The organism is Candidatus Zinderia endosymbiont of Aphrophora alni (assembly GCF_964019745.1).
In the GTDB taxonomy this organism is placed as follows: domain Bacteria; phylum Pseudomonadota; class Gammaproteobacteria; order Burkholderiales; family Burkholderiaceae.
Genome location: NZ_OZ026462.1, coordinates 173,015 through 230,685, shown reverse-complemented (window position 1 = coordinate 230,685; position 57,671 = coordinate 173,015). Strand labels below are relative to the sequence as shown.

The window sequence follows — 57,671 nt, the reverse complement described above, 5'->3', positions numbered from 1 at the left end:
ACCTTTAATATATCTATCAGATAAAAAAATTTTTTTTTTTAAATCAAAAAATTGCTCAACTTTTTTAAAAGAAATCATTTTTGATTTATCTCTTAAATATAAATATATTTTTTTAGAAAGTATATGATTTTCAATACTATCTGTAATATAATAATTATCAAAAGATATATAAAATTTTTTTAAAAGTTTTTTTCTTTCAATATTAATATTATAAATAAATTCTTCTATTTTTTTTTTTTTTTTTTTTGCTTCTAACATAACAGGAACACCATGAGTATCATCAGCACCTATAAAATATACTTCAATATTTTTTTGCATTCTTTGAAATCTAACCCAAATATCTGCTTGAATAAATTCCATAATATGCCCAATATGAAGTTTACCATTTGCATAAGGTAAAGCCGTAGTAACAAATATCTTTCGAGTTTTTAAATTATTAATATTCATTTTTAAAACCTTTTTATAAAACTATTATTTATTTTTTTTTATAAAAATATTTAATAAAAAAATATATAATATATATTATAAAATATAATTAATTAAATTTTTTAAATATTAAATATAAATTTATTAATAATTTATATTAAAAATATGAATAAAAAAAATATTATAAATAATAATATTATTAGAACTAGATTTGCTCCAAGTCCTACTGGTTTTTTACATTTAGGAGGGGCAAGAACAGCATTATTTTCTTGGGCATATGCTAAAAAATTCAATGGTTTATTTTTTTTAAGAATTGAAAATACTGATATTAAAAGATCAACTAGTAAAGCTGAAAAAAATATTATTGATAGTATAAAATGGTTAGGATTAAAATATGATAAAAATATAATATATCAAACAAATAGATTTAAAAGATATAATGAAATAATTAAAAAAATGTTAAAAAAAGGTACAGCATATTTTTGTTATTCTACTAAAGAAGAATTAAAAAAAAATAAAGAAAAACAAAAAAAAATAGGAATTAAACCTAAATATAATGAAAAATGGAGACCACAAAAAGGTAAAATTTTACCTAAAATACCAAAAAATATTAATCCTGTAATAAGATTTAAAAATCCTAAAAAAAATTTTGTTTTTTGGAAAGATTTAGTAAAAGGAAAAAAAAAAATTTCTAATAATGAATTAGATGATTTAATTATAGTAAGATCTAATGGTATTCCAACATATAATTTTTGTGCTATTTTAGATGATTTAGATATGAAAATAACACATGTTATTAGAGGTGATGATCATATTAATAATACACCTAGACAAATAAATATTGCAAAAGCTTTAAATAAAACCCCACCTAAATATGCACACATTCCAATGATCTTAGATAAAAATGGCGAAAAATTATCTAAACGTAATAAAGCAATTAATATAAATGAATATTATAAAATGGGGTTTTTACCAGAAGCAATAATAAATTATATTGCTAGATTAGGCTGGAGTCATAAAAATGAAGAAATTTTTTCTATAAATAAATTTTATAAATGGTTTAACTTTAAACAAATTTCTAAATCTCCATCAAAATTTGATAAAAAAAAATTAATATGGATAAATAAATATTATATTAATTCAATGAATAATAATAAATTATTTATTCTAATAAATAAATATTTAAAAAAAAATATTTATATAAAAAATACAATTAAAATAAAAAAAATTATAAAACTTTTTAAAAGTCGTTCAAAAACAATTAAAAATTTAATAAATTATATTAAAATATTTTTTAAAGAAATAAAAATAAATAAAAAAAAAATATCAATTTATAATACTGATATTATTAAATTAGCTTTAAAAAAATTTATAAAATTTTGTTTAAAAATTAATTGGAATAAAAAAAATATTGATAAAATTATAACTTTTATTATAAATAAATATAAATTAAATTTAAATTTATTTGCTACAACCTTAAGAATATTAATATTAAATAAAACAAAAACTCCCTCAATTTCTTCAATATTAGAAATATTTGATAAAAAAATTATAATTAATAAAATTATAATTTTTTTAAAAAATTATTAAAATATTTTTTTTTATATAAAAAAAAAATATATAATATATTATAATTTTTATAAAAAATTGTCCCTATCGTCTAGAGGTCTAGGACATCACCCTTTCACGGTGAGTACGGGGGTTCAAATCCCCTTAGGGACATTAAAAATATTTATAAATATTTAATTTAAATTAATAAATTTGTAATCATTTTTAAAAAATATGAATAAAAAAATTTTAAATTTTCAAACTGAAGTTAAGCAATTATTGAAACTTATGATAAATTCTTTATATTCTAATAAAGAAATCTTTTTAAGAGAATTAATTTCTAATGCTTCAGACGCAATAGATAAATTAAGATTTAAATCTTTTAAAAATAATAAATTACTTGAATCAGATTCAAATTTTAAAATTGAAATTTTTTATAATAAAATACAAAAAACAATAACTATTTCAGATAATGGTATTGGAATGACAGAAAAAGAAATTACATTAAATTTAGGTACTATTGCTAAATCTGGAACTAAAGAATTTTTTTCAAAATTATCAAATAATCAAAAAAAAAATGCAAATTTAATTGGACAATTTGGAGTAGGATTTTATTCTGGATTTATAGTTGCAGATTTAATAACAGTAAATTCTAGAAAAGCTGGAAAACCAAAAGAAAAAGGAATTAGTTGGCAATCTAAAGGTACAGGAGAATTTTCAATAGAAAATATAAATAAACTTAATAGAGGTACAGAAGTAATTTTACATTTAAAAAAAAATGAAGAAGAATTTTTATCTTCTTGGAAATTAAAATTAATTATTAAAAAATATTCTGATCATATATCAATTCCAATATTAATGTATAAAGAAATTTGGGATAAATCAAAAAAAAAATTTTTTATTACTAATAAAAAAGAAATTATAAATAATACTCAAGCACTTTGGACAAGAAATAAATCTGAAATTAAAATTGAAGAATATAATGAATTTTATAAAAATATTACTAATGATAATAAAAATCCTTTAACTTATATACATAATAAAATTGAAGGAAATAATGAATATATTCAATTATTATATATACCTTCAAAAGCTCAATTAGATATTTGGGATAGAAAAAAGAAAGGTGGATTAAAATTATATTCTCAAAGAGTATTTATTTTAGATAATGTTAAACAATTATTACCACCATATTTAAGATTTATAAAAGGAATAATAGATTCTGCAAATTTACCACTTAATATTTCAAGAGAAATTTTACAAGATTCAAAAAATATTAGAATAATTAAAGAAAATTCAACAAAAAAAGTTTTAAATATGTTAGAAAACTTAATAAAATCTGATAAAAAATTAAAAACTAAAAAATATAAAATATTTTGGAAAAATTTTGGAAATATTTTAAAAGAAGGATTAGGAGAAGATATTGTAAATAGAAAACAAATAATTAATTTATTAAGATTTAATTCAACATATTTTAATAAAAAAGAAAAATTAACTTCATTAAAAAAATATAAAAAAAGAATGTTAAATAATCAAGATAATATTTATTATATAACTGCTGAAAATTATAAAACTGCTATTAATAGCCCTCATTTAGAAATATTTAAAAAAAAAAATATTGAAGTATTAATATTAATTGATAGAATAGATGAATGGATATTATCATTTTTAACAGAATATAAAAATAAAAAATTAATATCTATTGCAAAAGGAAATTTAAATTTAGGAAATTTAGAAACTGATGAAGAAAAAAAACAAAAAAAAGAAAAAGAAAAAAAATTTTTAAAATTTATAAAAAAAATAAAATTAATTTTAAAAGATAAAGTACAAGATGTAAGAACAACATCTCGTTTAATAAATTCTCCAGCATGTTTAATTTCAGATGAAAATGATATATCTAATAATTTAATTAGAATATTAAAATCTTCTGGACAAAATCCTAAAAAAAATAAACAAATTTTAGAAATAAATCCTAAACATTTACTAATTAAATATATTAAAAAAGAAAAAGAATTTTTTAATGAATGGATTAATATTTTATATAATCAAGCAATTCTATCAGAAGGTGGTAATTTAACAAATCCTTCTAATTTTATTAATAATTTAAACAAAATTTTTGCTATTATAATAAAAAAAAATAAAAATTTTTAATATTAAAAATATATTTTTTATTTTATATAAAGGATTTTTATGAATATATATGAATATCAAGGAAAAAAAATTTTACAAAATTTTAAAATAAATATTCCTAAAGGAATTCATTGCAAAACATATAATGAAGCTATAAAAGCTGCTAAATATATTGGTGGATCAAAATGGGTTATTAAAGCTCAAATTTATTCTGGAGGAAGAGGTAAAAATAATGGTATAAAAATTGCTAAATCTTTATATGAAGTTGAAAAATATACTAAAAAAATGTTAAATAAAAGAATTATTACTAATCAAACAAAAAAAAAAGGAGAAATAATAAATTCAATATTAATTGAAGAAAAAATTTCATTTAAAAAAGAATTTTATATTAGTATTTTAACAGATAGAATAACTCAAAAAATAATTATTATTATCTCAAAATACGGAGGTATAGAAATAGAAAAAACTTCTCTTGAAAATCCTCAATCAATATATAAAATATATATTAATCCTAGAGAAAAAATAAAAAATAAAATAATTAATAATATTATTAATATATTAAAAATCAATAAAAATAATACTAATAAAATTAAAAAACAAATACAAAGAATATATAAAGCATATTGGAAAACAGATTCTGTTTTATTAGAAATAAATCCTTTTATTATAACAAAAAAAAATGATTTAATAGTTTTAGATATAAAATTTAATTTTGATAAAAATGCACTTTTTAGACATCCAGAAATATTAAAATTACAAAAAATTAACAAAGAAAATAAAAATGAAATAAATGCTTCAAAATTAGGGATGTCATATATCTCACTTAAAGGAGATATTGGTTGTTTAGTAAATGGTGCTGGATTAGCAATGGCTACTATGGATATTATAAAATATTTTGGAGGAGAACCAGCAAATTTTTTAGATATTGGTGGTAATATTAACAAAAAAAATATTGCAAAATCATTTAAAATAATGTTAAAAAATAAAAAAATTAAAATTATATTTATTAATATATTTGGAGGAATAATAAAATGCGATATAATTGCTAAAGGTTTAATTTTAGCTTCAAAAATTATAAATATAAAAATTCCTATTATTATAAGATTAAAAGGAACAAATGAAAAAAAAGCTAAAAATATTTTAAATAAATCTAAATTAAAAATTAAAATTATAGATAATTTTGAAAAAGCTACAAAAGAAGCAATATTATTAACTAAAATTAATTAAAAATTTTTATATGTCAATACTTATTAATAATAAAACAAAAGTTATTACTCAAGGTATAACAGGAAAAATTGCAAGTTTTCATACAAAAATTTGTAAAAATTATGCTTTTGGAAAAAAAGCATTTGTTGCAGGAGTAAATCCTAAAAAAGCAGGAGAAAATTTTGATGGAATACCAATATATAAAAATGTACAAGAAGCAAAAAAAAATACAAAAGCAACAGTTTCTGTAATATATGTACCAGTACCAAATGTTATACAAGCTATATTAGAAGCAATAAATGCTAATTTAAAATTAGTAATTTGTATTACAGAAGGAATACCAATAAAAGATATGTTAATTATAAAAGATTATATGAAAATTATAAAAAGTAAAACTTTATTATTAGGTCCTAATTGTCCTGGGATTATTACACCAGAAGAAATAAAAATAGGAATTATGCCTACACATATACATAAAAAAGGAAATATAGGAATTGTTTCTAGATCAGGAACTTTAACATATGAAGCTGTTAATCAATTAACAGAATTAGGCTTAGGACAATCAACAGCTATAGGTATAGGTGGTGATCCAATTAATGGATTAAAATTCATTGATATAATTAAAAAGTTTAATAATGATAAAAAAACAGACGCAATAGTAATGATTGGTGAAATTGGTGGAGAAGATGAAATAGAAGCAGCACTTTGGATTAAAAAAAATTCCAAAAAACCTGTTATTTCATTCATAGCTGGAATAACAGCACCAAAAGGAAAAATTATGGGGCATGCTGGAGCATTAATTACAAGTGGCAAAGATACTGCAAAAGCAAAATTAGAAGTTTTAGAAGAATGTGGAATTAAAATTACTAATAATCCTTCTAAAATAGGAAAATTAACAAAATCTTTATTAAAAATATAATTTTTTATTATATTTATTAATAAATAAAAATTATTTTTAAAAATTAAATTCTTTTAAATAAAATTTTATCTATTAAACCATATTTTTTTGCTTCATCAGCTGACATAAAATTATCTCTATCACTATCATTTTTAATTTTTTCTACTGTTTTTCCTGTATTTTTTGATAAAATTAAATTTAAAAGATTTTTAAAAAATAATATTTCTTTTGCTTGAATTTCTATATCTGAAGCTTGACCACGAATACCACCTGAAGGTTGATGAATCATTATTCTAGAATTAGGTAAAGAAAAACGATAACCTTTTTCACCAGAAGAAAGTAAAAAAGCCCCCATAGAAGCTGCTAAACCAATACATAATGTAGAAACTCTAGGTTTTATAAATTTCATAGTATCAAAAATTGCCATTCCAGATGTTATTGAACCCCCAGGAGAATTAATATATAAAAAAATATCTTTATTAGAATTTTCACTTTCTAAAAAAAGCAATTGAGCAACTATTAAATTTGCTAATATATCATTAATAAAACCTGATAAAAAAATAATTCTATCATTTAATAATCTTGAATATAAATCATAATTTTTTTCAGTTCTCATATTTTTTATAAATATAAAATTTATTTTTATTAATAAATTAATTGTTTTAAAAATTTTAATATATTATTAATATATTATATATAATAATATATTTTTTTATAAATAATAATAATAAATTTATAAAATATAATATATATATTTTACATATATTATTATATATATTTTAAATAATATTAAAAATTTAATAAAATTATTAAATAATATAAAATATGATTATTACTAAAAATAAAAAAGCATTTTTTAATTATTATATAAAAGAAACTTATGAAGCAGGAATTGTATTAAAAGGTTGGGAAGTAAAATCAATACGTTTAGGTATGACTCAAATAAAAGAATCTTATATAAAAATATATAAAAATGAATTTTTTATTATTAATTTATATATTAATAATTTTAAAAATTTTTCAAAATTTAATAAAATAAATACCAATAGAACAAAAAAAATATTATTAAAAAAAATAGAAATTAAAAAATTAATAGGGAAAATTAATAAAAATAGATATACAATGATACTTTTAGATTTACATTATAATAAATCATTAATAAAAGCAAAAATAGGGTTAGTAAAAGGTAAAAAACAATATAATAAAAAAGAAATACAAAAAAAAAAAGATTTAATAAAATATAACGAATATAAAATAAAAAATAAATATTAAATTTTAAAATACCTGAGACCGGAATTGAACCGGTACGCCTCTTTTTAAAGATAAGCCACGGATTTTAAGTCCGTTGTGTCTACCAATTCCACCACTCAGGCAATTTTTAAAAAAATATATTATTTATCATATATACTATATGTAAAATATTTTTTACGTAAATAAATATAAGTTATATTATTATTATAACCTAATTTTTCTTTATTAAAAAAATTAAAATCTTTAATAGAAATTCCTAAAATTATTTTTATAATTTCTTCTTCAATTAAATTTAACATTTTATTAAATAATTTAAAAGATTCTTTTTTATATTCACGTTTAGGATTTTTTTGAATATATCCTCTTAAATAAATACCTTGTTTTAAATATTCTAAAATAAATAAATATTCTCTCCAAAAAAAATCTATACTTTTTAAAATTAAAAATTTAGAAAAATTATTAAATTTTTTTTTTGTTAAATTAATAATTTTTTTATTTAAATAAAAATTTATTTTTTTTAATAAAATATTTAATAAATTTTTTTTTGTTATATTTAAATTTTTTTTATAAATATTTTGCAAAGAAATATTAATTTTTAATTCAATATTTAAAATATTATCTATATATAATAAATTCCATTTATTTTTTAAAGAATCACTAGAAACATATTTTTTAAATAATTTAATAAAAAATTGTTTTATAAATAAAAAAATAATTTTTGAAACATTTTTAATATTTAAAATAACATCACGTTCTTTATAAAGAATTTTTCTTTGATTATTTATTATATCATCATATTCTAATATTTTTTTTCTTATATTAAAATTTAAATATTCAATTTTTTTTTGTGCTAATTCAATAGATTTAGTAATAATTCTTGATTGAATTAATTCATCTTTAAAAAAATCAAATTTATTAATAATATTATCAATATAATTTCCACAAAAAATTTTTATCAAAGGATCTTCTAAAGATAAATAAAAACAACATGATCCAGGATCACCTTGACGTGCTGTTCTACCTTTAAATTGATTATCAATTCTTCGTGATTCATGTCTTTCTATACTAATAACTTTAAGACCCCCCAAACTAATTACAACTTTATTTAAAAATTTAATATTTTTTTTAATTTTTTCTATTTTTTTTTTTTTTTTTTTTTTAGAATAATTTAAATTTTTTTTAATTATTTTTATTTCATTTTTAAAATTTCCTCCTAAAATAATATCTGTTCCACGTCCAGCCATATTTGTAGCAATAGTTATTGCTTTAAATTTTCCAGCTTGTGAAATAATATATGCTTCATTTTTATGAAATTTTGCATTTAAAACATTATGAGGTATATTTTTTTTTTTTAAAATAAAAGAAATTAATTCGGAATTTTTAATAGAAATTGTGCATACTAATACTGGTTGTCCTATATTATAACATTTATTAATATCTTTGATAATAGCTTTATATTTTATTTTTTTAGTTATATAAATTTTATCTTCAAAATCTTTTCTTATAGATTTTTTATTTGGAGGGATTACAATAGTTTCTAAATTATAAATTTCTTTAAATTCATAAGCTTCCGTAGCAGCAGTTCCTGTCATACCTGAAATTTTTTTATACATTCTAAAATAATTTTGAAATGTAATAGAAGCAATTATTTGATTTTCACTTTGAATTTTTAAACCTTCTTTTGCTTCTATTGCTTGATGTAAACCATCCCCCCATCTTCTTTCAGATGTTAATCTACCTGTAAATTCATCAACAATAACTATTAAACCATTTTTTATAATATAATGTTTATTTACATGATATAAAATATGCGCACGTAAAGAAGCATATATATAATATAAAATTATAATATTTGAATTATTATATAAAGAAAATCTTTCAGAAATTAAACCAATTTTAATTAAAATATTTTCAATTTTTATATAACCTAAATCAGTTAACCATACTTGAAATTTTTTTTTATTTTTAATATAATAACCTTCAAATTTTTTTTTTTTTAAAAAAAAATATTTTTTTTTTAAAAAATCATTACATATTTTTAATTCTTTTAATACATTATTAATTTTAAAACATAAATTTATATTATTTTCTATAGAATGTGATAAAATTAAAGGTACTCGTGCTTCATCAATTAAAATAGAATCTACTTCATCAATAATAACAAAATTTAATTTTTTTTGAACTTTATACTTTTTACAATAAACTATATTATCTCTTAAATAATCAAAACCAAATTCATTATTTGTTCCATAAATTATATCAGAATTATAAGATTTATTTTTTAATTTATATTTAAAATTTGATAAATTTAAACTAACATTTATACCTAACCAATTATAAAGATTTTTCATTAATTTAAAATCACGAATAGCTAAATATTCATTAACTGTAACAATATGAACACCTTTACCAGATAAAGCATTTAAATAAGCTGTTAAAGTAGACATTAATGTTTTACCTTCTCCTGTACCCATTTCTGCAATTTTACCATAATGTAAAACTATACCCCCCATTAATTGTACATCAAAATGACGCATCTTTAAAATACGTTTACTAGCTTCTCTACATACAGCAAAAACCTCTGGTAAAATTTCTTCTAATGTACAACCATTTAAAATTTTTTCTTTAAATAATAACGTTTTATTTTTTAATTGAATATCAGATAATTTTTTAATTTTATTTTCAAAATTATTAATATTTTTAATAATATCTTGATATTTTTCTTTTTTAAAATTATTTAAAAAAAATTTTTTTAAAAACATATTAAATAATAAATATAAATATTTTTATTTATTTTAATATTTTTTTTAAAAAATATATTTTTATATACAATTTAAAAAATACGTTCAATATATCTCATAATCGCAGAACGAGAATGTGAATTTGAAAAAATTTCAAATCTATTAGGTTTAATTTTACGAAATAATTTAATAGAAAATTTTTTTTTTTTTATATTAAAATTTAATTTAGATTTCATAAATTTTTTTACAATTTTATCTTCTAAAGAATGAAAACTAATAATAACTAATCTTCCATTTTTAGAAATTTTATTAAAAGCAATTTTTAAACCTATTTTTAATTCTTCTAATTCATTATTAATAAAAATTCTAATAGCTTGAAAAGTTTTAGTAGATAAATGTCCTTTACATTTTTTATACTTTATACTTTCTTGAATTATTTTTGATAACTGAAAAGTTGTTAAAATAGGTTTAATTTTTCTATATAAAATAATATTTTTTGCTATATTAAAAGCATACTTTTCTTCTCCATATTTTTTAATAACATTAAAAATATTTTTTTCTTCTGCTTTAACAAGCCATTCTTTTGCTGATAAACCTTGAGTATTATTTATACGCATATCTAAAAAACCATTAAGTTTAAAACTAAAACCACGATTAATATCATTTATTTGCATTAATGAAATACCTAAATCCATTAAAATTCCATCAACATATTTTATATTATTTTTTAATAAAATTTTTTCTAAATTAACAAAACTCGTATTAAATATACTAAATCTTGAATCTTTAATTTTTTTAGAATTAATTATAGATAATGGATCTTTTTCCAAAGCTATTAATTTTCCTTTATTACTTAAAGATTTTAAAATTTTTAAACTATGACCACCACCACCAAATGTACAATCTACATAAATACCATTTGATCTTTTATGATTTATATTTAAAGCTTTAATAACTTCTTTTAATAAAACAGGATAATGAAAAAAATTAAAATTATATTTCATATATTATATATATTATATACATTTTTATATTTTTATATTTTTATATTTTTATATTTTTATATTTTTATATTTTTATATTTTTATATTTTTATATTTTTATATTTTTATAATATAAATAATATTTAACATTATTTTATAATATTTTTTTATTTTACTCTAAATTTAATAATTAAATTTATTTATAAAAATAAATTTAATTATTATATTTAAATATTTTTAATAAATTTATAGGCTGGATTCTGTAATAATAATTTATTTATTATTATGACAATCATTTATCTAGATTTTAAATTACTTTAAAATTCAAGCTTCTTACCAAAGTACTAAGCGAGCAACATCAATGTACATATTTTAGAATTGCTCCCAAATGGAGGTTACCGCGTTTCACCATAACTAAATATGCTCGTCTCTGTGGCCCTATTCATCATTATTATAATAATAATGTACGGTAATTATCCGTCATTTTGCTCTTAGGAGTCCAGACCTTCCTCTTATTATAATATTAATAAATATTTATAATCAGCGATTGTCAAATTTATTTTGAAATTTTAAAAATTAAATAAAAAAATTTTATAAAAATATTAATATATTATATAAAATATATATAAAAATATATTATTTTTTTTAAATAAAAATATAATTTTATATAGAAAAAGAAGAACCACAACCACAAGTAGTAATAGCATTAGGATTATTAACAATAAATTTTGAACCATTTATATCATCATAATAATCAATTTTTGAACCTATTAAATATTGATAACTTATAAAATCAACTAATAATTGAATATCATTTAAAATGATAATTATATCATCAAAATTTACTAATTTTTCTAAAATAAAACCATATTTAAAACCAGAACACCCCCCCCCTTTTATAAAAATTCGTAATTTTAATTCTTTTTTTTTTTTTATAATAGATTTAATTCTTAAAATAGCTTTATTAGTAAGTGAAATATTTGAAGGTGTTATTTTAAGTTTTTTATTTTTAATTATAAAAATCATTTTTTAAAAAAATACTATAAAAAAATAAAAATTTAATATAATTTTAACGTTTAGAAAATTGTTTAGCTTTTCTAGCTTTATGTAAACCTACTTTTTTACGTTCAACTCTTCTAGAGTCTCTAGTTAAAAAACCTAATTTTGATAATTTTATTTTATAATTTTTATTATAATCAACTAAAGCTCTAGAAATACCATGTCTAATAGCACCTGCTTGCCCAGATTCACCACCACCCAAAACATTTACTTTAATATCAAAAAATTTTAAACAATCTATTACTTTTAAAGGTTGTAAAAGTATCATTAAACCAGTTTTTCTAGAAAAATATTTTGTTGCTATTTTATTATTAATAATAATTTTACCAGAACCCTTTTTAATAAAAACTCTAGCTACAGAAGATTTTCTACGACCAGTACCATAATTATAATTTCCTATCATATAATTTTCTTTAAAAATTTAATATTTTTGGTTGTTGCGCAATATGTGGATGAACATTACATGAATAAACTTTTAATTTTTTAATTATTTTATAACCTAAAGGCCCTTTAGGTAACATTCCTTTAATAGCTTTTTTTAAAATTAAACAAGGAAATTTTTTTTGCATTTCAAAAAAATTAATTTTTGAAATACCTCCAGGAAAACCACTATGTTTATAATAAATTTTATTTATTTTTTTTTTTCCAGAAATTTTTAAATATTTAGCATTAATTACAATAACATAATCTCCAATATTAATATTAGGAAAAAAATTTTTTTTAAATTTTCCTCGTAAAATAATAGCTATTTTAGAAGCAATTCTTCCTAATATTTTATTTTTTACATCAATTAAAAACCATTTAAAATATATATTTTTTTTTTTTATTGATAATATATTCATATTTATTTATTATATTTTTTATTTTTTTTTTAAAAAAAAAAATTATACATAATATACATATTATTAAATATTTTTATACATATTATATATAATATATTATATATTATATATTATTAATAATAATTATTATTTATTTAAAAAAAAAATATGAATTGTACAATAAAATGGACAAATTTTTTAAATCTCACATTAACAGCAAAAACAGATTCTAAACATATTATATGTATGGATGGAGATCCTAAAAACGGTGGACAAAATTTAGCACCCAGACCTATGGAAATGATTTTAATAGGCGCTGGAGGATGTACCACATATGATATAATTTTAATATTAAAAAAAAATAAACAAAATATAAAAAAATGTAAAATAAAAATTAAATCTAAAAGAGCAAAACAAAATCCAAAAATTTTTACAAAAATACATTTTAAATTTTATATATATGGAAAAAATTTAAATAAAAATATTATTAAAAATGCAATTAAATTATCACATTCTAAATATTGTTCAGCAATTATAATGTTAAATAAATCTACAAAAATTACACATTCTTTAAAAATTATTAATACTTAACAAATTAAAATGGTATATCATCTTCTAAATCTGAAAATTCAGGAATTTTAAATTCATTTTCTAAATTTTTTTTATTATTAGTTTTATTATTATTTTTTTTAATTTTAATATCTTCATCATCATTAGACATATTATTTGTAATTTGTCTACTACCTAACATTTGCATATTATCTACAATAATTTCTGTTATATATCTTTCTATACCTTCTTTATCAACCCATTTTCTAGAATGTAAACGTCCTTCAACATAAATTTGAGATCCTTTTTTTAAAAATTGCCCTACTATTTCAGCTAATCTACGATAAAAAATAACACGATGCCATTCAGTTGAACTTTTTTTTTCTCCAGTATTTTTTTTTCTATAATTTTCAGTTGTAGCAATAGAAATATTTGCAACAGCATCACCATTAGGCATATAACGAACTTCAGGTTTATGCCCCAAATTACCTATAATTATTACTTTATTTACTGAAGCCATAAAACATTTACCTTTTAAAAAAATGTTTAAAAATTTATAATATTTTTTCTTTTTTTTTTTTTTTTTTTGAGGAAATTTTTTTTATATTTATAAAAAAAATAAACCAAAAAAATGTTAAAAAAGAAAATAATATATATATATATATAATATTTTTTAATTTAAATGTGGAATAAATTCCACCTAATAATCCACCTAAAAATAAACCAAACGATTGAAAAGAACTGTATATACCCATAACAGAACCTTTATAAGATTTCGGAGCTATTTTAGAAACTAAAGAACGTTGAAAAGCTTCAATAAAATTAAAAACTGTCATAAACATTAAAAATAATAATGCTAATAAATTTAAATTATCACTAAAAAATTTAAAAAATATTATAAATCCAATTTGAATTAAAAATAAAATAAATATAAATATATTACATATCATTTTATAAGATATTAATCTTCCTCCAAAAAAAAATACGGGTAATAAAAATAAAAATGATAATATTACAACAGGTAAATAAAGTTTCCAAAAATACATTTCTAAAACATTTGTACAAATAGACAATATTCTAGGAAAAATAATAAAAAAAAATATTTGTGAAAAATATAAAACAAAAACCCCAAAATTTAATTTAAATAATTCCTTATTAAAAATAATTTTTTTTAAAGAAATAGTTTTTTTTTTAGCAATAAAAGGAACTGAAGGTACAAAAAATATTATTAATAATAAAGAAATTAAAGATAAAAAAGCAATAATTAAAAAAATCCCTGCTATACCAACATAAGAAAATAAAAAATTTGAAGAAATTAAAGAAATTGCAAAAGATAAACCAACAAAAAAACCTACTATAGACATAACTCTAAAATAATTTTTTTTACTAGTTAAATCAATTAACAAAGCCATTAATGTAGAAGATACTACTCCAATACCTTGAATAATTCTACTAATTATTAAAATATATATATTTTTAGAAAAAATAGAAATTATTAAACCAATAATAAATATTATTAAACCAATAATAATCATTGGTTTACGACCATATTTATCAGATAAAATTCCAAAAGGAAGTTGCATAAAACATTGTACTAAACTATAAACACCCAAAGAAAAACCTATAAGTATATAATTATTTTCACTAGTAAAACCACTAATATAAACAGGTAATAATGGTGAAATAATAAATACACCAAACATTCTTAAAGCAAAAATTAATGATAATAATAATGAATAAAACAACTCACTTTTATACATAGAAAATTTTTATAATATTTTATAAAAAAAAATAATTATTAGAAATAGTTAAAACTTCAAAACCAAAATCAGTAACTAAAATAGTATGCTCCCATTGCGCAGATAAACTTTTATCTTTAGTTTTAATAGTCCAACCATTAGAAGTCTCATAAATAAAACGACTACCCTCATTAATCATAGGTTCAATAGTAAAAATCATACCAGAATAAATTTTTTCAGAACTTTTAAAATTATTATAATTTAATATTTGCGGAAATTCATGAAATTTTTTACCTATTCCATGTCCACAAAATTCTTTTACAATACTAAAATTATATTTTTCTGCATGCATTTGTATTGCATTACCAATATCATTTAAATAAACATTATCTTTAACTTTAGAAATTCCAGCCCACATACATTCATAAGCAATTTTTATTAAAAATTTAGCATTTAATGTTGTTTCTCCAACAACAAACATTCTACTTGAATCTCCAAAATAATTATTTTTTTTTACTGTAATATCTATATTTAATATATCACCATTTTTTAAAAATTTATTATCAGGAATACCGTGACAAACAACATCATTTATTGATGTACAAATAGATTTAGGAAAAGGAAATTTATACCCAGGAGGAAAATAATTTAAAGGACCTGGAATAGCTTTTTGTACATTAATAATATAATTATAACATAATAAATCTAATTCATTAGTAGTCACTCCAATTTTTATAAAATTACTTATATAATCTAAAACTTCAGAAGCTAATTTACAAACATTTCGCATATATTTAATATCTTTACTATTCTTAATATATTTCATATTTATTTTAAAATAATTTTTAATAAATACATAAATATTATACAATAAATAATATTTATTATATATAATATATATTATTATTTAATAAAATTGTTTATAAAAATAAATAATTTTAATTTTAATTTTTAAAAATAAAATGATAACAATAAAAAAAATGATTGATGCAAAAGTTCATTTTGGTCATCAAACACGTTTTTGGAATCCTAAAATGTCTAAATTTATTTTTGGTCATAAAAATAAAATTCATATTATAAATTTAGAAAAAACACTTTATTTATATAATAAAGCTATTAATTTTGTAAAAAAATTATCAAAAAATAAAAAAACAATATTATTTGTATGTACAAAACGTCAAGCAAGAAAAATAATTTTTAAAGAAGCTTTAAAATCAAAATCACCTTATATAAATCAAAGATGGTTAGGAGGAACATTAACAAATTTTAAAACTATTAAAGTATCTATAGATCATTTAATAAAATTAGAAAATACTTTTAAAAATTTTAATGAAATTAAAAAAAAAGAAATATTATTATACAATAGAAAAAAAAATAAACTTAAAAAAAATTTTGAAGGATTAAAAAAAATGAAATTTTTACCAGATGCTCTTTTTATAATAGATATAGGATATCATAAAAATGCTGTTATAGAAGCAAAAAAATTAAATATTCCAATAATAGCATTAGTTGATACAAATCATAATCCTGATAATATAGATTATATTATACCAGGTAATGATGATTCTATAAAATCAATAAAATTATTTTCTAAAGGAATAACAAATGCTATTTTAGAAGGTAAAGCTTTAAATATTAAAAATAATTTAAAATTTAAATTTTAAAAATAAATAAAAATGGAAATTAAAATTAAAAAAATTACCGCTCAATTAGTAATGTCTTTAAGAAAAAAAATTGGTGCTCCATTAATGGAATGTAAAAAAGCTTTATTAAAATTTAATGGAGATTTTTTAAAATCAGAAAAATTTTTAAAATCTAAAATCAATAAAAAATTTCTTTGCACATCATTTGAAAAATTATATAATGGTATTATTGTAATTTTTATCAATGAAAAAAAAAAAATAGGAACAATTTTAGAAATAAAATGTGAAACTGATTTTATCTCAAAAAATTTAGAATTTATTAAATTTTCTAATAAATTAGTAAAATTAATAACTAATAAAAATTCTATTAAATTTACTAAAAATGAATTTACAAAAATAAAAAATAAAAAAATCGAAAAATTAAGATTAAATTTTATAAATAAAACTAAAGAAAAAATTTTAATTAATAGATTTTTAAAATTAAAAACAAAATATCAATTTACTAATTATATACATGATAATAAAATTGGAGTAATAATAGAATTTAAAGGAGAAAATATAAAAATAGCTAAAGAAATTGCTATGCATATAGCAGCTATGAAACCAATAGCATTAGATATTAATGAAATTCCATCTAAAATTATAAAAGAAGAAAAATCTATATTATTATTAAAAATTTCAAAACTTAATAAACCTAAAAAAATTATAAAAAAAATTATTAAAAATTCTATAAATAATTTTTTAAAAAAAAACTCTTTATATAATCAAATTTTTATAAAAGATAAAACAAAAACTATTAAAGAAATATTAAAAATATATAATTTAATTATATATTCATATAATATATTTATATTAGGAGAAAAAATAAATGAAAAATAAAAATAAAAATAAAAATAAAAATAAAAATAAAGATAAAAATAAAGATAAAATAAATTTAAATTATTTTTTTGAAAAAATAAACAAAAAACTAAATAATTTATTAATTCAAACAAAAATAGATTTTTCAAAAATAAAAATTAATCAAATAAATATAAATATATTATATAATATATCAATAAATATAAATTCTAAATTAGAAAAATTAAAAAATATAGCAAATATATTTTTAATTAATCCTCAAACAATTAAAATAATTGCACATGAAAAAAAAAATTTATTAAAAATAGAAAAAACTATTAAAAATTCTAATTTAGATTTAAATCCTTTTATAACTAATAATTATATAAAAATATTAACGCCTAAGTTAACAGAAGAAAAAAGAAAAAAAATAATTAAAATTATAAAAAAAAAATCAGAAAATATAAAAATATCTATTAGAAATATACGTAGAATTTTTCTAAATAAACTAAAAAAAAAAATTCCATCAAAAGATGAAGAAAAAAATATACAAAATAAAATTCAAAAAATAACAAATAATTATATTATTAAAATAAAAGAATTAACAAAACAAAAAGAAATTGAAATTTTAAAAATATAAAATATTAAAAATATTTATGTTAAATTTTAAAAAATTAAAAAAAAATATTTTTGAAATTTTTAAAATATTAAAAACAAGAAATTTTAATTTAAAAATAAAAAAAATTTTTTTTTTAGAAAAAAAAAGAAAATTTATACAAATAGAATTAGAAATTTTACAAAATAAAAGAAATATTTTATCTAAAAAATATATTTTTTATAAAAAAAATAAAAAAAATATTAACTCAATAAAAGAAAAAGTAATATTTATTAATAAATATTTAAAAAAATTTAAATTAAATTTACAAAATATAAAAAAAAAACTTAATAATATATTAATAAATATACCTAATATACCTCATAATTCAGTACCAATTAATAATAAAAATATAGAAATTAAAAAAAATAAAAAATTTCCAAAATTTAAATTTAAAATTAAAAATCATTCAAAAATAGGTTTAAAATTAGGTATTAATACTAAATTAGCTACAAAAATAACAGGAACAAAATTTGTAGTTATGAAAGGTAAAATAGTAAAAATTTATAGAGCTCTTTCACAATTTATGTTAGATACTCATATAAAAGAACATGGATATACTGAATATTATATACCTTATATAGTTAATAAAAATTCTTTATATTCCACAGGTCAATTACCTAAATTTAAAAATGAATTATTTAAAATAAAAAAAAAAACATATTTTAAAAATCAAGAATCATTATATTTAATACCAACTTCAGAAGTACCATTATTAAATATAGTTAAAAATAAAATTTTAAATTTTAATAAATTACCATTAAAAATGGTTGCATCTTCTCCATGTTTTAGATCAGAACCAATAAATTATGGAAAAGATACTAAAGGTATTATTAGACAACATCAATTCGATAAAGTAGAAATAATTCAAATAACTCATCCAAAAAAATCATATTCTACTTTAGAAGAAATGATTTTTCATATTGAAAATATTTTAAATAAATTAGATTTACCTTATAGAATAATGAAACTTTGTAGTTTAGAATTAAGTTTTAGCGCTAAAAAAACTTATGATATAGAAGTATGGTTACCTTCACAAAAAGAATATTTAGAAATTTCTTCAGTATCAAATTGTGGAACATTTCAAGCTAGAAGAATGAATACTAAATTTAAAAATAAAAATGGAAAATTAAAATTAGTACATACATTAAATGGTTCTGGGTTAGCTATTGGTAGAACTTTAATAGCATTACTTGAAAATTTTCAAGAAGAAAATGAAAAATTTTTTATCCCTCCTATTTTAAAAAAATATTTAATTTAATAAATTTAATTAATTTACATATTAAATTTATTAAAAATTATAAAATAATTCCTATTAAGGAGAGATGACAGAGAGGCTTAATGTACTTGATTCGAAATCAAGAGTATATAAAAAAATTAATAAAAAACTATACCGAGGGTTCAAATCCCTCTCTCTCCTTTTATTTTTGTAATTTTGTGAAGATGGCGAAATAGGTAAACGCACTAAGCTTAGAACTTAGTATCAATTTTTTTAAAAGATTTAGGGGTTCAAATCCCCTTCTTCACATTTAGATAAAAATATTATTTTAAAAATTAAAATTTCTAATTTTCATACTATTTAAAATTCTATTACAAGCTATAATAAATAAAGCAAGACGTAATGAAATTTTTTCTTTTTTTGAAAAATCCCATGCCTTTAAAAAGGATTTAATAATAATTATTTTAAGATATTTATTAACTTTTTCTTTTGTTAAAAACATCCCAGATAAACCTTGAGTCCATTCAAAATAACTAACTATAACTCCACCAGAATTCGCAATAACATCTGGGATTATTAAAACATTTCTTTTTAATAAAATTTCTTCAGCTTCTGTAGTAGTAGGGCCATTAGCACCTTCTAAAATAATTTTAGCTTTTATTAAATTAGCATTAAATTTTGTTATTTGCCCTTCTAACGCAGCTGGTATTAAAATATCACAATTTACAGACCAAAATTTAGTTCTATCTTTTATTAAATCTGCTTCTACAAAACCTTTAATTTTTCTTTTTTTTAAAGAACATTCTTGAATTTTTTTAATATTTAAACCTTTTTCATTTATAAGAGTTATATCATTATCTTGTATAGCAACTATTTTACAACCAATATTAAAAAATAATTCTGCCACAACACCTCCAACATTTCCAAAACCTTGAATAGCAATTTTTTTTTTACTAATATCAAAATTCATTTTTTTTGCTAATTCTAAAGCTATTAAAAAAATTCCCATACCTGTTGCTTTAAATCGACCAGAAATTCCTCCAATATTTAATGGTTTACCAGTAACAACAGCAAAATTATTATAACCAGAATATATAGAATATTCATCCATCATCCATGCCATAATTTGTTCATTAGTATTAATATCTGGAGCTGGAATATCTTTACGAGAACCAATACAAGAAATAATTTCACGAGTATAACTTCTAGTTAAACGTTCTAATTCTCCTATAGAAAATTTTTTTATATTTACTCTAATACCTCCTTTTGCACCACCATATGGAATATTAACTACAGCATTTTTAATACTCATCCATGCAGATAAAGCCATTACTTCTGACAATGTAAGATCTTCATGAAAACGTATACCTCCTTTTCCAGGACCTCTAGAAACATTATGTTGTACACGATAACCTTCAAAATGTTTAATAGTACCATTATCCAATTTAATTACAACATCAAAAATAAAAATTTTTTTAGGAATCTTTAAAAATTCTATTAAATCAAAAGGAAATTTTAAATAAGAAATCACCTTATCAAGCTGATTTAAATAAAGTTTCCAAGGATTATTTTTAAAATTTATTAAATAACTAGGTAATTTATACACAATATTTTTTTTATTTAATTTATTGATATTATTTTTTTTCTCTTTTTTTAAAAAAAAAAAAAATAAAATATTAAAAATTTATTAATTTTTTTTTTTATTACTTTCTAAACACTGAGATTTATTACGTAAAATATGATCCATAAATAATAAAGCTAACATAGCTTCAATAATTGGGATTATACGAATCCCAACACAAGGATCATGACGTCCTAAACTTTTAACAATTACAGGTTTACCAGAAACATCTATTGATAATTTTGGAATTTTAATACTAGAAGTAGGTTTTACAGCAATTGAAATAACAATATCTTGACCATTTGATATACCACCTAAAATTCCTCCAGAATTATTACTTAAAAATTTTTTTAAAGTTATTTCATCATTAAAAAATGAACCTTTGCATTTTATAGAATTAAAACCTGCACCAATTTCAACACCTTTTACAGCATTAATGCCCATTAATGCATAAGCAATATTAGCATCTAATTTATCAAAAATAGGATCTCCTAAACCAATTGGTAAATTTTTAACAATAATATTTATTCTCGCACCACAAGAATCACCAATTTTTATCAAATTTTTAATATATTTTTTAATTTTTAAAACATAATTAAAATTTGCTAAAGAAAAAATATTAGTATGAACATCTTTCCAAGATCTAAAGGGGATTTTTATTTCCCCTATCTCGCTAACACATCCTAAAAAAAAAATATTATATTTTTCAAATAACCATTTTTTTGCAATTGCCCCTCCAGCCACAGAAGCTGCAGTTAAACGAGCAGAAGAATATCCACCACCATTATAATCACGAATACCATATTTATGTAAATAAACATAATCTGCATGTCCAGGTCTAAAAATATTTTTTATTTCTTTATAATCTTTACTACGATGATCAATATTACGTATTAATAAAGATATAGGAGTACCTGTAGTTTTACCTTTAAAAACTCCTGAAAGGATCTCTACTTTATCTAATTCAGATCTTTGAGTAACATAAATTGAAGTCCCAGGTTTTCTTTTATTTAATTCTATTTGAATATCTAATTCACATAAATTCATTTCTGGAGGACAACCACTTATTATACAACCAATAGCTGGACCATGAGATTCACCAAAAATACTTAAAGTAAATAATTTACCAAAAATATTACCAAGTATAGACATAAAAATATTTTTTTTTTAAAAAAAAATATATTTAAATAAATAAAAAATTAATAATAATTTTAAATATTTATAAATATTATAAAAATTTTAAATTTATTTACAAAATTTACAATTTTTTATTTTTTATTATTTTTTTTTAATTAAAAAATACAATTAATTTTAAAATTAATAATTTATTTTATATTATTTATAAAAACAATATTTAAAATTAAAACTAAATTTAATAAATTAATATTAAAATAATTTTTATTTTAAATATAATTAATCTAATTTATAATTAAATATAACTTATACAATATATATTATATATATAAATTATAACATATATATTTAATACATGTTATTATTTTTTTTATATAAATAAAATATTTAAAAATTATTTATAAATTAACAATTTATTAAAAAAAATTTAAAATTAAAAAAATTTTTAAAAATAAAAATTATTATAAATTTTAAAAATATATTAATTATATTATAATTAATTTTAATATTTTTTTATTAAAAATTAATATATTATTAATAAATAATATTTTATTAATTTTAAAATTTTTTTAAAACTTCTAAAAAATTTTTATTAATAAAAATATTATAAAAAATTATTAAAAATATTTATATAATTTTATTTTATATTAAAATATATAATATTATTATAATATAAATTAAATATATTTTTATTAAAAATATTAAAAATATTATTTTTTATTTAAATATTTTAAAAAAATAATTATTTTAAATTTTTTAAATTAAACAATTATAAATTCAAATAATATTTTTATATATTTATTTTTATTATAAAATATAAAAAAAATATATTTTTAATATTAATAATATAAATAATATTTATTATATTTTTTTAAAAATTTTTTAAAAATAATAAAAATTTATTATTATTATATTAATAATAAAAAAATAATTTTTTTAAAATTTAAATTATTATTAATAATAATCATATTTAAATATGATATTCAAAATATAATTTAAAATATAAAATTTTTTTTCTATCTATTAAAATTTTTAAAAAATTAATATAATTAAATTTTTTTATAATATAAATAATATTTTATATAAAAAAATAATAATATATTTAATATATAAAATTTAAAAAATTAAAAATTCTAATATTTTTTTAAAATTATATAAAAAATTATTTTTTTAATTTTTTTATTTAATTAAATGAATTTTTAAAAATTTACGTTTACCAACTTGTAAAATAAATATACCTGAATTAATTTTTAAAAATTTATCTGTAACTATATTACCATTAATACGTACACCTTTTTGCATAATCATTCTTAAAGCTTCAGAAAATGAAAAACAAAAATTTACTTTTTTTAATAAGTTTCCTATTAATAAAGGAGCACCAGATAAATAAAAAATATCTATTTTTTTAGGAACACCTCCTTTACAACAATTAATAAAATCAAATAAAGCTTTTTTAGCTTTATTTAAAGAATGAAATTTTGTTACTAATTTTAAAGCTAATGATATTTTAATTTTTTTTAAATCACTACCAATAACAATACTTTTTTTTAAAGAAGATATTTTTTTTTTAGAATATAATAATAATAATTTATAATATTTCCACATCATTTTATCAGAAATACTCATAATTTTTGAAAACATTTTATATGAATCATCAACAATATTAATAAAATTTTTTTTAGATTTAGACATTTTATGAACACCATCTAAACCCTCTAATATAGGCATAGTTAAAATATTTTGAGGTACACCTCCAAAATTTTTTTGTAAATTACGAGCAATTAATAAATTAAATTTTTGATCAGAACCACCAATTTCTAAATGAGATTTTAAAATTATTGAATCATATCCTTGAAATAATGGATATAAAAATTCATGCATAAATATTGGGAAACCTAATTTTAAACGTTTAGAAAAATCATCTCTTTCAATCATACGTGCAACTGTATAATAAGATGTTAATTTAATAATATCTTGAATATTAAAATTATTAAACCATTCTGAATTATACCTAATTTCAATTTTATCTAAATCTAAAATTAAACCAATTTGTGAAAAATAATTTTTAGAATTTTCTATTACTTGTTCTTTTGAAAGAAAAGGACGAGTTACATTACATTTCGTAGGATCACCAATTCTAGCAGAAAAATCTCCTATTACAATTATAATTTTATGTCCTAAATTTTGTAACTGATATAATTTATTTAAAACAACTAAATGTCCAAAATGTAAATTAGGAGAAGTAGGATCACAACCAAATTTAATTCTTAAAGGTATTTTTTTTTTATAAGAAAAAATTAATTGATTAACAAAATTATTAATTTTTAATAATTCTTTAGAATTTTGAATAAAAATCTTTAAAGAATCTTTAATAAAATCAGGAATTAATAAATTTTTAGTAAATATTTTTTTAAAATTTTTCATATTATTATAATATTTATTTTTTTTTATAATTATTAATTAATAAAATTAATTTTTTTTAATTATTTTATAATTTTTATTTTAAAAATTTTTTATTTATTAAAATTTATTGTTATATTTAAATCTTTTAATTGTTTTTTATCTATTAAAGATGGAGATTTAGTTAACAAACATTGACATTGACTAGTTTTAGGAAAAGCTATAACATCTCTAATAGAATTAGAATTTGTCATAATTGAAACTAAACGATCTAATCCAAAAGCTATACCACCATGAGGTGGTGCACCAAATTTTAAAGCTTTTAATAAAAAATTAAATTTTGAAATTTTCTCTTTATTATTTTTCATAAGAATTTTAAAAATCTTTTTTTGAAGTTTTGATTTATGTATTCGAATAGAACCACCACCAATTTCACAACCATTTAAAATTAAATCATATGATTTAGAAATTATTTTATCAAGATTTTTAAAAATATTTTTTTCATATTTTTTTTTAGGTGAAGTAAAAGGATTATGAAAAGATTCCCAAGATTTATTTTCAATATTATATTTAAATAAAGGAAAATTTATTACCCAAATAGGTTTATAACAAAATTTATCAAAAATATTATTTTTAATACTAAAATCCATATAACCAATATATAAACGTAATTTTCCAAAAATATAAAAAATATTTTTAATATCTCCAATACCTAAAAATATTAAATCTTTTTCATTAGCTTTTAAAAAAAAAATAATTTTTTCAAAAAATTTTTTTTTTATTTTTTTTAAAAAAAATGGAAATTTTAAATTTAAAAAATTTTTTTTAATATCATTTACAAAAAAAAAAAAAATATTTTTTAAATTATATTTTTTACATAAATTAATACATTCTTTAATTTTTATTTTTGACATATTAATACCATTTTGAATTTTCATACCTAATATTTTATTATTTTTATTAAATTCAAAATTTAAAAAATTTTTATATTTAATAATATTAATTTTATCAGTTAAATCTTTTATTTTTAATTTAATTCTAATATCAGGTTTATCTGTTCCATATTTTAATATAGAATCATTAAAATTAATAATTGGAAAAATATCAGGTAATTTAATTTTTATACTTTTTTTAAAAATTTTTTTTATCATTTTTTCAAATAAAAATCTAATTTTTTTTTCATTTAAAAATGAAATTTCACAATCAATTTGTGTAAATTCTGGTTGTCTATCAGAGCGTAAATCTTCATCTCTAAAACATTTAGTAATTTGAAAATATCTATCAAATGAAGAAATCATTAATAATTGTTTAAATAATTGAGGAGATTGAGGTAAAGAAAAAAAATTTCCAATATTTACTCTTGAAGGAACTAAATAATCTCTAGCTCCTTCTGGAGTACTTTTAGTTAAAAAAGGAGTTTCTATTTCAATAAAACCATTTTTATGAAGAAATTTTCTTATTTCATAAGTTATTTTATAACGTAAAAAAATATTTTTTTGCATTTGTTTTCTTCTTAAATCTAAAACACGATATTTTAAACGAACATTTTCTGATAAATTTTTATCATCTAAATTAAATGGTAATTCAATAGAATTATTTAATATTTTTATACTATAAACTATAATTTCTATTAAACCAGTTTTTATTTTTAAATTAATATTATTTTTAGGTCGTTTTTGAACTATACCCTTAATATTTAAACAAAATTCATTACGAATATTTTCTGCAATTTTAAAATTTTTAATATTTTTTTTATTAAAAACTATTTGAACAATTCCTTCTCTATCTCTAAGATCAATAAATATAATTTTACCATGATTTCTATATTTATTAACCCAACCATATAAATTAACATCTTTATTAATAAATTTTTCGGTAATTAAACCACAATATCTTCTTTTTGTTAACATAAATTATTACTAATAATATTAATTATTTAAAAAATATTTAAAATATTTCTTAAACAATGATTTTTTTTTAAAAATTTTTTCTTTAAATTTATGAAAAATAAAACCAGTTCCTGCAGGAACTAATCTACCAACTATTACATTTTCTTTTAACCCTCGTAAATTATCTTCTTTTCCTAAAATTGCAGCTTCTGTTAAAATTCTTGTAGTTTCTTGAAAAGATGCAGCAGAAATAAAAGAGTCAGTTGATAAAGAAGCTTTTGTTATACCTAATAAAACAGGAATATAAGTTGCAGGAAGTTTATTCTTTAAAATAATATTATCATTAATATTTAATAATTCATATTTTTCTACTTGTTCACCTACAATATAATCTGTATCTCCTGGAGAAATTATTTCTACTTTACGCAACATTTGTTTAATAATAATCTCAATATGTTTTTCATTAATTTTTACACCTTGAGAACGATAAATTATTTGTACTTCATTAACAATATATTTTATTAATTTATTAATACCTAATAATCTTAAAATATCTTGAGGATTAATTGGGCCTTCTACTATAATTTCTCCTTTATTTATAAATTGTCCATCATGAACTAAAATCTGTTTATTTTTAGAAACTAAAAAATTATGTTTTATACCATCAGAACTTATAATATTTAAAGATTGTTTATTTTTTATATCTTTATCAAAAAAAATATTACCTGTAATCTCTGCTAAAATAGCAGAATTTTTTGAAATTCTAGCTTCGAATAATTCTGCAACCTTTGGTAAGCCTCCAGTAATATCTAAAGTTTTTTTTACATTTACAGGAATATATGCTATAACATCACCAACTTTTACAAATTGTTTATTTTTAACTATAATTTTAGTACCAATTAAAAAATTAATTGTTGTAAATTTATTTACATCTTTTTTTTCCTCACAATTTTTAAATTCATTTAAAATATTTATTTGAGGCCTTAAAATTTCAAAATGTTTTTTTTTATTAATTTTCTTTGAACCTATTACTAAATAAATATTTGATTTAATTAAAGAATCAAATTTTTTTTCAACAGTTAAATTTTTAAAAAAATTTTTAAATTTTATAAAACCAGAATTTTCAGCAATTATTGGACGTGCTAAAGAATCCCAAAAAGCTAATTTTTCTCCAATTTTTACTAAATCATTATTATTTATTAATAAAATTGCACCATATGGAATTTTATATTGTTCTATTTTATTTTTAAATTTATCTAAAATAAAAATTTTACCAAAACGAGAAATAACAATTAAGTTATTTTTACTATTTAAAATACAACGCATAGAAGAAGAAAATAAAATTTTTCCACTAACTTTAGTTTTTATAAAAGAATCTACAATAACTCTAGAAGTTGCACCACCTATATGAAATGTACGCATAGTCAACTGTGTACCAGGCTCTCCTATAGATTGAGCAGCTATTATCCCAACAGCCTCACCAACATTAACTAAAACACCTTTACTCAAATCACGACCATAACATTTAACACATAAACCATAACGAATTTTACATTTTAATGGACTACGAACTTTTATTGAATTAATTTTTAAAAAATTAATTTTTTCAATAATATCTTCATCTATTAATGTACCAGCATTACATATAATTTCTTTTGTTTCATAATCAACAATATCTTCTAAAGAAACACGACCTAAAATTCTTTCTTTTAAAGATTCAATAACTTTTCCATTTTCTATTAAAGATTTTAATTTTATTCCTTTTTTTGTAAAACAATCATATTTTAAAATTATTAAATCTTGAGTAACATCAACTAAACGTCTAGTTAAATATCCAGAATTAGCAGTTTTTAATGCAGTATCAGATAAACCTTTACGAGCTCCATGAGTAGAAATAAAATATTGTAATACATCTAACCCTTCTCTAAAATTAGATATAATAGGAGTTTCAATAATTGAATTATCTGGTTTAGACATTAATCCTCTCATACCTGCTAATTGACGAATTTGTATAGAAGAACCTCTAGCTCCAGAATTAATCATAATATAAATAGGATTTAAATCTTTTTTAAGAAAATTTTTTTTATAACTATTTTTTTTATATGTTTTTTCCATTTCATATATCATAATTTTACTTACATTTTCAGTAGTTTTACTCCATATATCTATTATTTTATTATAACGTTCTTTTTTAGTTATTAAATCTAAAGAATATTGTTTATTTATTTTATTAATTTTTTTTTTAGATATTGATATAATATTATTTTTTTCTTTAGGAATTTTCATATCATTTATAGAAATAGACATACCGGAAATAGTAGCCATTTTAAAACCATATTGAGTTAACTTATTAACAAATGATACTGTTTTTTTTATTCCATTTTTAAAAAATATAATACTAATTATTTTAGAAATTTTTTTTTTATTAATTATTTTATTAATTAAAGAAAAAGATAAATTTTTTGGAAATATTTCATATAACATCACTCTACCTACTGTAGTACTATATCTTCTATAAACATAAGATAAATTTTTTTTATCTTTATAATTTTCTTTTTCATAAACTCTTAAAATTATATTAGTAAATAAATCAACTACTTTATTATTATAAGCTACAATAACTTCATGTACATCACTAAATATTATTTTTTCATCTTCAATATTTTTAAATTTTTGAGTAGCATAATATAAACCTAAAATAATATCTTGAGTAGGAGTTATTGAAGGCTCTCCATTAGAAGGAAATAAAATATTTTTATCAGACATCATTAAAGATAATGCTTCACTTTGCGCTTCAATAGATAAAGGAATATGAACTGCCATTTGATCACCATCAAAATCAGCATTAAAAGCAGCACAAACTAATGGATGTAATTTTATAGCTTTTCCTTCTATAAGAACAGCTTTAAAAGCTTGTATACCTAAACGATGTAAAGTTGGAGCTCTATTTAATATTACAGGATGTTCTTTTATAATATCCTCTAAAATTTCTAAAATTATTGGATCTTGAGAATCAATTAATTTTTTTGAAAATTGTAAATCTGTAGTTATATCAAGAATATTAAGTCTTTGTAAAATAAATGGCTTAAATAATTCTAAAGCCATAAGTCTAGGTAAACCACATTGATGTAAATCTAACTCAGGTCCTACAATTATTACAGATCTTCCAGAATAATCAACACGTTTTCCTAATAAATTTTGTCTAAATCTTCCAGTTTTACCTTTTATCATTTCTGATAAAGATTTTAAAGGACGTTTATTAGAACCTAAAATTACTTTTCCAGACCTACCATTATCAAAAAGAGCATCAACTGCTTCTTGTAACATACGTTTTTCATTTTTTAAAATAATTTCTGGTGCTTTTAAATTTATTAATTTTTTCAATCTATTATTTCTATTAATAATTCTACGATACAAATCATTTAAATCAGAAGTTGCAAATCTACCACCTTCTAATAAAACTAACGGTCGTAATTCAGATGGTAATACAGGTAATATTTTCATTATAATCCATTGTGGTTTCATATTAGATTTTTTTAAAGCTTCAAAAATTTTTAAACGTCTTAAAAGTTTTTTAACTTTTGAATTAGATTTTAAATTCTTTAAAGATTTTTTTAAATTCTTAATATTTTTTTTAATATTTATAGAAGATAATAATTTTTGTATTCCTTCAGCTCCCATTAAAGCTAAAAAATCTTTTTTATATCTTTCTTTATTTTGAATATAAACATTTTCTGATATAACTTGTTTTTTTTTTAAAAAAGATTTACCAGGATTAATAATAACATATTTTTCAAAATACAAAACTTTTTCTATATCTTTTAAATTCATATTTAAAATTATACTTAATCTAGACGGTAAGGACTTTAAAAACCAAATATGTGCTACAGGAGCAGCTAAGGTAATATGTCCCATTCTTTCTCTTCTAACATTAGTTAATGTTACTTCTACACCACATTTTTCACAAATAACACCACAATATTTTACACGTTTATATTTTCCGCATAAACATTCATAATTTTTAACAGGTCCAAAAATTTTAGAACAAAATAAACCACTTTTTTCAGGTCTAAATGTTCTATAATTTATAGTCTCAGATTTTTTTACTTCTCCATAAGACCAAGATCTAATTTTTTTATCAGAAGCTAATTTTATTTTTATTGAATTAAATTGATTTTTATATCTAACAAACTTTAAAAAATTAGTTATAAGTTTCATATATTTTTATATATCCTTTTTTTATATTTTAAAAAATTATTTATATTTTAATTTTATATCAATTCCTAAAGAACGAATCTCTCTAATTAAAACATTAAAAGATTCGGGTATATTAATATTAATTATACCAATATTATTTATTAAATTTTTATAAATTTCAGTACGACCATTAATATCATCAGATTTAATAGTTAACATCTCCTGCAATGTATAAGAAGCACCATAAGCTTCTAAAGCCCAAACTTCCATTTCTCCAAAACGTTGACCACCAAATTGAGATTTACCACCTAAAGGCTGTTGAGTTATTAAAGAATAAGGACCAATTGATCTAGAATGAATTTTATCATTTACTAAATGATTTAATTTTAAAAAATAAATATAACCAACAGTTATAAATTGTTTAAAAGCCTCTCCTGTTCTACCATCATATAAAATAATTTGATTTTTTTTTTCATTAATTTTTAATTTTTTAGAAATATTTTTAGGATAAGCTAAATTTAATAAATAATCTATATCTTTTTCAGTAGCTCCATCAAAAACAGGAGTAGAAAAATAAACACCATTACTAATATTTTTTATTAATTCTAAAATTTCATTGTCATTAAAATTATTAAAATTCTCTTTTTTATAAGAAAAATTATAAATTTTTTCTAAAAATTTTCGTATTTCTAATAAATTTTTTTGAGAATTTATCATTTTTTGTAAACGTAAACCTAAACCCTTAGCAGCCCAACCTAAATGCGCTTCCAAAATTTGCCCAACATTCATTCTAGATGGAATACCTAAAGGATTTAAAATAATATCAACTACAGTACCATCAGACATATAAGGCATATCTTCAATATTTAAAATACAAGAAACTACACCTTTATTTCCATGTCTACCAGACATCTTATCACCTGGTTGTAATTTTTTTTTAATAGCTAAAAAAATTTTAATTATTTTTAATACTCCAGAAGGTAATTCATCACCTTCTGTTAATTTTTTTTTTTTTTTAATATACTTATCTTGAAAATAAACTTGTTTTAAAAAAAATAATTTTTTAATTCTTTTTAAAAATTTTTTTAAATTTTTATCTTCTAAATTAATTTCAAATAAATCTAAAAGTTTTAAATTTAATAAAAATTTTTTTGTAATTTTAATTTTATTTTTAACATCTAAATTAATATACATAAATTTATTTATTAATTTTTTTTTTAATCTTTGTAACAAATCATTTTCAATAAAAAATATTTTTTCCATTAAATTTAATTTGTATTTTTCTAATTTATCTTTTATAATTTGTATAGAACGTTCATCTTTAATAATACCTTTCTTAGTAAAAATTTCTACATTAATAACTGTACCACATATTTGAGGTGGTACTCTAAAAGAAGTATCTTTAAAATTAGAAATTTTTTCTTTAAAAATAGCACAAATTAATTTTTCTTCAGGAGTAATTTGAATATCATTTTTAGGTGTAATTTTTCCTACTAATACATCACCAGATACTACTTCCGCACCAAGATGAATAATACCAGAATCATCTAATTTAAATTTTTGTTTTTTAGGTAGATTTGGAACTTTTCTAGTATTTTTTTCAAATCCTAATTTAGTATCACGAATTAAAACTACAAATTCTTTAACATGTATAGAGGTATACACTTCTTCAACAACAATCTTTTTAGAAATTATAATAGAATCTTCAAAATTATAACCATTCCAAGACATAAAAGCCACAAGTATATTTTGCCCCAAAGATAATTCACCTAAATGACTTGAAGAACAATCAGCTATAACATCATTTTTTAATACTAAATCTCCAACATTAACAATAATTTTTTGATTAACATTAGTATCTTGATTAGTTCTTGAATATTTAACTAAATTATAAACATCAATTCCTAAATCATTACTCATAATTTCATCTTCATTAACACTTATAACAATTTTATTAGAATCTACAAAAATTATTTTACCACCTCTTAAAGATCTTATTACATCTCCAGAATTTGAAATTACAATTTTTTCTAAACCAGTACCTACTAAAGGCCTTTGTGCTTTCATACAGGGAACAGCTTGACGTTGCATATTAGCACCCATTAAAGCTCTATTCGCATCATCATGTTCTAAAAAAGGTATTAAAGATGCTGCTAATGATACTATTTGATTAGGAGAAACATCTATAAAATCAATTTTTTCAGGAGAAACAAAAATATTATTACCTAATTTTCTAGCAGAAACTAAAGGACCTATTAATTCTTTTTTATTATTAATAATAGAATTAGCTTGTGCTATAGTATAAAAAGCTTCATTAAACGCATTAAGATATTTAATTTCAGAAGTAACTTTTTTATTTACAACCTTATAGTAAGGTGTCTCTAAAAAACCATATTTATCTAATTTTGAAAACAAAGCTAGAGAGTTTATCAATCCTATATTAGGACCCTCCGGAGTTTCTATTGGACAAACACGCCCATAGTGAGTATAATGTACATCTCTAACTTCAAAACCTGCTCTTTCTCTTGTTAATCCTCCAGGTCCTAAAGATGAAATACGACGTTTATGTGTAATTTCAGATAAAGAATTTGTTTGATCTAAAAATTGAGATAATTGTGAAGTACAAAAAAAATCCCTTATAATTGTAGAAATTGTTTTTGTTTGATCTAAAAATTGAGATAATTGTGAAGTACAAAAAAAATCCCTTATAATTGTAGAAATTGTTTTAGAATTTATAAAATCATGAGGCATTAAATTATCTTGTTCAACATAATTTAAACGCTCTTTAATAAATTTTTCAGTTTTATTAAAAGCAAATTTTAATTGATTTTCTAATAATTCTCCAACACTTCTAATTCTTCTATTACCTAAATGATCAATATCATCTATACTACCAATATTATTTTTAAGATTAATTAAAGTTTTAATAACATATATTATATCCTTAATAGATAAAAGAGAAGTTCCATAAGAACTATCAAAACCAAATCTACTATTTAATTTCATACGACCTATTAAAGATAAATTATAACGTTTTTTATTAAAAAATAAATTTTTAAAAAAAATTTCTACAGTATCAATAGTTGGAGAATCACCAGGGCGCATAATTTTATAAATAAATTTTTTTGCAGAAAATGAATCTAAAGTTTTATCAAAATTTAAAATTTTTGAAATATAATCAATATAATTAATATTACTACTATAAATAATTTTTACAACTTTAATTTTATGTTTTATAAACATAAACAACAAATCTTTTGTAATTGTTTCATTTGCATAAGCAATTACTATTTTTTTATCAATATTACTAATAATATTTTCTTTTAAAACACGCCCCAATAAATATTTTATTTTAACTAAAAAAATACAATATTCAGTTTTTGAATCTATTCGTAATTTTTTTAAAGTAATTATCTCATTTTTTTTTATTAAAAGTTTTCCATTCTCTTTAAAAAGATTAAAATTAATTTTTTTTCCTAATAAACGATTAACAATAATTTTAATTCTAACAAAATTTTTTAAAATTAAAAATTTATCATATAAAGAAAAAGAATATAAAATTTTTTCAACAGTCATACCCATAGCTTTTAATAAAATTGTAACTGGCATTTTTGCTCGTCTATCAATACGAAAAAATAATATATCTTTAGAATCAAATTCAAATTCTAACCAAGAACCTTTATAAGGTACTATCTTAGCGTTATAAAAGATTTTTTCATCAGAAAAAAATTTTTTTTTATTATAATCAAAAAAAACTCCAGGTGATTTATATAATTGAGAAACAACAGTACGTTCTGTACCATTAATAATAAATGTTCCAAAATTTGTCATTAAAGGTATTTCGCCCATAAAAATTTCTTGTTCTTTAATTTCTTTTATAACTTTTGTTTCTAAAAAACCTTTATAAAAAATATTTAAACGAAACATAACTTTTAAAACAGAAGAATATGTTAAGCCACGTTCTTTACATTCTTTAATATTAAAAATAGGTTTTTCTAAAAAATAATATAAATATTCTATATTATAAGAATTATCTTTAGAAGCAACAGGAAAAAAAGTTTTAAAGATAAATTGTAAACCATAATTTTTTCTTTTTAAAAAAAAAATATCTTTTTGCAAAAATTTTTCATAAGATTTAAGTTGTATTTCTAATAAATTTAAAGTTTTAAACACCTTATTTCTATTTGTAAAAGATTTACGAATACTTTTTTTCTTAATAAAAGAATCAATATATTTAGTAATCATGATATTTATTATTAGTCATAAAATTTAAAAAAAAAAAAATTAAAAAATTTTTATTAAACATTATTTTATTAAAGCTTTAGCTCCAATAGATTCTATTTTTTTTATAAAAGTCTCTGCTTCTACTTTAGTTAAATTATCTTTTAAAGATTTAGGTATATTATCAACTAAATTTTTACATTCTTTTAATCCTAAACCAGTAAGTTCTCTAACAATTTTAATCACACTAATTTTACTAGTACCTATTTCAGTTAAAATTACTGAAAATTTTGTTTTTTCTTTTTTTTTAGAAATATTATTTATATTTTTATTCAAAGTATTAATATTATTAATATCATTAACTGATATACCTAATTTTTTTTCAAAACCTTTAATTAAATCATTTAACTCTAAAACACTTAAATTATTAATTACTTTAATAATCTCATCTTTTGTTAATTTTTTAATCATTAAATTTTTAAAAAATATATTAAAATTTAAATAACAATTTAAAATTGTTTTTAAATTTCTCTATTGTTAAAAATAAATACCTTATAAAAACATAAATATATATACATATTTTATATATATAAAATTATTTTTATATTTATATAAAATATATTTAATAAAAAACAAATAAAAAAAATAATTAATAATAATTTAAATAAAATTTTTATAATAATTATTTTTTTTTATTTTTTATAAAAAATAAAATTTTTATAAAATTAATTATAGAATACCTAAAAATTTTAAATAATTGCATTAATAACACATTTTTACTAGGGATATTTGCAAAATTTTTTATATCTAATAAAAAAATTTTTTTTTCAAAAAAACTTCCTATTTTAACAATTAAATTTTTATTAATTTTTAAAAAATCAATAATTACTTTAGATAATAAAATTACATCATTAGAAAAAAAACAAATTATTTGACCATTAATTTTTGAAATTATTTTTTCAAATTTACTTTTTATTAAAGCTTTTTTTAATAAGCTATTTTTAAATACAGATATAAAAATTTTTTTTTTTTTAAAAATTACTCTTAAATCAGTTAATTGATTAGTACTTATTTTTTTAAATTTAGCTAAAATAATAACATTAAAAATATTAATTTTTTCTATAATTTTAGATACAATTTTTTTTTTTTTATCAATATTAAAATTCAAAATACCTCCAAAAATATAAATATAAATTATTAATTATAAATATTATTAAAAAAATTTAATAATTAAAACTGTTGATTAATTTTAACACCTATACCCATAGTAGAAGATACCCAAATATTACGAAAATAAATATTTTTCAAAGAAATAGGTTTATTTTTTTTTAAAGAATTTAATAATGAAAAAAAATTAGATTTTAAACTTGAAATTTTAAAATTACTTTTACCAATTGATAAATTAATAATACCAAATTTATCACTTTTATAATTAACTTGTCCTAATTTAATATTTTTAACAGTATTAAAAATATCAGAAGATAATGTACCACTTTTTTTATTTGGCATTAATCCACGAGGTCCTAAAATTTTTCCTAAAGAATTTAAAATTAACATATTTTTAGGCGAAGTAACAACTACATCAAAAAAAATTCCTTTTAATTTAATTTTTTTTATTAAATCTTCCATACCAACAAAATCAGCACCAGCTTCTAAAGCACTTTTTCTTTCTTCATCTTTAGCAAAAACTAAAACTTTAACAGACTTTTTAAAATTAAAAGGAAAAATAACAAAACCACGAACAATTTGATCAGATCTTTTATAATCTATACCTAAATGAATAGAAATGTCAACAGATTCATTAAATTTTGCTATAGAACATTTTTTTATTAAAACAAAAGCTTCTTCTAATAGATACTTTTTTTTATTATTTATTTTTTTTAGAATTTCTTTTCTTTTTTTAGAAATTTTTAACATAAAAATTTTAAAATTATTAATTAAAAATTTATTAATTTTTTACTAAAACTCCCATAGAAATAGCAGAACCAATAATAGTACGAATAGCTCCTGATAAATTATTTGAAGTAAGATTTTTTCTTTTTTTAAGAGCAATCTCTTCTATTTGTTTCATAGAAATAGTTCCTACTTTATTTAAATTTGGCTTTGATGAACCTTTATCAATGCCTAAAATTTTTTTTATCAATACCGATGTAGGAGGAGTTTTTAAAATAAAATCAAAAGATTTATCAAAAAAAACAGTTATTACAACAGGTATAGGTAAATCCGATTCCAAATTTTTAGTTTGATTATTAAAATTTTTACAAAACTCCATAATATTTAAACCTCTTTGTCCTAAAGCTGGACCTATAGGAGGTGCAGGAGTAGCTTTTCCAGCTAAAATTTGTAATTTAATAAAACCTATAATTTTTTTCATTTAATAAAATAATTTAAAATATATATAATATAAAAAAAATAATTTTAATAAATTATATTTTTAATAATTTAAAAAATAAACATTTTTAATATTTTATTTTTTAAAAAAATATAAAATATTTCATATAATTAAATTATATGATAACATATTAATATATATTACACAATATATTTTTAATTAATTTATCTGAATAAATAAAAAAAAAAAACATAAAAATACAAAATAAAATAACTACAATAATAACTTCAATTACTTCAAAAAAAGTAGGCCAAATAATTTTTTTAAATTCTTTAAAAGATTTTTTTAAAAAATTAAAAAAAAAAATAATATATTTCATATATAATTTTTATTTTTTAATTATTAATTATTAATTATTAATTATTAATTATTAATTATTAATTATTAATTATTAATTATTAATTATTAATTATTAATTATTAATTATTAATTATTAATTATTAATGTTAATATTAATGTTAATATTAATGTTAATGTTAATGTTAATGTTAATGTTAATGTTAATGTTAATGTTAATGTTAATGTTAATGTTAATGTTAATTATTAATATTAAATATTAATATTAAATATTAATATTAATATTAAATATTATTATTATTATTATAATTATAATTATAATTATAATTATAATTATTATTATTAATAATACTAGAAATAATATTAATAATATTATTATTATTAATATTAAAAACTAGTATCATAACTATTATAAAATTATCGACATTAATAATATTATCATTGATATTATTACTAATATTAGTATTGATATTATTAGTAATGTTATATCCGATATGATTATTAGTTATATTGTTAATACTATTATAAATATTATTATTAATAATAGTACTCATATTATTACTCATATTATTAATAATATAATTGGTATTAATATTATTAGTAAAATTATTAGTAGTATTATTAATGGTTTTGTTATTAATTTTACTATTAAAAAAATTAATAATATTTTTAATAAAACTGTTATTAATATTATTAATAATAACATTAATAATATTATCAATAATATTGTTATTAACATTATTACTAATATTATTACTAATATTAGTACTAATACTATTATTTATATTGTATTACATTATATTATATAATATTATATTATATTATATATATGTTATACAATCCCGTATTATGTTGTATTATGTTGTATTATGTTGTATTATGTTGTATTATATTATATTATATTAATATATAAAAAATATATTTTTTTTTATCACAGGGGGAGAGGGGATTGAACCCCCAACTTTCGGTTTTGGAGACCGATGCTCTACCATTTGAACTATCCCCCTCTTAAAATAAAAAAATATATAATATTTATTATATAAATTATTTTTAAATTTTTGCCCTAGAAATGAATTGAACATTTGACCTCTCCCTTACTAAGGGAGTGCTCTACCACTAAGCTACAAGGGCTAATTATAATAATTAATATTTTTAAAAGCGGATAAAGGGAATTGAACCCTTATCTCAAGCTTGGAAGGCTTTTACTCTACCATTGAGCTATATCCGCTTTTATAAAAATATATATTTATATATATTTTATGGAGAGAGCTGGATTCGAACCAACGTACTTATAAAAAGGGCAGATTTACAGTCTGCTGCCATTAACCACTCGGCCATCTCTCCAATATTTTAAATTTTATATTATTATATATTATAAAATAAATTTTACTATATAATTTATATTATATATAATTTATATTATATATAATTTATATTATATATAATTTATATTATATATAATTTATATTATATATAATTTATATTATATATAATTTATATTATATATAATTTATATTATATATAATTTATATTATATATAATTTATATTATATATAATTTATATTATATATAATTTATATTATATATAATTTATATTATATATAATTTATATTATATATAATTTATATTATATATAATTTATATTATATATAATTTATATTATATATAATTTATATTATATATAATTTATATTATATATAATTTATATTATATACAATTTATATTATATACAATTTATATTATATACAATTTATATTATATACAATTTATATTATATACAATTTATATTATATACAATTTATATTATATACAATTTATATTATATACAATTTATATTATATATAATTTATATTATATATAATTTATATTATATATAATTTATATTATATATAATTTATATTATATATAATTTATATTATATACAATTTATATTATATACAATTTATATTATATATAATTTATATTATATATATATTTTATATAAAATATATATTATATATAAATTATATTATATTATATATTATTATATATATTATATTTTTTTAAAAAAATATTTTTATAATTTCTTTTTAAAAAAAAATTTATTACTTGCATATAATTATAATTATATTTTAAAAATGCATCATGCCCATATAAAGAATTTATTTTAATAAAATAAATATTCATTTTACTTTTAATTAATAAATTTATTATTTTTTTATTATGTTTTAAAGGAAATCTCCAATCAGTATTAAAAGATATAATTAAAAAATTTTTTTTTTTATTTTTTTTCTTTATTTTTTTATCCATATCAAAATAATCTAAAAGCTTAGTAATTAATAAATAAGTATTAGTATCAAAATAATTAGAAAATTTTTCACCTTGATAATATAAATAAGATTCAACTTTAAAATCCATATCAAAATTAAAACAAACATTTTCAAATTGTAATTTACGATTAAATTTTTTTGACATATCAAAACTAGAAATATAAGTATTATGAGCAATCATACGTGATATACACAAACTATTTTTAGGAATTAAACCATAATAATAAAAATCTCCATTAAAAAAATAATAATCAAAATTTATTGATTGACGAGTAATACTATTAAAAGAAATATTTTGCGCAGATAATTTTAAAGTAGAAGCTATTATTATATAATTTTTCGAAAAATTTGGATATATTAAATTCCAACATAAAACTTGCATACCTCCTAAAGAAGCACCAATAACATTAAAAATTTTTTTAATTTTTAATTTTTTCATTAAAAAAAATTGCGAATTTACCCAATCTTCTATAGTAAGAATAGGAAAATTAGAACCATATAAATAACCAGTTTTAAAATTAATATTCATAGGTCCTGTAGAACCAAAACAAGAACCAATATTATTAATACATATAATAAAAAAAATATTAGTATTTATAGTTTTATTAGGGCCAACCATATTATTCCACCACCCCGAATATTCTATATTTTTTTTATATTTTCCTGTAACATGATGAGATGCGTTTAAAGCGTGACAAATTAAAATTACATTAGACTTATCTAAATTTAATTTACCATAAGTTTCATATACTAACTTATAATTAAATATTTTTAAACCGCTTTTTAACAACAATGGATCTGAAAAATATTCTTCCTTAATAAAAACTAAATCCATAAAATCTTTTTTATTTACAATAATAAAAACTATTATTTTAATTATAAATAATTTTAAAAAATTAAATTAATATTTTTTATTTTTATAAAAAAAAATAATTAATATTTTAATATAAAATATTACAAAAATTTTTTAATTTTTATAAAAAACATAAAATTTAATATATATTATAAAACATAAAAATATTATGAATAATAATTTTATACATTTAAGACTACATACAGAATTTTCAATTAACGATAGTACAATAAAAATTAATAAAATTTTAGAAAAAGTTAAAAAAGATAAACAACCATCAATAGCTATAACAGATTTTTTAAATATCTTTGGATCAATAAAATTTTATAAAAAAGCAAGAAAACTAGGAATAAAACCAATTATTGGTTGTGATATATTAATATCAAATAAAAATAATAATAAATCATCAAGATTATTATTTTTAATTAAAAATTATAATGGATATTTACATATTTGTAATTTATTGTCTAAAGCTTGGATTAAAAATATTAAAAATAATAAAGCTATTATTAAATTTAAATGGATTAAAAAAATTTTTAAAAAAAATAATAATGATTTAATTATTTTATCTGGAGCACATTTAGGAAATATTGGAAAATCTATTAACAATGGAAATTTTATAAAAGCTAAACAACAAGCAAAAAATTGGAAAAAAATTTTTAAAAAAAATTTTTATATAGAAATACAAAGAATTAAACAACCAAATATGGAATTACAAATTTTAAAATCTTTAGAAATTGCAAATAAATTAAATATTCCTATAGTTGCAACTCAACCAATACAATTTCAAAAAAAAAAAGATTTTTTAATACATGAAATACGTACTTGTATATCTGAAAATAAATTATTAAAAGATAAAAAAAGAAAAAAAAAATTTACTAAAGAACAATATTTTAAAACAAAAAAAGAAATGTGTTTATTATTTAAAGATATACCAGAAGCTATATTAAATACTATCGAAATAGCAAAAAAATGTAATTTTTCATTTAAATTAGGAAAAGTTAAATTACCTAAATTTTTTAAAAAAAAAAATATTATAAATAATATTTTTTTTAAAATAAAAACAAAACAGGGTTTAAAAAAAAAATTAAAAATAATTTTATCTAAAAAAAAAAATAAAATTGAAACTATTAAAAAATACTTTAAAAGAATAAATTATGAAATTAATACAATTATTAAAATGAATTTTTCTAATTATTTTTTAATAGTTGCTGATTTTATTAATTGGTCTAAAAAAAATAATATACCCGTTGGCCCAGGAAGAGGTTCAGGTACAAGTTCTTTAGTAGCTTTCTCTTTAAATATTACTAATGTAGATCCTATAAAATATAATTTATTATTTGAAAGATTTTTAAACGAAGAAAGAACTTCAATACCTGATTTTGATATAGATTTTTGTCAAAAAAAACGTGATATCGTAATTAAATATATTAAAAATAAATACGGGGTAAAATCTGTAGTACAAATTGCAACATTTGGTACAATGGCTGCTAGAGGAGTTATAAGAGATGTAGGGAGAATTTTAGGTTTAAATTATAGTTTTTGTGATAATTTAGTAAAATTAATACCTTTCAAACAAAATAAATTATTTACTATTGCTGAATATATAAAAAAAGAACAAAATTTTAAAAAAAAAATTGAAAGTAATAAAGAAATTAAAAAATTAATATTTTTTGCACAAAAATTAGAAGGAATAATAAAAAATATTAGTACACATGCTGGGGGTATTATAATATCACCTAAAAAAATAACTAATTTTTGTCCATTATATTTTCAAGAAAAAAATTCAATAATTATTTCACAATATGATAAAGAAGATATTAAAAAAATTGGATTAATTAAATTTGATTTTTTAGGTTTAACTACTTTAACAATAATTGAAAAAACATTATCAAATATTAAAAAACAATTTAAAATTAAAAAAAAATTAAGTATAAATAATATTCCTTTAAATAATAAAAAAACTTTTAAATTATTATCACAAGCAAAAACTATAGCTGTTTTTCAATTAGAAAGTTTAGGAATGCAAAAAATGTTAAAAAATATATTACCAGATAAATTTAAAGATATTATTATCATAATATCTTTATATAGACCAGGACCAATAGAATTAATAGAAATTTTTTGCAAAAGAAAACATGGAGAAAATTTCTCTTTTATAGATAAAAGAATAAAAAATATTTTATTAGAAACTTATGGAATAATGATTTATCAAGAACAAATTATGAAAATTGCTCAAATAATTGCAGGATATTCATTAAAAAAGGCAGATCTTTTACAAAGAATAATGAGTAGTAAAAATAAAATAAAAATGTTAAAACAAAAAAAAACTTTTATAAAAGGAGCAATAAAAAATGGATTATCTATTAAAAAATCAAATAAAATTTTTAATTTAATAGAAAAATTTTCAGGATATGGATTTAATAAAGCACATGCTACGGCTTATGCATTAATAAGTTATTATACAGCATATTTAAAAACAAATTACACTATATATTTTATGGCTGCTAATTTATCATTAGCTATGAATGAAACAAAAAAAATAAAAATTTTAATTAAAGATTCAATATATACATGTAAAATAAAAATTTTACCACCTAATATTAATTTTTCATTTCATAATTTCAAACCAATAAAAAAAGATACTATTAGTTTTGGATTATGTGCTATTAAAGGATTAGGAAAAAATATAATAAAAAATATAATTAATGAAAGAAAAAAAGGAATATTTAAAAATTTTTTAAATTTTATAGAAAGAATAAATAAAATATATATAAATAAAAAAACATTAAAAGCATTTATTACTTCAGGAGCATTTGATTGTTTTAAAATTAGTAGACCTATTATGTATACATCAATAAATAAAATAATACTTCATGCAGAAAAAAATAAAAAATTTATTAATCAATTAAATTTATTTGAAAATAAAAAAAATTTTAAAAATTTTTTTCCTTATAAAAAAAAAATAACTTGGGATATAAAAAAAATAATAAAAAAAGAAAAAAAAGTACTAGGATTTTGTTTTTTACAATATCCATATAATTTATATAAAAAATAATTTTTTTATTTTATATTTTTATAAGAAATTTTCTTTACTAAAAAATTTGGCAATTCATTAATAAATCTAGATTTTTTATTATAAATTTTATTTCCTAAAAAAGTGCGACAATTATTAAAACTAATATATAATTTTTTTTTTGCTCTAGTTATTGCAACATACATAAGTCTACGTTCTTCTTCTATAAAACTTTTTTTTTTATAATCTCCTTTATAAGATGGAAATATCCCTTCTTCTAAACCTATAATAAAAATTACATCAAATTCTAAACCTTTAGAAGAATGTATAGTCATTAATTGTATTTTTTTTTTTTTTTTATCATTAAAATAATAATTTTCATTTTCTATTAAAATATAAGAAAGAAAATTAGATAACAAAATATTTATTATATTTTTTTTATTTTTTATAAAATAATTAAAATAATTAAGTAAAAAATAATTTGTTAAATTAATTAATTGATTTAAATTATCTAAAGAAAATATTTTTTTTTTAAAATTTTTATAAAAATAAATTATACCACTACTTTCTAGTATAAATATTATACTTTTTTTAAAAGAAAGTTGTTTAATTTTATTACAAATCATATTAATTAATTTAATAAAATTTATTAAAGCTAATGAAGATTTTCTTTTTTTATTTTCAATATAAAAAACTGATGAATATAAAGAACAATTATAATTATTAGATAAAAATTTTAATTTTTTTAAAGTTTTTAAACCTATTCCTCTAGGAGGAAAATTAACAACTTCTAAAAAAGATAAATTATCATGAATATTATTTATTAATTTTAAATAAAAAATTGCTTTTTGAATTTCTTTTTTTTTTAAAAAATTATATTTACCATATATTTTATATGGTATTTTTTCTAAAAAAAAATTATTTTCTAATAAACGAGATTGAAAATTTAATCTATATAAAATAGCAATATTATTATTAATTTTATTTTTTTTACAAATTTTTTTTATTTTTTTAATAACCCATTGTACTTCTTGAAATTCATTATAAGATTCAAAAATAACTATTTTTTCACCTAAATTTAAATTAGTAAATAATTTTTTTTCTAACCTATTTTTATTATTAGATATAATATAATTTGCAGCATTTAAAATATATTTATAAGATCTATAATTTTGTTCTAATTTTATTATTTTTAATATATTAAAATCTTTTTTAAATAATAACATATTATTAATATTTGAACCTCTAAAAGTAAAAATATTTTGATCATCATCTCCAACGGCAAAAATAACATTTTTTTTATTACCTAATAATTTAAGTAATTTATATTGTAATAAATTAGTATCTTGAAATTCATCAATAAAAATATATTTAAATATTTTTTTATATTTTTTTAAAATTTTTTTTTCTTTTAAAAAAAATTCATAAACACGTAATAATAATTCAGAAAAATCTACTACTCCATTTATTTCACATTGTTTTTCATATAATTTATATAATAAAATTATATTAGTATCATACATTTTTTTTTTTAAATTAATATATCTTATACCTTTATCTTTAAATTTATTAAATATATAAATTATTTTTTTTTTAGAATATATATTTTTATCTAATTTAAGTTCTTTAATTAAAGAACCAATTAATGATAATTGATCATTAAAATCTATTATTCTAAAATAATAAGGTAAATTAACTTTTTTATAATGTATACGTAATAATTTATTACATATAGAATGAAAAGTACCAATCCAAATATTATTATTAATATTTGAAAAATTTAAAAATATTTTTGATAATCTTAAAATAATTTCATTAGCAGCTTTATTTGTAAAAGTAACAGCTAAAATTTGAGAAAATAATACATTTTTAAATTTAATTAACCAAACAATTCTATTTATTAAAACATGTGTTTTACCAGAACCAGCACCTGCTAAAATTAAAACTGATTTTAAAGGATAAGTAACTGCTAAATATTGTTTATTATTAAGATTATAAAAAATATTTTTATTCATTTTCAAATATATTAATTAAATAATAATATTTTTAAAAACTATATTTTTTTTAAATATAATTTTAAAAATATTTAAAATTAAATTTTTTTTATTAATTATAAAGATAGTTTTAACATTTTAAAATTATCATTTTAATTTGCAAAAAAAACTTTTACAAAATTATTTTTTATATATTAAATAAATTTAAATTTTTTTAATAATTTAAAAACATTACAACTAAAATTATTATTATTAATTTCTACAACTTTTATAATTTTACTTTTAAATTAATAATAAAAATTTTTTTAAAAATAAATCAAAATTCTTAATAAATACATCAAAATTATAAAATAAAATTTATACTAAATCACTTAATAAAAAATATTAATTTTTTTTTAATATTAAAAATATTATACTAAATTTTATTAACATTATAAATATTAATCAATATTTCATAAACTTCAATATTTATTTTTTTTAAATTCTAAATATTTTTTTAATAAATATTTTATATTTTGTAATACAAATAAAAATAAAATTAACAAAATAAAAAATATTAACTATTAATTTTTATTAAAATATCAATAATTTCTAAAAATTTTTTTTAAAATATACAATAACCCTAAAAAAATTTATAATTATATTAATTATAAACATAATTTATATTATTTTAAAAAAATTAAAAAATTTTAAATAAATAAAATATATATGTTAATATTATATTATATTATATTTAAAATATATAAAAAATTATTAATAATATATATATTATATAATAAAAATTTAATAAATTTATTATTTTTTTTTTAAAAAAAAAAATAATAAATTTATATTTTTATCATTATAAAAAAAATTTATTAATGTTAAATACAAATTTTATAAATAAAAAAAAATTTTTAGTATTAAATCCCAATGGGGATATAGCAATACAACAATCAAAATTATTTTTAATATCAATATCATTATTATCAATAATAATGATTCCAGTAATAATACTTAGTTTATTTTTTGCTTGGAAATATCGATATAACTCAAATTCAGAATATAAACCAAATTGGAATAAATCTATAAAATTAGAATTAATAATTTGGGGAGTACCTTTAATAATGATATTAATCTTAGGAACACTTTCTTGGAAAAATACTCATAAACTTGATCCATATAAAAAACTTTCTAGAATAGATAAAAATCATTTTATTTCTAATCATATTAAATATTTAAAAATAAATGTAATAGCTTTAGACTGGAAATGGCTATTTATATATCCTAAACAAAAAATAGCTTCAGTAAATAAATTAGTTATACCTATTAATAAACCTATAGAATTTAAAATAACTTCTCTTTCTAATATGAATTCATTTTTTATTCCAACATTAGCAGGACAAATTTATGCTATGCCTAATATGCAAACTAAATTACATGCTGTAATTAATAAAATTAGTAATTCTGAAGGATTTTCTTCAAATTACAGTGGAGAAGGTTTTTCAGATATGAGATTTAAATTTAAAGGAGTAAATAAAGAAAAATTTAAAAATTGGATTAATAATATTAAAAAAAATAATAAAAATTCAAATTTAAATCTTAATTCTTATAAAAAATTAATAAAAAAAAGTATTAAAGAACCTATACACTATTATTCTAAAATAGATAAAAATATTTTTCCTTTAACATTAAAAGGCAAAATAAATAATATTAATAATATTAAAACTTTTAAAAAAAAATAATATGTTGTTAAAAAATATTTTTTTTAATAAAATTTTTGGAAAACTTACATTAAATGCATTACAATACAAAGATCCAATTTTATTAACAACTTTTATAATAATATTTTTAATAATCGTTATTTTATTAATAAATATTACATATTTTAAATTATGGAAAACAATTTGGAATAAATGGATTATTACTACAGATCACAAAAAAATAGGTATAATGTATATTATATTAGGAATTATTATGCTTTTAAGAGGTTTTACAGATGCATTAATGATGAGGGCACAACAAGCTTTATCTTTTGGAAAAAATCATGGTTTTTTACCTCCTCATCATTACGATCAAATATTTACCGCTCATGGAGTAATAATGATATTTTTTGTAGCAATGCCTTTAGTAACAGGAATAATGAATTTTATAATACCACTACAAATTGGAGCAAGAGATGTAGCCTTTCCATTCTTAAATAATTTAAGTTTTTGGATGACAACATCTGGAGCAATTTTAGTTATGATATCATTATTTATAGGAGAATTTGCCAAAACTGGATGGATGGCTTACCCTCCATTATCTGGGATAATAAATAGCCCAGACGTAGGAGTAGATTATTATATTTGGTCTTTACAAATAGCAGGAATAGGAACTTTATTATCTGCAATAAATTTACTAGTAACAATAATAAAAATGCGTGCCCCTGGAATGAAATTAATGAAAATGCCAATTTTTACTTGGACTTCATTATGTACTAATATTTTAATTATAGTATCTTTTCCAGTTTTAACAACTGTTTTAGGAATGTTAGCAATAGATAGAATAACAGGATCAAATTTTTTTACTACTAATTTTGGCGGTAATCCAATGATGTATATAAATTTAATTTGGATTTGGGGACATCCTGAAGTTTATATTTTAATTTTACCAGCTTTTGGAATTTTTTCAGAAGTTACTGCAACATTTTGTGGTAAAAGTTTATTTGGTTATAAATCAATGGTATATGCTACTATATCAATAACAATTTTATCTTATATAGTTTGGTTACATCATTTTTTTACTATGGGTTCTGGTGCTAATTTAAATGCTTTTTTTGGAATAACAACTATGATTATATCAATTCCTACTGGTGCTAAAATATTTAATTGGCTTTTTACAATGTATAAAGGTAAAATAAAATTTGAAAATCCTATGTTATGGACTATAGGATTTATGACAACATTTGTAATAGGTGGAATGGCAGGAATACTTTTATCAATACCCCCAATAGATTTTAGTTTACATAATAGTTTATTTTTAGTAGCACATTTTCATAATGTAATTATAGGTGGTGTAGTTTTTGGTATGTTTGCTGGTATTAATTATTGGTTTCCTAAAGCTTTTGGTTATAAATTAGATAAATTTTGGGGACGTTGTAGTTTTTGGTTATGGTTAATAGGATTTTATATAGCATTTACACCATTATATATTTTAGGATTAATGGGAGTTACAAGAAGAATAAGTCATTTCGATGATTATTCAAAAAAAAAATGGTTTTTAATAGCAGCTTTAGGAGCAATAATAATATTATTAGGAATAATTTGTTTTATAATACAATTATTTGTAAGTTATAAAAAAAGAAATTTATTAAAAGATTTTACAGGTGATCCATGGAATGGTAGAACATTAGAATGGTCAACAATTTCACCTCCACCTAAATATAATTTTGCATTTATACCTAAAATTAATAAAAAAGATATATGGATATATATAAAAAAAAAAAATAAAAAAAATAATCAAAAAAAAAATATAAATTACAAAAATTATCATTCAATTCATATGCCTAAAAAAACTTCATTAGGATTTATAATTTCTATTATTTGTACATTTATAGGATTTTGTATAATTTGGAATATGTGGATATTATCTATAATAGGATTTATAATTAATTTAATAATTATTATTAAATATTCTTTTAATTATAAAAACAGTTATATTTTAAATTCAAAAGAAATTTTTAAAATTGAAAATAAATTTAAAAAAAATAAAAAAAATATAAATTTTAAAAAAAATATTTTTTTAAATAAATTATATAATATTAAAACACAACATTCTGAAAATGATGGAACATTATTAGGATTTTGGTTATATATTATGAGTGATTGTATTATTTTTGCTTGTTTATTTATTGCATATGCAATATTAAAAAATAATTCTCATAATATATTTAATAAGCATAAATTATTTAATTTAAAATTTGTTACATGTAATACATTAATATTATTAACTTCTTCTTTAACATATGGTTTATCTATGATTGAAAGTAATAAAAATAATATTAAAAACATAATTTTTTGGTTAAAAACTACATCAATATTAGGAATACTTTTTTTAAGTTTAGAAACATATGAAATATTTAAACTTATAAAAATAGGAGCTATACCACAAAAAAGTGCATTTTTAACATCATTTTTTACTATTATTATAATTCATGGAATACATATAATTTTTGGTATTATTTGGATATTAACATTAATAATTCAAATTAAAAAATTTGGGATACAAAAAAATAAACAAAGATTAACATGTTTATCAATGTTCTGGCACTTTTTAGATATTATTTGGATAAATATTTTTACTTTCATTTACTTAATAGGAACCTTATAAAATGTTAGATTTTAAAATAAATTTTAAAGATTATTTAATAGGCTTTACATTATCAATAATTTTAACAATTTTTTCAAGTATTATAGTTTTATATAAAAAAATATTATTTTTTAAAAAAAAAAATATAATTAATATTTTAATTTTATTAGCAATAATACAAACTATCATACATATGATATATTTTTTACATATGAATTCAAAATCAGAAAAAGGTTGGATTATTTTATCATTAATATTTACTAACATTATAATATTTATTATTATATTAGGATCAATATGGGTTATGAATCATTTAAAACATAATATGTCTTTTTAAAATTTTTTAATATATAAAATTAACTATTTTTTTTAAATGATAAAATTAATAAACATGATTTAATATTAAAATTAATTATAAAAGTAAAAATTTTTTTTCCAATATAAATATTTTTTTTTTTTAAAAATATTTTATAATTACCAACTATTTTTAAAACCCCAAAAACATTTTTATCAATTAATTTAATATTTATAAAATAATTATTAAAATTTTTTATTACACCTAATACTCTAGAACCAATCTTATTAAATTTAATAAATTCTTTAAATGGATTTAAAAAAAATTGTTTTAAACCTAAAGATAATTTTTCTCTTTTAATATCAACAGAAATTAATATAGTAGTTAAAATATTACCTTTTTTAAATTTACATAAAATTTTTTTTGCTCTTTTAAAACTCCAAGATAAATCAGAAAAATGTATTAATCCATCTAATCTATTTGTTAATTTAACAAAAATCCCAAAATCTGAAATAGATTTAATAGTTCCTATAATTCTACTCCCTTTTTTATAATTAATAAAAAAATCTTCCCAAGGATTTGGTAAACAATATTTTACACTTAAACTAATACGACGACGTATTTCATCAATATTTAAAATTACAAAATTTACTTTTGAACCTAAAGAAAAAAATTTATTTGGGATAACATTTTTATTTGTCCAATTCATTTCTGAAATATGCACTAAACCTTCTATACCTGGTTCTATTTCTAAAAAAACACCATAATCTGTGATATTTGTAACTTTTCCTAACATTTTTACACCTTTAGGATATTTTTTAGATAAACCTTTCCATGGATCTTTTTCTAATTGTTTCATTCCTAAAGAAACTTTTTTTTTATTTTTATCATATTTTAATACTTTAACTAAAACTTTTTGACCTAATACTAATATTTCCGATGGATGTTTTATACGACGCCATGCTAAATCTGTAATATGTAATAAACCATCAATACCACCTAAATCTATAAATACTCCATAATCTGTAATATTTTTAACTATTCCTTCAACTACAGAATTTTTAAATAATGTTTTTACAACTTTCATTCTTTCTTTATTTATATTTTTTTCAATTATAATTTTTCTAGATAAAACAACATTATTTCTTTCACGATCTAATTTTATAACTTTAAATTCTAAATATCTACCTTCTAAAGAACTAATATCTTTAACAGGTTTAATATCTACTAAAGAACCAGGTAAAAAAGCACGTAAACCATTTGATAAAACAGTTAAACCACCTTTAACTTTACCAATAATTGTACCAATAATAACTTCTTGAGTTTTTAAAGCTTTTTCCATAGATAACCAAGTAGATAAACGTTTAGCTTTTTCTCTCGAAAGAATAGTATCACCAAAACCATTTTCTAAAGATTCTACAACTACAAAAACTAAATCTCCTATAATAACTTCTATCTTCCCTCTATCATTTTTAAATTCACTTATAGGAATAAATCCTTCTGATTTTAAATCTGTATTAACAATAACAAAATTTTTATCTATATCTATAACTTTCACAAGTATAATTTCTTTAGAAACTATATTTTTTTCTAAAAAAAATTCCTTTAATAGATTAGCAAAAACGCTATTTCTAGATGCATTTTTAAAATATTTAATATTCATAAAAATAAAAATTTATTATTAAAAATAAATAAAAAATATATAAATATATATATATTTATATATTTTTTTTATTAAAAAATAAAAAAAAATTAGGAAAAGTTTTACAAACACATTTAGGATTATTAATCCTAATAAAAACACCATACTTTAAAAAAGTATTTAATGAAACTAAAGAAAAACACATAGCAATACGATGATCGTCATAAGTATCAATAATAGCTGATTTTATAAATTTTGGAGGAATAATTTTTATAAAATCTTCACCAATACTAACTTTTGCACCTAATTTGCTTAATTCCTTTTTCATTGCAAATAAACGATTACTTTCTTTAAATTTCCAATTAGAAATATTACGTAATATATTTATATTATTTGTATATAAAGAAATTATAGCTATAACCATAGCGGAATCAGGAAAATCATTACAATCAATATTAATTGCATATAATAAATCTTTTGAAAAAGATTCAATATAATTTTTTTTTACATTTATAATACCACCCATCATTCTTAAAATATTAATAATTTTCATATCACCTTGAATACTATTTCTACCAATACCTTTAACTTTTATTAAACTCCCCGAAATTACCCCCGCAGCTAAAAAATATGAAGCAGAAGAAACATCTCCTTCAACTAAAAAAATACCAGGACTATTATAACCAGAATTTAAAAATATTTTTAAAATATTATTATTAATAATAACATTAATTCCAAAAATTTTCATTAAATTAATAGTAATATAAATATATGGTTTTGATGTTAATTTTCCTAAAATTTTAATAAATATAAACTTATATTTTTTTGATAATAAACCTAAGCCTATTAATAAAGAAGTTAAAAATTGACTAGAAATATCACACTTAATATTTAATTTAGAAATTTTAAATTTTCCATAAGATATATATAAAGGAGGATAACCAATATTTTTTAAATATTTAATATTCATACCTATTTTTTTTAAAACAACTATTAAATCTTTAATAGGTCTATTATGCATTCTTTTTGTACCAAATAATATATATTCTCCACCTAATATAGATAATATAGAAATTAATGGACGAATAACAGTTCCAGCATTTCCAACAAATAAATTATTTTTTTTAATAGGAAAATTTTTTTTACAACCATAAATAATAAAATTATTATTTATATAATCAAAATATAAATTAATTCCTAAATTTTTTAAAATATTAAACATTACTAATGTATCTTCAGATATTAATATTTCTTTTATAATAGTTATACCTTTAGATAAAGAAGATAATAATAATATTCTATTAGAAATACTTTTAGAACCTGGTAATTTTATTTTTTTTTTAAAATTTTTATTTAAATATAAATTAATATAAGACATTTATATATTTTTATAAATAATATAAATTAAAAAAATTATATAAAAAAAAAATATAAATTTATATATAAAATATTTAATATATATTATTAATATTAATTTTAAAAATTATTCTTGTTTATTTTTTAAAGGATGAACATTAACTACTATAGAATTTTTTTTAAAAAAAAGTTTTACACCTTTTGGTAAAATTAAATCCGATAAATAAATAGATTGATTAATTTTTATTTTTGATAAATCTACATTTATAAATTTAGGTAAATATTTTGGAAAACAAGTTATTAAAACATTATCTATAAAATAATTAATAATTCCAGAAGATATTTTTTTCGCTGGAGAAATTTCATAATTTAAAAAATACAAAGGTATTTTTATAAAAATTTTTTTTTTAAAATTAACTCTTTGAAAATCAACATGTAAAATTTTTTTTTTATAAGCATGTAACTGATAATCACGCAATAAAACATTTTCAATATTATTAGAAATCTCTAATTTATAAATTTTAGAATAAAAATATTTTTTTTGTATTAATAAATATAAAAAATTATGGTTAATAAAAATATTTTTAACTAAAATATTTTCACCATAAATAACTCCAGGAACATTATTAATATTACGCAATCTACGACTTGATTTAGTACCTATTTCTTTTCTTAATGATGCTTTAATTTTCATAAAAATAATTTTTAATAAATATTATATTTTATATATATTAAATATTATATAAATAATGACATAATAGATTCACCAGAAATTATTCTTTTAAAAGATTCTACTAATAAATTAGAACAACTTAATTGACGAATTTTTTTACAAAATTTAACTTTTTTAGAAATTTTAATTGTATTAGTAATTACTAATTCTTCTAAACAAGAAGAAGAAATATATTCTAAAGAATTTCCTGATAATACAGGATGTGTACAATAAGCTATAATTTTTTTAGCATTTTTTTTTTTTAATATTTTTGCAACTTTAACAATAGTACCAGCTGTATCTATTATATCATCTATAATAATACAATTTTGTCCATCAACTGAACCTATAACATTCATTACTTCTAAAGTATTTATTTTTTCCCTATATTTATCTATAATTATTAAATTACAATTTAATTTTTTAGCAAAAAATCTTGCTCTAATAATTCCACCAAAATCTGGAGATACTATAGAAAGTTTCTTATATTTTTTTTTTTTTAAATCATTTAAAAAAATTTTAGAAGTATATAAATTATTAACAGGAATATTAAAAAAACCTTGTATTTGTTCTGAATGTAAATCAATAAATAATATTTTATTAATCCCAGATTTTTCTAAAATATTAGCAACAACTTTAGCAGAAATAGCTGTTCTAGATAAATAAGTACGTCTATCTTGTCTAGCATACCCAAAATATGGTATAGCAGCAATAATACAAGAAGCAGAAGCTCTTTTTAAAGCATCAGCCATAATAACTATTTCCATAAGATTTTCACTAGATGGAAAACTTAAAGATTGTAAAATAAAAACAATTTTTTCACGTACATTTTCTTTTATTTCAACAAAAATTTCACCATCAGAAAATTTAAAAATTTTAGAAATTCCTAAAGGAACACCAATTTTATTTGCAATACTTTTGGCTAAATCAATATTTGAATTACCAGCAAATATCATTAAATTTTTATAATTCAATATTTTTTTTTAAAAAAAATAAAATTTTAAAAAAAAATAATTTTAAAATAAATTAAACAGGGGAACAAGGATTCGAACCTTGGATCCCGGAATCAAAATCCGGTGCCTTAACCAAACTTGGCTATTCCCCTTTTAAAAATAATTATATATATATAAATTATTATAAACAAAATTTTATTAAATTTATTTATTAAAATTATTTTTTTTTAAAAAAAAAAAAACTTGCATTTATATTAATAAAAATAGATAATATAAAAAAATAAAAATATTAGGAATGGTAGTTCAATCGGTTAGAATATTGGCTTGTCAAGCCAAGGGTCGCGGGTTCGAATCCCGTCCATTCCGAATAAAATTTTCTTAAATAATTAAAATTTATAATATTAAAATTTATTTTTAATAAATTTATCTTTTTTTAAAAAAAAATAAATTTTAATTATTTTTTAAAAAATATTTTTTTTTAAAATAATGATAACAATAAATTTACCAAAAAAAAAAATATTTCAAACAAATAAACCAATATCTATAAAAAAAATTATAAAAAAATTAAAAATTAAAAAAAAAATTTTAGCTGCAAAAATTAATAATAAATTAGTAGATTTATCTTTTATTATTAATAAAAATTTAAAAATAAAATTTATTACTTTAAAAGATAAAGAAGGAATAAAAATTTTAAGACATTCAACAGCACATTTATTAGCAAATGCAATAAAAGAATTATATCCAAAATCTCAAATAGCAATAGGACCAGTTATTAATAATGGTTTTTATTACGATTTTTATTATAAAAAAAAAATAAATAAGAAAGATTTGTTAAAAATAGAAAAAAAAATGTTATATTTATCAAATAAAAATAAACCTATAAAAAAAAAAATATTAACTTATCAAGAAGCAATTAATTTTTTTAAATTAAAAAAAGAATTTTTTAAAATTAAAATTTTAAAAAAAAAAATAAATAATCAAGAAATTTCAATATATACACAAGGTAAATTTTCAGATTTATGTAAAGGTCCACATGTTTCATATACAGGAGATATAAAAATTTTCAAATTAATAAAATTATCAGGAGCATATTGGGAAGGAAATTCTAAAAATAAAATGTTATACAGAATATATGGAACAGCATGGGAGAATAAAAAAGAACAAATTAATTATTTAAATCAATTAAAAGAATTAAAAAAAAGAGATCATAGAATAATAGGTAAAAAATTAAACTTATTTCATTTTCAAAATGAAGCTCCTGGATTTATATTTTGGCATGAAAGTGGATGGATAATAAGAGAAGAAATTAAAAAATTTATGCGTAAAATATATAAAAAAAATAATTATAAAGAAATAAAAACTCCTGAAATTTTAGAAAAAATTTTATGGAAAAAAACAGGACATTGGCAAAATTATAAAAAAAATATGTTAATTATAAAAAATAAAAAAAAAATTTTTGCATTAAAACCAATGAATTGTCCTGGACATATTCAAATGTTTAATTTTAAACCTAAAAGTTATCGTGAATTACCTATAAAATATGGAGAATTTGGTAAATGTTATAGAAATGAAACTTCAGGTTCATTACATGGTTTAATGAGAGTTAAAGAATTCACACAAGATGATGGACATATTTTTTGTACAAAAAAACAAATACAAAATGAAATTATTAATTTTCATAAAATTGCTTGTAAAGTTTATAAAAAATTTGGTTTTAAAAATATAATAATTAAATTAGCATTAAGACCTAAAAATAGAATTGGTAAAGAATATAAATGGGATTTTGCAGAAAATGAACTTAAAAAAGCAACTAATTTTTTTACTAATTTTAAAATACAAAAAATAAAAGGCGAAGGAGCATTTTATGGACCAAAAATTGAATATCATTTACAAGATTCACTAGGAAGATATTGGCAATGTGGAACAATACAAATTGATTTATTAATGCCTAAAAAATTAAATGTAAAATATATTAATAAAAAAAATAATTATAAAACTCCTATAATGTTACATAGAGCAATAATTGGATCTTTAGAAAGATTTATAGCAATTTTAATAGAAAATTATTCTGGATCAATGCCTTTATGGTTATCACCTATTCAAATATTAATATTAAACATTTCAGAAAAATATTCTAAATATACTTTAGAAATTTATAAAATTTTTAAAAAATATAATTTTAGAACAAAAATTAATTTAAATAATGAAAGAATTAATTATAAAATTAAAAAAAGTATAATTAAAAAACCTTTTTATATTATTATAATAGGAAAAAAAGAATATAAAACTAAAACAATTACTATAAGAAAAAGAAAAAAAAATAATTTTGAAAATATCTCAATTAAAAATTTTATAA

General features: G+C 17.8%; 41 protein-coding genes, 10 tRNA genes, 1 other RNA gene and 3 pseudogenes (2 of these 55 running past the window's edge). 21 read left to right on the top strand and 34 right to left on the bottom strand.

Annotated elements, in window-relative coordinates; all coding sequences use genetic code 11:
* Positions 1 to 447 carry the 5' end (the start) of a methionine--tRNA ligase gene (gene metG / locus AACL00_RS01125; RefSeq protein WP_339044852.1) on the bottom strand. It extends 1,224 nt beyond the left edge of the window, so 447 of the gene's 1,671 nt are visible here — the first part of the coding sequence; it begins with the start codon at positions 445 to 447; its stop codon lies beyond the left edge, outside the window.
* Positions 448 to 591: 144 nt separating this feature from the next.
* On the opposite strand from metG, the gene gltX reads away from it, so the two are divergent.
* From gltX to sucD, 5 genes are all read left to right on the top strand, one after another.
* The gene (gene gltX / locus AACL00_RS01120; protein WP_339044851.1) at positions 592 to 2,016 is read left to right on the top strand and encodes a glutamate--tRNA ligase; all 1,425 of its coding nucleotides are present in this window, start codon (positions 592 to 594) and stop codon (positions 2,014 to 2,016) included.
* A gap of 59 nt (positions 2,017 to 2,075) precedes the next feature.
* Positions 2,076 to 2,148: transfer RNA gene (locus AACL00_RS01115), tRNA-Glu, on the top strand.
* A 60-nt stretch (positions 2,149 to 2,208) separates the two neighbouring features.
* Positions 2,209 to 4,125, top strand: coding sequence for a molecular chaperone HtpG (htpG, locus tag AACL00_RS01110; protein ID WP_339044850.1), 1,917 nt, complete (start codon positions 2,209 to 2,211; stop codon positions 4,123 to 4,125).
* Positions 4,126 to 4,164: 39 nt separating this feature from the next.
* A complete protein-coding gene (sucC, locus tag AACL00_RS01105; RefSeq protein WP_339044849.1) occupies positions 4,165 to 5,331 on the top strand; it encodes an ADP-forming succinate--CoA ligase subunit beta in 1,167 nt (388 codons plus the stop codon).
* Between the two features lie 10 nt (positions 5,332 to 5,341).
* Entirely contained in the window at positions 5,342 to 6,229 is an 888-nt protein-coding gene (sucD, locus tag AACL00_RS01100) for a succinate--CoA ligase subunit alpha (protein WP_339044848.1), read from the top strand.
* A 43-nt stretch (positions 6,230 to 6,272) separates the two neighbouring features.
* On the opposite strand, the pseudogene AACL00_RS01095 reads toward sucD, so the two are convergent.
* Positions 6,273 to 6,824: pseudogene (locus AACL00_RS01095) on the bottom strand (ATP-dependent Clp protease proteolytic subunit); the annotation flags it as partial.
* Between the two features lie 209 nt (positions 6,825 to 7,033).
* Here AACL00_RS01095 and smpB point away from each other — a divergent pair.
* A complete protein-coding gene (gene smpB / locus AACL00_RS01090) occupies positions 7,034 to 7,480 on the top strand; it encodes an SsrA-binding protein SmpB (RefSeq protein WP_339044847.1) in 447 nt (148 codons plus the stop codon).
* A gap of 9 nt (positions 7,481 to 7,489) precedes the next feature.
* Here smpB and AACL00_RS01085 read toward each other — a convergent pair.
* From AACL00_RS01085 to rplM, 7 genes are all read right to left on the bottom strand, one after another.
* Positions 7,490 to 7,581 (bottom strand) — tRNA-Leu (locus AACL00_RS01085).
* Between the two features lie 18 nt (positions 7,582 to 7,599).
* Positions 7,600 to 10,221: a preprotein translocase subunit SecA gene (secA, locus tag AACL00_RS01080; RefSeq protein WP_339044846.1), complete on the bottom strand. Its 2,622-nt coding sequence runs from the start codon at positions 10,219 to 10,221 to the stop codon at positions 7,600 to 7,602.
* A gap of 71 nt (positions 10,222 to 10,292) precedes the next feature.
* Positions 10,293 to 11,204 carry a 16S rRNA (cytosine(1402)-N(4))-methyltransferase RsmH gene (rsmH, locus tag AACL00_RS01075; protein ID WP_339044845.1) on the bottom strand — a complete coding sequence of 304 codons (912 nt, stop codon included), beginning with the start codon at positions 11,202 to 11,204 and terminating at the stop codon, positions 10,293 to 10,295.
* A 212-nt stretch (positions 11,205 to 11,416) separates the two neighbouring features.
* An RNA gene (gene rnpB / locus AACL00_RS01070) (RNase P RNA component class A) lies at positions 11,417 to 11,746 on the bottom strand.
* Between the two features lie 100 nt (positions 11,747 to 11,846).
* Complete coding sequence (gene erpA, locus AACL00_RS01065; protein ID WP_339044844.1) at positions 11,847 to 12,209, bottom strand: iron-sulfur cluster insertion protein ErpA; 363 nt, start codon at positions 12,207 to 12,209, stop codon at positions 11,847 to 11,849.
* 43 nt (positions 12,210 to 12,252) lie between these two features.
* Positions 12,253 to 12,645, bottom strand: a complete 393-nt coding sequence (gene rpsI / locus AACL00_RS01060) for a 30S ribosomal protein S9 (RefSeq protein ID WP_339044843.1) — start codon at positions 12,643 to 12,645, stop codon at positions 12,253 to 12,255.
* A gap of 10 nt (positions 12,646 to 12,655) precedes the next feature.
* Positions 12,656 to 13,084 (bottom strand): 50S ribosomal protein L13, encoded by a 429-nt coding sequence (gene rplM, locus AACL00_RS01055; RefSeq protein WP_339044842.1) that lies wholly within the window; start codon positions 13,082 to 13,084, stop codon positions 12,656 to 12,658.
* Positions 13,085 to 13,231: 147 nt separating this feature from the next.
* On the opposite strand from rplM, the gene AACL00_RS01050 reads away from it, so the two are divergent.
* Positions 13,232 to 13,654: an OsmC family protein gene (locus tag AACL00_RS01050; protein WP_339044841.1), complete on the top strand. Its 423-nt coding sequence runs from the start codon at positions 13,232 to 13,234 to the stop codon at positions 13,652 to 13,654.
* A 4-nt stretch (positions 13,655 to 13,658) separates the two neighbouring features.
* On the opposite strand, the gene ssb is transcribed toward AACL00_RS01050, so the two are convergent.
* The 3 genes from ssb to map are packed head-to-tail and all read right to left on the bottom strand — an operon-like array spanning position 13,659 to position 16,183.
* Positions 13,659 to 14,132 (bottom strand): single-stranded DNA-binding protein, encoded by a 474-nt coding sequence (gene ssb / locus AACL00_RS01045; protein ID WP_339044840.1) that lies wholly within the window; start codon positions 14,130 to 14,132, stop codon positions 13,659 to 13,661.
* 34 nt (positions 14,133 to 14,166) lie between these two features.
* Complete coding sequence (locus AACL00_RS01040) at positions 14,167 to 15,372, bottom strand: MFS transporter (protein ID WP_339044839.1); 1,206 nt, start codon at positions 15,370 to 15,372, stop codon at positions 14,167 to 14,169.
* A gap of 19 nt (positions 15,373 to 15,391) precedes the next feature.
* Entirely contained in the window at positions 15,392 to 16,183 is a 792-nt protein-coding gene (map, locus tag AACL00_RS01035) for a type I methionyl aminopeptidase (RefSeq protein WP_339045132.1), read from the bottom strand.
* Positions 16,184 to 16,313: 130 nt separating this feature from the next.
* Between map and rpsB the strand changes: the two genes are divergently transcribed.
* The 6 genes from rpsB to AACL00_RS01005 all read left to right on the top strand — a co-directional run bounded on the left by rpsB (position 16,314) and on the right by AACL00_RS01005 (position 20,014).
* A complete protein-coding gene (gene rpsB, locus AACL00_RS01030) occupies positions 16,314 to 17,015 on the top strand; it encodes a 30S ribosomal protein S2 (RefSeq protein WP_339044838.1) in 702 nt (233 codons plus the stop codon).
* A gap of 12 nt (positions 17,016 to 17,027) precedes the next feature.
* Positions 17,028 to 17,873 (top strand): translation elongation factor Ts, encoded by an 846-nt coding sequence (tsf, locus tag AACL00_RS01025; RefSeq protein WP_339044837.1) that lies wholly within the window; start codon positions 17,028 to 17,030, stop codon positions 17,871 to 17,873.
* A complete protein-coding gene (locus tag AACL00_RS01020) occupies positions 17,863 to 18,471 on the top strand; it encodes a ribosome-recycling factor (RefSeq protein ID WP_339044836.1) in 609 nt (202 codons plus the stop codon). The genes tsf and AACL00_RS01020 overlap by 11 nt, the downstream gene beginning before the upstream one ends.
* A gap of 16 nt (positions 18,472 to 18,487) precedes the next feature.
* Positions 18,488 to 19,747 carry a serine--tRNA ligase gene (serS, locus tag AACL00_RS01015; RefSeq protein ID WP_339044835.1) on the top strand — a complete coding sequence of 420 codons (1,260 nt, stop codon included), beginning with the start codon at positions 18,488 to 18,490 and terminating at the stop codon, positions 19,745 to 19,747.
* A gap of 58 nt (positions 19,748 to 19,805) precedes the next feature.
* Positions 19,806 to 19,906, top strand: a tRNA-Ser gene (locus AACL00_RS01010).
* A 17-nt stretch (positions 19,907 to 19,923) separates the two neighbouring features.
* Positions 19,924 to 20,014, top strand: a tRNA-Leu gene (locus tag AACL00_RS01005).
* Positions 20,015 to 20,033: 19 nt separating this feature from the next.
* Here AACL00_RS01005 and AACL00_RS01000 read toward each other — a convergent pair.
* From AACL00_RS01000 to secE, 11 genes and pseudogenes are all read right to left on the bottom strand, one after another.
* Positions 20,034 to 21,311, bottom strand: coding sequence for a Glu/Leu/Phe/Val dehydrogenase (locus AACL00_RS01000; protein WP_339044834.1), 1,278 nt, complete (start codon positions 21,309 to 21,311; stop codon positions 20,034 to 20,036).
* 81 nt (positions 21,312 to 21,392) lie between these two features.
* Positions 21,393 to 22,472, bottom strand: coding sequence for a chorismate synthase (aroC, locus tag AACL00_RS00995; RefSeq protein WP_339045131.1), 1,080 nt, complete (start codon positions 22,470 to 22,472; stop codon positions 21,393 to 21,395).
* 1,167 nt (positions 22,473 to 23,639) lie between these two features.
* Positions 23,640 to 24,884, bottom strand: a complete 1,245-nt coding sequence (gene tyrS, locus AACL00_RS00990) for a tyrosine--tRNA ligase (RefSeq protein WP_339044833.1) — start codon at positions 24,882 to 24,884, stop codon at positions 23,640 to 23,642.
* 89 nt (positions 24,885 to 24,973) lie between these two features.
* On the bottom strand, positions 24,974 to 26,770 hold the full coding sequence (aspS, locus tag AACL00_RS00985; protein ID WP_339044832.1) for an aspartate--tRNA ligase: 1,797 nt from the start codon (positions 26,768 to 26,770) through the stop codon (positions 24,974 to 24,976).
* Between the two features lie 75 nt (positions 26,771 to 26,845).
* A pseudogene (rpoC, locus tag AACL00_RS00980) lies at positions 26,846 to 30,967 on the bottom strand (DNA-directed RNA polymerase subunit beta'); the annotation flags it as partial.
* Positions 30,968 to 31,003: 36 nt separating this feature from the next.
* Positions 31,004 to 35,191 (bottom strand): DNA-directed RNA polymerase subunit beta, encoded by a 4,188-nt coding sequence (rpoB, locus tag AACL00_RS00975; RefSeq protein WP_339044831.1) that lies wholly within the window; start codon positions 35,189 to 35,191, stop codon positions 31,004 to 31,006.
* Between the two features lie 60 nt (positions 35,192 to 35,251).
* The gene (rplL, locus tag AACL00_RS00970; RefSeq protein ID WP_339044830.1) at positions 35,252 to 35,638 is read right to left on the bottom strand and encodes a 50S ribosomal protein L7/L12; all 387 of its coding nucleotides are present in this window, start codon (positions 35,636 to 35,638) and stop codon (positions 35,252 to 35,254) included.
* Positions 35,639 to 35,849: 211 nt separating this feature from the next.
* A complete protein-coding gene (gene rplJ, locus AACL00_RS00965) occupies positions 35,850 to 36,335 on the bottom strand; it encodes a 50S ribosomal protein L10 (protein WP_339044829.1) in 486 nt (161 codons plus the stop codon).
* Positions 36,336 to 36,397: 62 nt separating this feature from the next.
* Positions 36,398 to 37,084: a 50S ribosomal protein L1 gene (gene rplA, locus AACL00_RS00960; protein WP_339044828.1), complete on the bottom strand. Its 687-nt coding sequence runs from the start codon at positions 37,082 to 37,084 to the stop codon at positions 36,398 to 36,400.
* 31 nt (positions 37,085 to 37,115) lie between these two features.
* Positions 37,116 to 37,541 (bottom strand): 50S ribosomal protein L11, encoded by a 426-nt coding sequence (rplK, locus tag AACL00_RS00955; protein ID WP_339044827.1) that lies wholly within the window; start codon positions 37,539 to 37,541, stop codon positions 37,116 to 37,118.
* Between the two features lie 148 nt (positions 37,542 to 37,689).
* On the bottom strand, positions 37,690 to 37,878 hold the full coding sequence (gene secE, locus AACL00_RS00950; protein WP_339044826.1) for a preprotein translocase subunit SecE: 189 nt from the start codon (positions 37,876 to 37,878) through the stop codon (positions 37,690 to 37,692).
* A 472-nt stretch (positions 37,879 to 38,350) separates the two neighbouring features.
* On the opposite strand from secE, the gene AACL00_RS00945 reads away from it, so the two are divergent.
* On the top strand, positions 38,351 to 38,665 hold the full coding sequence (locus AACL00_RS00945; protein WP_339044825.1) for a hypothetical protein: 315 nt from the start codon (positions 38,351 to 38,353) through the stop codon (positions 38,663 to 38,665).
* 125 nt (positions 38,666 to 38,790) lie between these two features.
* Here the strand turns inward: AACL00_RS00945 and AACL00_RS00940 are convergent.
* The 5 genes from AACL00_RS00940 to metX form a co-directional block, all read right to left on the bottom strand.
* Positions 38,791 to 38,863 (bottom strand) — tRNA-Trp (locus AACL00_RS00940).
* A 52-nt stretch (positions 38,864 to 38,915) separates the two neighbouring features.
* A tRNA-Thr gene (locus tag AACL00_RS00935) sits at positions 38,916 to 38,987 on the bottom strand.
* A 26-nt stretch (positions 38,988 to 39,013) separates the two neighbouring features.
* Positions 39,014 to 39,084 (bottom strand) — tRNA-Gly (locus AACL00_RS00930).
* 32 nt (positions 39,085 to 39,116) lie between these two features.
* Positions 39,117 to 39,200, bottom strand: a tRNA-Tyr gene (locus AACL00_RS00925).
* A 669-nt stretch (positions 39,201 to 39,869) separates the two neighbouring features.
* A complete protein-coding gene (metX, locus tag AACL00_RS00920; protein ID WP_339044824.1) occupies positions 39,870 to 41,000 on the bottom strand; it encodes a homoserine O-acetyltransferase MetX in 1,131 nt (376 codons plus the stop codon).
* A gap of 187 nt (positions 41,001 to 41,187) precedes the next feature.
* Between metX and dnaE the strand changes: the two genes are divergently transcribed.
* Positions 41,188 to 44,076: a DNA polymerase III subunit alpha gene (gene dnaE / locus AACL00_RS00915; RefSeq protein WP_339044823.1), complete on the top strand. Its 2,889-nt coding sequence runs from the start codon at positions 41,188 to 41,190 to the stop codon at positions 44,074 to 44,076.
* A 5-nt stretch (positions 44,077 to 44,081) separates the two neighbouring features.
* Here the strand turns inward: dnaE and AACL00_RS00910 are convergent, their stop codons facing one another.
* Positions 44,082 to 46,049 (bottom strand): ATP-dependent helicase, encoded by a 1,968-nt coding sequence (locus AACL00_RS00910; RefSeq protein ID WP_339044822.1) that lies wholly within the window; start codon positions 46,047 to 46,049, stop codon positions 44,082 to 44,084.
* Between the two features lie 839 nt (positions 46,050 to 46,888).
* Between AACL00_RS00910 and cyoA the strand changes: the two genes are divergently transcribed.
* From cyoA to cyoD, 4 genes and pseudogenes are all read left to right on the top strand, one after another.
* On the top strand, positions 46,889 to 47,752 hold the full coding sequence (gene cyoA / locus AACL00_RS00905) for a ubiquinol oxidase subunit II (protein WP_339044821.1): 864 nt from the start codon (positions 46,889 to 46,891) through the stop codon (positions 47,750 to 47,752).
* A 1-nt stretch (position 47,753) separates the two neighbouring features.
* Positions 47,754 to 49,739 (top strand): annotated as a pseudogene (cyoB, locus tag AACL00_RS00900) (cytochrome o ubiquinol oxidase subunit I); the annotation flags it as partial.
* Positions 49,725 to 50,378, top strand: a complete 654-nt coding sequence (gene cyoC, locus AACL00_RS00895; RefSeq protein ID WP_339045130.1) for a cytochrome o ubiquinol oxidase subunit III — start codon at positions 49,725 to 49,727, stop codon at positions 50,376 to 50,378. The pseudogene cyoB and the gene cyoC, both read left to right, overlap by 15 nt.
* A 1-nt stretch (position 50,379) precedes the next feature.
* Positions 50,380 to 50,694 (top strand): cytochrome o ubiquinol oxidase subunit IV, encoded by a 315-nt coding sequence (cyoD, locus tag AACL00_RS00890; protein WP_339044820.1) that lies wholly within the window; start codon positions 50,380 to 50,382, stop codon positions 50,692 to 50,694.
* 19 nt (positions 50,695 to 50,713) lie between these two features.
* Here cyoD and AACL00_RS00885 read toward each other — a convergent pair whose 3' ends face one another.
* The 5 genes from AACL00_RS00885 to AACL00_RS00865 all read right to left on the bottom strand — a co-directional run bounded on the left by AACL00_RS00885 (position 50,714) and on the right by AACL00_RS00865 (position 55,467).
* Complete coding sequence (locus AACL00_RS00885) at positions 50,714 to 52,315, bottom strand: 30S ribosomal protein S1 (RefSeq protein WP_339044819.1); 1,602 nt, start codon at positions 52,313 to 52,315, stop codon at positions 50,714 to 50,716.
* Positions 52,316 to 52,370: 55 nt separating this feature from the next.
* The gene (gene aroA / locus AACL00_RS00880; protein WP_339044818.1) at positions 52,371 to 53,672 is read right to left on the bottom strand and encodes a 3-phosphoshikimate 1-carboxyvinyltransferase; all 1,302 of its coding nucleotides are present in this window, start codon (positions 53,670 to 53,672) and stop codon (positions 52,371 to 52,373) included.
* Between the two features lie 105 nt (positions 53,673 to 53,777).
* The gene (locus AACL00_RS00875; protein ID WP_339044817.1) at positions 53,778 to 54,344 is read right to left on the bottom strand and encodes a 50S ribosomal protein L25/general stress protein Ctc; all 567 of its coding nucleotides are present in this window, start codon (positions 54,342 to 54,344) and stop codon (positions 53,778 to 53,780) included.
* 44 nt (positions 54,345 to 54,388) lie between these two features.
* Complete coding sequence (locus AACL00_RS00870) at positions 54,389 to 55,336, bottom strand: ribose-phosphate pyrophosphokinase (RefSeq protein ID WP_339044816.1); 948 nt, start codon at positions 55,334 to 55,336, stop codon at positions 54,389 to 54,391.
* A gap of 57 nt (positions 55,337 to 55,393) precedes the next feature.
* Positions 55,394 to 55,467, bottom strand: a tRNA-Gln gene (locus AACL00_RS00865).
* Between the two features lie 140 nt (positions 55,468 to 55,607).
* Between AACL00_RS00865 and AACL00_RS00860 the strand changes: the two genes are divergently transcribed.
* Both AACL00_RS00860 and thrS read left to right on the top strand, forming a co-directional pair.
* Positions 55,608 to 55,681 (top strand) — tRNA-Asp (locus AACL00_RS00860).
* A gap of 120 nt (positions 55,682 to 55,801) precedes the next feature.
* On the top strand, positions 55,802 to 57,671 hold the 5' portion of the coding sequence (gene thrS, locus AACL00_RS00855) for a threonine--tRNA ligase (RefSeq protein WP_339044815.1). Its footprint extends 47 nt past the window's final position; the window shows 1,870 of its 1,917 coding nt (coding positions 1-1,870); it begins with the start codon at positions 55,802 to 55,804; the stop codon falls past the right edge of the window.

Bases quoted from the DNA above. Each gene is read 5' to 3' on its own strand.
- gltX (WP_339044851.1), top strand. From the start codon at position 592: ATGAATAAAAAAAATATTATAAATAATAATATTATTAGAACTAGATTT.
- htpG (WP_339044850.1), top strand. From the start codon at position 2,209: ATGAATAAAAAAATTTTAAATTTTCAAACTGAAGTTAAGCAATTATTG.
- sucC (WP_339044849.1), top strand. From the start codon at position 4,165: ATGAATATATATGAATATCAAGGAAAAAAAATTTTACAAAATTTTAAA.
- sucD (WP_339044848.1), top strand. From the start codon at position 5,342: ATGTCAATACTTATTAATAATAAAACAAAAGTTATTACTCAAGGTATA.
- smpB (WP_339044847.1), top strand. From the start codon at position 7,034: ATGATTATTACTAAAAATAAAAAAGCATTTTTTAATTATTATATAAAA.
- secA (WP_339044846.1), bottom strand. From the start codon at position 10,221: ATGTTTTTAAAAAAATTTTTTTTAAATAATTTTAAAAAAGAAAAATAT.
- rsmH (WP_339044845.1), bottom strand. From the start codon at position 11,204: ATGAAATATAATTTTAATTTTTTTCATTATCCTGTTTTATTAAAAGAA.
- erpA (WP_339044844.1), bottom strand. From the start codon at position 12,209: ATGATTTTTATAATTAAAAATAAAAAACTTAAAATAACACCTTCAAAT.
- rpsI (WP_339044843.1), bottom strand. From the start codon at position 12,645: ATGATAGGAAATTATAATTATGGTACTGGTCGTAGAAAATCTTCTGTA.
- rplM (WP_339044842.1), bottom strand. From the start codon at position 13,084: ATGAATATATTATCAATAAAAAAAAAAAATATATATTTTAAATGGTTT.
- AACL00_RS01050 (WP_339044841.1), top strand. From the start codon at position 13,232: ATGAATTGTACAATAAAATGGACAAATTTTTTAAATCTCACATTAACA.
- ssb (WP_339044840.1), bottom strand. From the start codon at position 14,132: ATGGCTTCAGTAAATAAAGTAATAATTATAGGTAATTTGGGGCATAAA.
- AACL00_RS01040 (WP_339044839.1), bottom strand. From the start codon at position 15,372: ATGTATAAAAGTGAGTTGTTTTATTCATTATTATTATCATTAATTTTT.
- rpsB (WP_339044838.1), top strand. From the start codon at position 16,314: ATGATAACAATAAAAAAAATGATTGATGCAAAAGTTCATTTTGGTCAT.
- tsf (WP_339044837.1), top strand. From the start codon at position 17,028: ATGGAAATTAAAATTAAAAAAATTACCGCTCAATTAGTAATGTCTTTA.
- AACL00_RS01020 (WP_339044836.1), top strand. From the start codon at position 17,863: ATGAAAAATAAAAATAAAAATAAAAATAAAAATAAAAATAAAGATAAA.
- serS (WP_339044835.1), top strand. From the start codon at position 18,488: ATGTTAAATTTTAAAAAATTAAAAAAAAATATTTTTGAAATTTTTAAA.
- tyrS (WP_339044833.1), bottom strand. From the start codon at position 24,884: ATGAAAAATTTTAAAAAAATATTTACTAAAAATTTATTAATTCCTGAT.
- aspS (WP_339044832.1), bottom strand. From the start codon at position 26,770: ATGTTAACAAAAAGAAGATATTGTGGTTTAATTACCGAAAAATTTATT.
- rpoB (WP_339044831.1), bottom strand. From the start codon at position 35,191: ATGATTACTAAATATATTGATTCTTTTATTAAGAAAAAAAGTATTCGT.
- rplL (WP_339044830.1), bottom strand. From the start codon at position 35,638: ATGATTAAAAAATTAACAAAAGATGAGATTATTAAAGTAATTAATAAT.
- rplA (WP_339044828.1), bottom strand. From the start codon at position 37,084: ATGTTAAAAATTTCTAAAAAAAGAAAAGAAATTCTAAAAAAAATAAAT.
- rplK (WP_339044827.1), bottom strand. From the start codon at position 37,541: ATGAAAAAAATTATAGGTTTTATTAAATTACAAATTTTAGCTGGAAAA.
- secE (WP_339044826.1), bottom strand. From the start codon at position 37,878: ATGAAATATATTATTTTTTTTTTTAATTTTTTAAAAAAATCTTTTAAA.
- AACL00_RS00945 (WP_339044825.1), top strand. From the start codon at position 38,351: ATGATTATTAGTTATATTGTTAATACTATTATAAATATTATTATTAAT.
- metX (WP_339044824.1), bottom strand. From the start codon at position 41,000: ATGGATTTAGTTTTTATTAAGGAAGAATATTTTTCAGATCCATTGTTG.
- dnaE (WP_339044823.1), top strand. From the start codon at position 41,188: ATGAATAATAATTTTATACATTTAAGACTACATACAGAATTTTCAATT.
- AACL00_RS00910 (WP_339044822.1), bottom strand. From the start codon at position 46,049: ATGAATAAAAATATTTTTTATAATCTTAATAATAAACAATATTTAGCA.
- cyoA (WP_339044821.1), top strand. From the start codon at position 46,889: ATGTTAAATACAAATTTTATAAATAAAAAAAAATTTTTAGTATTAAAT.
- cyoD (WP_339044820.1), top strand. From the start codon at position 50,380: ATGTTAGATTTTAAAATAAATTTTAAAGATTATTTAATAGGCTTTACA.
- AACL00_RS00885 (WP_339044819.1), bottom strand. From the start codon at position 52,315: ATGAATATTAAATATTTTAAAAATGCATCTAGAAATAGCGTTTTTGCT.
- aroA (WP_339044818.1), bottom strand. From the start codon at position 53,672: ATGTCTTATATTAATTTATATTTAAATAAAAATTTTAAAAAAAAAATA.
- AACL00_RS00875 (WP_339044817.1), bottom strand. From the start codon at position 54,344: ATGAAAATTAAAGCATCATTAAGAAAAGAAATAGGTACTAAATCAAGT.